We start from the raw sequence: 55,552 nt of genomic DNA on the forward strand, positions 1-55,552 counted from the left end.
CTTTTATATTTCATAATGTGGATGCTTATTTCATATTATTTCTACGTGACGCTCAGATTATGTTATTACGTAATACACCGCATCAGTTTGGCCGGGTTGCTGTGCTGCTGCACTGGTCGATGGCGCTGGCCATTTATGGCATGTTTGCGCTGGGATTATGGATGGTCGGTCTGGGCTATTACGACAGCTGGTATCACGACGCCCCGGAAATTCATAAAAGTATTGGCGTGCTGCTGTTACTGACGCTGATTATCCGCCTGGTGTGGCGCGTTATTTCGCCGCCGCCCAGGCCGCTGAGCAGCCATTCCCCTCTGGTGCGCATCAGTTCTGTCGTGGCACACCTGTTACTTTATACCCTGCTGCTGGCCATTCTGATCAGCGGCTATCTCATCTCCACCGCCGACGGTAAACCCATCGCCGTGTTCAGCTGGTTTACGCTGCCTGCTCTGTTCAGCGGTGCAGGCGAGCAGGCCGACCTCGCAGGCGATATTCACCTCTGGCTGGCCTGGAGTGTGGTGATCCTGTCGATCCTGCACGGTCTGGCTGCGATAAAACACCATGTTATCGATCGCGATAACACCTTAAAACGAATGTCAGGTTTACGCCTCCCCTTACCCTCTGAAAAGGACAGATAATATGTTGAAGAAAAGTCTGCTGACGATGACCGCGGCCAGCCTGCTGCTCGGTTCCCTGAGTGCCAGTGCCGCTGACTACAAAATTGATAAAGAGGGGCAGCACGCCTTTATTCACTTTCGCATCCAGCATCTGGGTTACAGCTGGCTCTACGGTACCTTTAAGGATTTCGATGGCCGCTTCACCTTTGATGAGAAGAACCCTGCCGCCGATAAAGTCGAAGTGACGATTAATACCAGCAGCGTGGATACCAACCATGCTGAACGTGACAAACATCTGCGCAGCGCGGATTTCCTGAACAGCAGTAAAAATCCGCAGGCGACTTTTAAATCCACGTCAGTGAAGAAAGAGGGCGATGAATTAGAGATTACCGGCGATCTGACGCTGAACGGCGTCACGAAGCCGGTGACGCTGGAGGCGAAGAAGCTGGGTGAAGGCAAAGATCCGTGGGGCGGTTATCGTGCAGGCTTTGAAGCGGAAGGTGAAATTGCGCTGAAAGATTTCAATATAACGAAAGATCTGGGGCCAGCCTCGCAGAAGGTTCAGCTGATGATCTCGGTGGAAGGTGTGCGCCAGTAAAGCCGCAGGCCGCCTGAATCAGCGTTCAGGCGGCCACGTTTACCGCTCTATGACTTCTTCGGCGCGGGAATGGTCATGTTTAACAGGCCACGCGACTTGTTAAAGATTTTATTGCCATTCTCTCGTCCGGCACGACGGGCGCGCTGCTCTTCCGGAGAGAGCTTCGCCTCTTCCTGACAGATCGGACTGCAGCAGTTCTCAAACTTCTCTGCGCAGCTCTTGCACTGAATAAACAGCAGATGACAGCCGTCATTCACGCAGTTGACGTGGGTATCGCAGGGCTCACCGCACTGATGGCAGTTTGCCAGCACATCGTCAGAAATCCGCTCCCCCATCCGCTCATCAAAGACAAAGTTTTTGCCTTTGAATCTGACCGGCAAGCCCTGTTCACGGGCGCGGCGGGCGTACTCGATGATGCCACCTTCGATATGATAGACATCTTCAAAACCGTTATGCCGCATCCAGGCACTGGCCTTTTCGCAGCGGATGCCGCCGGTGCAGTACATGACGATCTTTTTATCTTTCTGTTCCCTGAGCATATCCACGGCCATCGGCAGCTGGTCACGGAAGGTGTCTGCCGGCACTTCCAGCGCGTTGTCAAAACGGCCCACTTCATATTCGTAGTGGTTTCGCATATCGACAAACAGCGCGTCCGGATCGTCCAGCATGGCGTTCACTTCTGCCGCTTTCAGGTAGTGACCGACATTGCTTGCGTCGAAGCTGCTGTCCTCAATACCGTCCGCCACGATGCGATCGCGCACTTTCAGGCGCAGTACCCAGAACGACTTTCCATCATCATCCAGTGCGACGTTCATACGCAGGTTGTTCAGCGCCGGATCGAACGCATACAGCCAGGCCTTCATCTTTTCATACTGGCTGGCGGGCACGCTGATCTGCGCGTTGATGCCTTCATGGGCAACATAGACGCGACCAAACACCTTGAGGGCGGTCAGGCCAACATAGAGCGCATCGCGGAAGGCTTTAGGATCGGCAATCTGAAAATACTTATAAAAAGAGACAGTGGTGCGCGGCTCAGTTTCAGCCAGCATGCGCGCCTTCAGCTCTTTATTGGAAACGAGGTTATGTAACACTGGCATGGTGTTCTTTCCTGTTATCAATAGGAGAAAATTAGCGGGCACATGATACCTGATTTCAGGTGTATGCAAAGCGTTGCGTCAGGACCCATCATCAGTTGCTGTTTTTTCCGGCACTCGCGGCGGCTTTCTCCCCGCTCATTGAGGCCCAGTTCCATCAGCGATATTTAAGCGAACGTTAAAAACTGGCACAATAGTGTAAATCAATGAGATATCAGCACCGCAGGGTGCATGACGCAGGAAAATTAACCTTCACATGACTCAGTTGCCTCAGTTTTCACGAGAACTGCTTCACCCGCGCTATTGGCTGACCTGGCTGGGTATCGCTTTTCTTTATCTTTTGGTGCTCCTTCCTTATCCCCTGCTCTATGTGCTCGGCTGCAATATTGGCCGTATCGCCATGCGCTTTATGAATCGTCGCGTCAGCATCGCCCGGCGTAATCTGGAATTAAGTTTTCCGGAGATGCCGGTCAATGAGCGCGAGGCGATGGTGAAACACAATTTCGAATCCGTCGGCATGGGCCTGATTGAAACCGGCATGGCGTGGTTCTGGCCCGACTGGCGTATTAACAAGTGGCACAAGCCCTCCGGGCTGGAGCATATTCAGACCGCGCGCGACAACCAGCGCGGTGTGCTGCTCATCGGCATGCACTTTCTGACGCTGGAGATCGGCGCGCGCATGTTTGGCATCCACAATCCTGGCATTGGCGTCTATCGCCCCAATGACAACAAGCTGATTGACTGGCTGCAGGTCAAAGGTCGCATGCGGTCAAACAAAAGCATGATCGACCGTAAGGATCTCAAAGGAATGATCCGCGCCCTGAAGCAGGGGGACATTATCTGGTATGCCCCCGATCACGACTATGGCCCGCGCAGCAGCGTCTTTGTGCCCTTCTTTGGCGTGGAAAAGGCGGCAACGACGGTGGGGACCCATCTGCTGATCCGCGCCGGTAACCCCGCTGTCATTCCGTTTGTGCCGCGTCGTCTGCCTGGTGGCCGGGGCTATGAACTGATGATCCTGCCCGACATCCGCAGCGAATTTACGCTGGAAAACGATGAAGTTACCGCGGCCAGGATGAACAAAGTGGTTGAAGAGGGTGTGCTGCTGGCACCTGAGCAATATATGTGGCTGCATCGCCGCTTTAAAACCCGTCCGCAAGGCGAACCCTCCCGCTATTAATCTGCCACGCTAAACGGTCTCACGACCGTTTAGCGCCTCTTCTGCTGCAATGCTCTGTCCCGATAAATCAATCGCGCGGCTGCCCGATATTGCGGCTTCCCGGTTTAACGATCCAGCTATTATCAGATACGCTCGCAGGAGACGCTGATTTCCACCGCATTCAATCAGCCCGGCTTATTTATTACAACCACAAAGAGCCGCCTGCTGCATATTCTGGCAGACATTCATCAGATTTTAATTATCCTGCCTTAATTTCCGCTGGCGCTAATTATTTTTATCACCAGGCCTATTCCTATTTAGCCAGGCTTAATGCTTTCTGGTCGCTTATCAATCCACTAAAATTAACTTAATTAACAAGGCATTGTCATTCAAGCTGCCGACATATTCATTTTTACAAAAATTTAACAGCCCGATATGCCGTTATTGCATTTGAACCTCTTCCGACTTAACGGTAATTTCAGCAGTGACATTCAGGCTTTTAACGACTCCAGCTTAATTATAAAAAAACGATCACACACAGCGAACCTCAGGGGATCCCTAATATGAGTAAAGGTCTCTACTATTACGTCACCATTACGACCGATCAGGAGAACTACCATTTTCTTCATCGTCAGGGATGCAGGCGGATGCCCGGCAAGGAGCAGATGATTTTTATCGGCACCCTGTATAATCTCAGCCAGGCCTTATCCATCGCCAGAATCAATTTTAAGAAAGTTAAACCCTGCATCAAATGCTGTATTCGCTACGCGGCACCGGTTATTCATGAGTCGGTACAGCCGGTTCTGCACTTCCCGCAAAAAATGCGTTAATCCCGCTGCTGGCGGGAAATGGTTTATTTCCCGCCAGTTACACGCCCCCGCCCTTTCCCTCCGGCAAATTTCGTCTATTCTTCACTGAAATCAAGTGAACCCGGTAAGGAGAAGATCGATGAGCATGTACAGTACCTTAGAGGAAGCGATTGATGCTGCACGTGAGGAGTTTCTCGCAAACAACCCTGAAGTGGATGAAGAAGAGGCGTCGGTCAGCCAGTTCGGCCTGCAAAAGTATGTGATGCAGGATGGCGATATCATGTGGCAGGCTGAGTTCCTGGTCGACGAAGGTGATGCAGGCGAATGCCTTCCTTACCGCACCGGTGAAGCTGCTCAGGCTATTTTTGACGCTGATTTTGACGAAGTGGAACTGCGTCAGGAGTGGTTAGCGGAAAACACCCTGCACGAGTGGGACGATGGCGAGTTCCAGCTGGAGCCGCCGCTCGACACCGAAGAGGGTGAAGCCGCGGCTCAGGAGTGGGAAGATGATAACAGCGACTCCGATCGCGGTTATTCGTAAGGACCATGGCTGGCATCCACTGGCAACAGCAGGGTGTCCAGCACCAGCGACAGGGGCAGATCAAGGATGGTCAGCACCCGCCATCCGCTGTCGCGTACATCCCACTGTACGCCCGGATAGTACTGATTACCGTGTCCCTGTCCGGGCACGGTTCGGCTGATAATACTGCCGCATCCGCTTAAGCAGAGCACCGCCAGAGCGATAACACCTGCCTTTAAAACTCGTTTCACCACAAAACCCGCCTTTACCTGCCCCAGAGAGTGTCACGCGCGGCATGCGGTGACGGCCTGCGAGTAAATTATCATCCCCGCCCTGTTTTAATCCCATAAAAAAAGCGGCATCGCTGCCGCTTTTTCAGATTACGCGTTTTTTGCCAGCGCGTTAGGGTTGAGCGTCAGTTTCTGATAACTCTCTACCCACTGGTGATACTTCTCCGCATTTTCCCACAGTCGGGTATGGACGCGGGCCAGCACCACCGGATCGCTGATCAGCTGCAGACGCTGGTCGCGGCTGAGTTTTTCCGGTGCATCGCTCAGCGCCTGATCGACACGACGGTCGCGGGCATAGTCGAGTAACTGACTCTGCCGGTGACGTGAAGTCGCCAGGGCTGTCGCCAGCGCGTTAAACGCCGGATGGAACAGCGCGTGCATAAAGCCGTTCTCCAGTACACGCTCGCGGTTGAGCTGCAGATAGCGGTCGGTGTCCACCAGCTCCTGCGGCGGTGAAGACTCTTCCGGGATCAGGAACAGCTTCGCGCGCTTGCTCTTCAGGCCCAGCGTTGCACGGCTCGACATCACCGACACAAACGGTGACAGGATCAGGGAGAAGACGATCGGTGCCAGCCACCACAGGAAGTTGAGATCCAGCAGTCCCATACCAATTGCCCACACCAGACCCAGTGCCATCTGTGAACCGTGACGTTTGAACGCCTCGCCCCATGGCGTCGCATCGTCATCACGCTGCGGGGAGTTCCAGACGACTTCCCAGCCAAGGAAGGCGCTGACCACAAACACGGTGTGGAACAGCATGCGCACCGGGGCCAGCAGCACCGAGAACAGCGTTTCCAGCACCAGTGACAACAGCACGCGCAGTGCGCCACCGTAAGGCTTCGCCCCTTTAAACCAGATCAGCACCACGCTCAGCAGCTTCGGCAGGAACAGAAGCACCATCGTGGTCGAGAACAGCGCTATCGCCAGCTCCGGACGCCACTGCGGCCAGACCGGGAAGAGCTGTCGCGGCTGCAGGAAGTAGGTCGGCTCCATAAGCGTATGCACGACCTGCAGGGCCGTGGAAAGCGCCAGGAACAGGAACCACAGCGGAGCTGACAGGTAGGACATCACGCCGGTCAGGAACACCGCGCGGTGAACCGGGTGCATCCCTTTTACCAGGAACAGACGGAAGTTCATCAGGTTACCGTGGCACCAGCGGCGGTCACGCTTCAGCTCATCCAGCAGGTTCGGCGGCAGTTCTTCATAAGAGCCAGGCAGGTCATAGGCGATCCAGACGCCCCAGCCGGCACGACGCATCAGTGCCGCCTCGACGAAGTCATGCGACATGATCGAGCCCGCAAACGACCCTTCGCCCGGTAATGGCGCCAGTGCACAGTGCTCGATAAAGGGTTTCACGCGGATAATGGCGTTATGACCCCAGTAGTGCGACTCGCCCAGCTGCCAGAAGTGCAGACCGGCGGTAAACAGCGGACCATAGACGCGGGTCGCAAACTGCTGACAGCGCGCATAGAGCGTATCCATTCCTGAGGCTTTCGGCGACGACTGGATGATCCCGGCATTCGGGTTAGCCTCCATCATACGCACCAGGCCGGTCAGGCACTCGCCACTCATGACGCTATCGGCATCCAGCACCACCATGTAGCTGTAGTTGCTGCCCCAGCGACGACAGAAGTCATCGATGTTGCCGCTTTTACGCTTCACACGACGACGGCGACGGCGATAGAAGATCTTGCCTGCCCCGCCGACGTCACGGACCAGTTCCATCCAGGCTTTCTGTTCAGCAACGGCGATATCCGCATCGTAGCTGTCACTGAGGATGTAGACGTCAAAGTGCTCTGCGTTACCGGTGCGAACCACAGACTCCCAGGTCGCACGCAGACCGGCGTAAACACGCTCAACGTCTTCATTACAGATCGGCATAATCAGCGCGGTGCGATGCGCCGGATTCAGCGGCTCATCCCCGACCGTGGAGTAGGAGATGCTGTATTTATCGCGCCCGATCAGCAGCTGCAGGAAGCCCATCAGGGCGGTCCAGAAACCGGCTGACACCCAGCAGAACAGAATGGCAAACAGGAACAGGATGCCGGTCTGCAACACATACGGCAGGATCTGCATCACTGACTGCTGCCAGTTCTGGTTGATCATCTCCATCGGGTCCAGCAGCGTCCAGCCCTGATAGGGCAGAATGCTCTTCATGTACCAGGTGGCGACCACGGTCTGGAAAATCGTCAGGATCAGCAGAATGTAGCGACGAATCGAACCGACATGACGCCACTTCTCTTCGGCCCGCTGCTCTTCCGCACTGGCGTAGCGCGGCACAGATTTACGTCCACGCAGCGAGTCCCAGGCGCGGGCAACCGGGTTGGTGCGCCACGCTTCCGGGAACATCAGTGAACGTTTGACTTTGGGCATCGCCTTCAGCGTGGTGCGGTCGAGGTAATCTTTACCTAGCTGCTGACCGCCCGCCAGTGCATCGGGCCAGGCCATTTCCACCCGCGATGAGACCGATTTTAACGGCGCATCGTCGGGACGGTCACTGGCTGCGACATCCCTGCCCAGCACATCATGAATGAAGTGGAACGCACTGGCATTCTGCAATGAGACGCTCAGGCGAGACTTCCCTGCCGCATCCAGCGGCAGAGATTCCACATAACGTTGAGGTGTAAAAGTCGATTTATTCATTGGCAGGTAACTGATAGCTCCAGGTTTCCGTCAATGTCTTGTCGCCGCTAACCAGCGCCGCACGCATTTCGGTGGACTGCTTGGCATCTTTCACACGCAGACGCAACACCAGACGCCAGCCTTTAGTGACCGGGTTATAACGTACGCTCTGCTCAACCACTTCAGCGTTTTTACCGACGCTGACCTGCGGGGTCACCTGACTGTTTTCCGCCATCTTGCTCATGTCTTTACCCACGAAGTCGATGGTGAAAGCCACGGTGCCATCCGGCTGACGCACCAGGTTCGACTGCTTCACGTCACCCGCTGAGCGCAGGGTGTTTTTGACCCAGGCAATGTCATCCGAGTGCAGCTGCTTCTCGTCGCGCGAGAAGTGCAGGCGATATTTGAAGTTCATCTCTTTGCCAGGCTCTGGCAGCGTCTCCGGCGTCCAGAACGCAACGATGTTATCGTTGGTTTCATCGGCCGTCGGGATCTCAACCAGTTCAACCCGGCCTTTACCCCAGTCGCCTAATGGCTCCACCCAGCCGCTTGGGCGCAGGTCATAGCGGTCATCCAGATCCTGATAGTTGCTGAAGTCACGCCCGCGCTGCAGCAGACCAAAGCCTTTCGGATTCTCGATGGTGTAGGTGCTCACCGCCAGATGGCGCGGGTTGTTCAGCGGACGCCAGATCCACTCTCCGTTGCCATTGTGGATAGAGAGGCCGTCAGAGTCATGCAGCGCCGGACGGAAGTTATTCACTGTCGATGGCTGGTTCTGGCCAAACAGGAACATACTGGTCAGCGGAGCAATACCCAGTTTGCCGACGTTATCACGCAGGTAAACTTTGGACTGCACATCCACGGTAGAGGCTTCACCCGGACGCAGCACGAAGCGATACGCACCCGTCGCACGAGGCGAATCGAGCAGCGCATAGATCACCAGCTGTTTGTCCTGAGGTTTCGGACGCTCAATCCAGAACTCTTTGAAACGCGGGAACTCTTCACCGGACGGCAATGCCGTGTCGATGGCGAGTCCACGCGCCGACAGGCCATAGACCTGACCGGCACCGATTACACGGAAATAGCTGGCGCCCAGGAAGCTGGCGATCTCATCGTTTTTACCCTTGTTATTAAGCGGGTAAAGCACTTTGAAACCGGCAAAACCGAGGTTTTTAACGGCGTCAGCGTCATGTTTTACGTTACCGAAATTGAAATAATCGGGGCTGTATTTGATCTCACGCACCGCGCTGGCGGTCACTTCGTTGATCTGCACCGGGGTATCGAAATACATCCCCTGGTGATAGAACTCCAGCTTGAACGGCGTGCGCAGTTTGCCCCAGTACGCTTTATCGTGGTTAAACTGGATCTGCTGATAGTCAGCAAATTTCATTTCACGAAATTGAGAGGGTAAATTGCTTTTAGGCGCTTCGAAGCTTTTCCCTGCCAACGCTTTGGCTTGTGTGGCAACATCATCAATGTTAAACGCCCAACTGTTATTGGCATATAACGCCAGCAGAACCGCAGTACCAATCCAGCGTACCTTCATCAGTCCGGCTTTATTTTTTTCTTTAGTCAGCACATCCCCCCCTTTCGTGTGCTTAAATCAAACCCGTTTATCTTAAAGGATTATTCGGTTTTCCGACAGCTTATGCGCAACATTGTTCCCGCATTTCGTCAGGCTTAACGCTACTTTTAGGACAATTAGACACTACGGATTCCACTGATAGTATACCCGGTTTATGGCAGGTAGAATTTTACCCGGACATAATCCGGTTTCAGGGTGAAACTGGCTAACCGTACTAACGAACTGGAACTTTATGAGTACTGTAAAACCTGAACGTGAATATTTCCTCGACTCTATCCGCGCTTACCTGATGTTGCTGGGGGTACCGTTTCACGTTTCCCTCATCTACTCCGCGCAGAAATGGGCAGTGAACAGCCAGGAAGCCTCGTTATGGCTGACGCTGCTGAATGATTTTATTCATGCATTTCGCATGCAGGTGTTCTTTGTTATCTCGGGTTACTTCTCCTACATGCTCTACCTGCGCTATCAGCCACGGCGTTTCCTGAAGGTGCGTCTGGAACGCGTCGGGATTCCCATGCTCACTGCGGTGCCGCTGATTACACTGCCACAATTTTTCATGCTGAAAGCCTGGACAGATAAGCTGGCCGACTGGCCCCGCTTCACCCCCTATCAGAAGTTCAATAACCTGATGTGGGAGCTGATTTCACACCTGTGGTTTCTGGTGGTGCTGGTGATGCTGACCACGCTGGGTATGGTGACGTTTCGCTGGCTGCGCGACCAGCACCGCGCCATCGACTACACGCGGGTCGGCTGGGGTACGCTGACGGTGGGTGTACTGGCCTGGGCCCTGCTCTGGTGTGTGTTCCGCCGTCTGGTATTTATCTTCCAGCCCGCCTGGCTGATGGATGGTCTGTTCAATATCATCGTGATGCAGACGCTCTTCTACCTGCCCTTCTTTATGCTGGGCGCACTGGCGTGGAAACACCCGCCGCTGAAAGCGCTGTTTGTGCGGTTTAATCCGGTGATGTGGATTGGCGCGCTGCTGCTGTTTATCGCCTACTGCACCAATCAGCGTCTGAGCAGTGGCGATGGCTGGCTGTATGAGCTGGATGCGCTGATTACCACGCTGATGGGGCTCTGCATGCTGAATGTCTGCTTCTGCTTTGGTCATAAGCTGCTTAATGCGCATTCGCCGCGCATTATGTATCTGGTTAATGCGTCGCTGTTTATCTATCTGGTACACCATCCGCTGACGCTGCTGTATGGCATTTATGTCACGCCACGGATTGAAAACAACACGCTGGGGTTCTTTGTCGGCTTACTGATGGTGTTTGGCATCGCGTTTCTGCTGTATGAGATCCACCTGCGCATTCCACTGTTGCGGTTCCTGTTTTCGGGGAAGTTTGAGCGTAAAGAGGTCTGACGAAGCATGGGAGACAGGGCGCACCGGCTTTCATCGTCGGGCGCCTGGTGAGCAGGCTCAGGGAGGCTGTACCTTACGCAAAGACGCAAAACCGCCATCCCTGACAGGCTCAGCGCGGGCCATCCCTGGCCCGCTATGCTTTGCTACAGGTACAGCCTCCCATCGCTTTACGTCGGGCAGTCGCCTGTAAGAGTCCCGCCCTGAAGTAATGGTCGCCATGAAGCAACGCCTCCGGGATGAGCCTGCGCATGTGCCTGTACAGGTGCGCACGCAGGCGCAGGCTTACAGCAGCCACTCAATCGGCAGTCGCCACACCAGCCGCACCTGCAATCGTTGCCACCAGGAGCAGTCCGGTTCGTGCTTATGCACAATCTGCTGCGGCTCATCCGGATACTCCAGCCAGTTCACCCGCCCCCACTTATCCAGCCGCAGTGTCCAGGCCCGATCACGCATCGACTGACTGAAGCGCTGGTGCGTTTCTCCGGCCAGTGCCGCACTCTCAATCACCAGCCCCATTTCAGTATTCAGCACCGCTGAGCGCGGATCGAAGTTAAAGGAGCCGATAAACAACGTCTTTTGATCCACCGAGAACGTTTTTGCGTGCAGGCTGGAGCCCGAGTTACCGGTTAACCCCCGATCGTGCGGCGCATCCTGCATGGCCGCCTGCGGTTTCAGCTCATAAAGCGCAATGCCGTGACGCAGCAGCTTTTTGCGCCACCGGGCGTAACCGGCATGAACAATCGACACGTCATTGGCCGCCAGCGAATTGGTCAGAATGGCGATCTTCACCCCTTTGCGTTTCAGCGCCAGCAGCTGAGCGACGCCCGCGCGGGTCGGCACAAAGTAAGCTGAGATAATATCGAACTGCTCTTGTGGCGTGCCAATCACCTCCAGCATACGCTGCGGCAGCAGGCTTTTCGCGCGCGCTTTACCCAGCCCCTTGCGCGGATCATCACTCAGCAGACGCGCTTTTGCCCAGGTCAGATCCAGCGTGCCCTGCGCCATCTCCTGCAGCAGCGACGCGTTTTCCAGCCGCTGAAGATAGCGCTGCACCGGCTCACTGTGACGCCATTCGGCGGGCAGGCTCACGCTATCCTCGTCCGGTTCATCATCATCCAGCACCTGCTGCAGCGGCGCGACCGGCTTACTGTGCCAGTAGCGTTCAAAATCCCCGGCCACCTCGCTGACCACCGGCCCAATCGCCATGACGTCGAGATCGGCAAACAGCGGCTCATTACCGGTGCCAAAATATTCATCGCCAATGTTGCGCCCGCCCACAATGGTGGTAACACCATCCACGGTAAAGCTTTTGTTGTGCATCCGCCGGTTCAGACGGGCGAAGTCAGTGAGATAGCCCAGTGCGCGCAGGGTGCGAAAAGAGAAAGGATTGAAGAGCCGCACCTCAATATTGGGGTGGCGGTTGAGCTGAGCAAGGGTGTCATCCAGGCCAGGCGTATTGTTATCATCCAGCAGCAGTCGTACCTTGACGCCGCGGCGCGCCGCCTCCAGCATGGCGCTGAACAGCAGGCGGCCAGAGAGATCGTTTTGCCAGATGTAGTACTGAATATCGAGTGACCGCGCCGCCTTTTGCATCAGCAGATAGCGTGCAGCGAACGCATCCAGCCCGTCGCTGAGGGGATGGATGCCGCTCAGCCCCGGATGGCGCTGACACTGAGGGGCCAGCTTTGTTTCCAGCCAGCTGGCAGGCTCCGGTGAGTGGGCGAGTTCAAACGCTTCGGTCATGACAATTCCCTGTATATGGCAGTTATTTTTATTATTCCCCGGTCCCACCGCTGAGGCTATACCTCTGTTCCGACTTAGCAAAAAGTCGCGGGCGTTTTTTAGTCTAGACTTAACCGGACGATCTGTGACCGGCAATGCTCCGGCAGGAGAGGAATATGTCTCATCACCCCCTTTTTGATGCCAGCCAGCGCCACCATCCCCGTCTGTTTCGCAGTTTTTTCCAGGGCAGCTTCCCCTGCTCCACGGCCTGCCGCACGCCCGGAAAACGGCTCGATATGGTCATCAGCAGCGGGCATGACATGCTGCTGGAAAAGGATTATGCGGCCCTGGCTGAGCAGCATCTGCTGACCGCCCGCGACGGCGCACGCTGGCACCTGATTGAGAAGGTGCCGGGTAACTATGACTGGCAGAGCTTTCTGCCGATGGTTGAGGCGGCGCGGCGTCAGCAGGTAGAGATCATCTGGGAGCTGGCTCACTTTGGCTATCCGGATCATCTTAATATCTGGAAAGCGGAATTTGTTGACCATTTTAGCCGTTTCGCCCGCGCAATGGCGCAGCTGATGCGCGATGAAGGCATTGAAAATCCCTTCTTTACGCCGGTTAACCAAATCTCATTCTGGTCATGGGCCGGGGCGGAGGTGGCTTGGTTCAATCCGCATGCCGCAGGGCGCGGCAAAGAGCTGAAGCGCCAGCTGGTGCGAGCGTCTCTGGCGGCGATCCATGCCATCCGGGAGGTCTATCCGGGGGCGCGGTTTGTGCTGACCGACCCGCTGGTGCAGATCGCCCATCATCCCACTAATCCGGACAGCAAACCCTACGCCGATGCCCAGCATCAGGCGCAGTTCGAAGCCTGGGATATGCTGGCCGGTCGCGTGGATAAAGAGCTGGGCGGCAGCGAAGATTGCCTGGATATTCTCGGCCTCAACTACTATCCCGATAACCACTGGTTTTTCCCCGATCAGCCGATGTCGCTGGAGGAGCCGGAGCGGGTGCCGCTGCACATTCTGCTGGCGCAGTGCTGGCAGCGCTTCCAGCGCCCGATGCTGATTGCCGAAACCGGCGCGGAGGGCGAGGCCCGTGCCCCCTGGCTGCAGGAGGTCAGTGAGAACGTGGCGGTGGCGCTGGATCAGGGGATTGCCGTAGAGGGCATTTCGCTCTATCCCGTGGTGGAGTATCCCGCGTGGGCGGATGACCGCCGTTCGCCTGGCCCGTTGCTGGGATTAGCAGACCCCAATGGCAACCGTAATCTGCATGAAGCCCTGGCGCTGATACTGCGCAGCCAGCAGATCAGGTTCACGGCACGCGATCAGACATGCTGAGCGGGTGGCTTTTTGGGGTGGCAGGACTGAACGTCGAGTGAAGGATCGGCAGGATGCCGGACATCGGTCAGCCAGACCATGGTAAACAGGAAGGTAACGCCGATCAGGCAGGCCGCCAGCAGACCGATAATGGCGATCAATTTGTCATCTCTGGATTCCATTGCCCTCTCCTTATTCCCTGCGCTGACGCAGCGGTCTCTGTCAGCTCATCCAGAGCGTAATCATCAGGACGAAGATTATAAGCGTTACCGAGGTCACCGCAAGCACCACTATCGCAAAGTGCGCATCGTCCATGGAGTGGCGAATCGGCTCATCGTGATCATCGGGCGGCAAAGGTAACGACATAACTATCCTGTGAAAAAGCATGGGCCGCCGGGAGTGATGCGGTGCGTGACAGTGTAGATGAAAGGCGGAGTGACGTCTGTTTCTTTCGTCCGGGAAATAAACCGGCCCGTGCCAGGGCGGCACGGGCCGGTCATCAGGCGCCGCGCCAGCGTCTGAAGATCAGTGAAGTGTTGATGCCCCCAAAGGCAAAGTTGTTGCTCTGAATGTAGTCGGTCTCAATCTCACGGGGCGCGCCCATGATGTAATCGAGCTGCCCGGCGTCAGCGGCAGGCTGCGTCAGGTTCAGCGTCGGCGCAAACCACCCTTCCCGCATCATCTCAATGCTCATCCAGGCTTCCAGCGCGCCACAGGCTCCCAGCGTATGGCCGAAATAGGATTTCAGCGATGAGACGGGTGTCGTGTCGCCATAGACCGCCGCCGTGGCGAGACTTTCAGCCATGTCGCCCCGCTCAGTGGCGGTACCGTGCGCATTCACATACCCAATCTCAGCGGCGGTAATCCCGGCGCTTTGCAACGCCCGCTCGATACAGATCTGCATGGTTTCCCGCTGTGGCTGGGTGATGTGCGCCGCGTCGCAGTTGGTATGAAAGCCGGTAAGTTCCGCGTAAATGGTTGCGCCACGCGCCTGCGCATGTTCCAGCGACTCCAGAATGAGCGTTCCGGCGCCTTCACCAATCACCAGGCCATCACGCTGCTGGTCAAAAGGTGCCGGCGTGGTGTGGGGTGCATCGTTGCGCTGACTGGTGGCAAACAGGGTGTCGAACACCGCTGCTTCTGACGGGCAGAGCTCCTCTGCCCCGCCAGCGACCATCACCGTCTGATAGCCGTGACGAATCGCCTCCCAAGCGTAGCCAATCGCCTGGCTGCCGGAGGTGCAGGCGCTGGACGTCGGGATCACCCGGCCGCGCAGGCCGAAAAAGAGTCCGGCATTGACAGCGGTGGTGTGTGGCATCATCTGGACGTAGGTGGTGCCGGTAATATTGTTGGTGTGCTTTTCCGTCAGCATGGTGGCGAACTCGCTGACCGGCCCGGTGCTGCCGGTCGACGAGCCGTAGGCGATACCGGTTTCGCCGCTGGTCAGCACCGGATGGTCAATCAGGCCCGCCTGGGTCAGCGCCAGCTCGGTAGCGCGCGTGGCCAGCAGCGACACGCGACCCATCGCGCGGATGCGCTTGCGGGTGTAGTGCGCCGGCAGCGTAAAGTCATCAATCGGTGCACCCAGCAGCGTATGCAGCCCGTCATAGACCTGCCACTCCGGCATAAAGCGCACGGCATTACGACCCGCCCGGATCCGCGCCGAGACTTCAGCCCAGGACTCCCCGAAGGCGGTGACGCCGCCCATGCCCGTCACGACGACACGATGGATCACAGCATGCCTCCATTGATCGAAATGACCTGACGCGTCACGTAACCCGCGATATCGGACATCAGATAGCTCGCCAGCCCGGCGACCTCTTCCGCCGCCCCCATGCGCTTCATCGGCACGATCTTCATCGCCTCATCGATGACCTGCGGGGCCAGCCCCTCCATCCCGGTGTCGATCAGACCCGGTGCAATGCAGTTAACGGTGATTTTGCGCTTAGCCAGTTCAATCGCCAGCGCTTTGGTGGCACCGATAATGCCCGCTTTCGCCGCGCTGTAGTTGACCTGACCGCGGTTGCCCATCATTCCCGATACTGAGGAGAGCGTGATGATACGCCCCCCGCGTCGCAGCGCGATCATCGGCATCACGCAGGGCTGGATCACGTTGTAAAAACTGTCGAGGTTAGTGTGGATCACGCTGTCCCACTCCTCATCTGTCAGCGCCGGGAAAGCGGCATCACGGGTGATGCCCGCGTTGCTGACCACACCGTAGTAGGCACCATGCTGCTCAATGTCAGCCTCCAGCGCGGCGCGGGTGGCGGCGCGATCGGCCACATCAAATCCCAGAACGCGACCGCTGCCGCCTGCGGCGACGATCGCCTCAAGGCACTGCTCAGCGCCAGCCCGATCGCGGTTGAAATGGACGATAACCTGAAAGCCATCCTGGGCGAGACGCAGCGCAATTGCGCGGCCGATGCCTTTACTGGCACCCGTCACCAATACCGAATCTGTCATGGTTGATTTCCTTGTGACATTAATTGCTGTAACTCTGCTTCATTGGGTTGATAAGTATTCAGACGACCGCTGGCCAGCAGCTGCGAGCCGTGGCGAATGTCGCCCTCAAAACTGCCCATGCGGTCGTCGCGCATCAGCAGCGTCATTCTGATATCCAGCGTGGCGCGGGCGGGAAAATGGGGCTGATGCGCCCGCCAGCCGCGTCCGCCGAGCAGCATACCGGGGGGGATCAGGGTGGCACCGCCCTGCTTTGCATGCCAGCCTGACCAGACGCCCACGGTCTGCGCCATCATCTCAACGCCAAACCAGGCCGGCAGTTCGCCCTGCGGCGTCAGAAAGGGCGTCAGGACGCCACCGGTGCAGGTCGAGACCTGACAGTGAACCTGATCATCGTCAACGCTAATCAGCTGATCGAGCAGCAGCATGGGTGCGGCGTGAGGCAGCCAGTGCGCGGCGGGAGAATTAAATGTCATCGGGGCGTCCCAGTATCAGACAGGTGTTATTGCCGCCAAAGGCGAATGAATTTGAGGCGATGATCGGCCGCTCCAGCGCCTGCGGCTGTAACAGCAGGCCACAATCCGGCAGCGTCTCATCCTGTGCCGCCGCCCGGAAATCCTGGGCAGGCAGGGGCAGATTCTCCTGCAGGATCAGGGCGCTGAGCGCCGCTTCGCAGATACCTGCCGCGCCGAGCGTATGGCCGGTCAGGTGCTTGGTCGAGCTGCACGGCACACGGTTACCAAACAGACGCACGATGACACCGGCTTCCATCTGATCGTTGAGCGGCGTCGCCGTGCCATGCAGATTGATATAGCCGACCTGCTGCGGCGACAGCGCCGCCTGCTGCAGCGCCATACGCATCGCCCGTTCAGCGCCTTCGCCCTGCGGATGCGGCGCGGACATGTGCCAGGCGTCAGACGATTCGCCTGCGCCCAGCAGCGCCAGCGGCTGCGGTTCACGCGTCAGCAGCATCAGCGCCGCCCCTTCACCGATAGAGATGCCGTCACGATCGCGGCTGAAAGGCGCGCAGCGACGTTCAGAGAGCGAGGCAAGGCTGTCGAATCCGTTAATCGGCATCCGGCTCAGCGAGTCCGCCCCGCCCACCAGCGCCACATCCACCAGACCGGCTGCGATGAGTCGCTCACCGCTGATCACGGCGCGGGCGCTGGAGGAGCAGGCGGTCGAAATGGTATAGGCCGGGCCATTCAGTTGCAGGTAGTGCGCCAGAAATCGGGAAGGATCGCCCAGCTCCTGCATCTGATAATGATAGTCAGGCTGAGGCGCACCAATCTGGCGATCGCCCTCATCCACACCCGAGGTACTGGTGCCGAGCACGATCGCGACCCGGTCAGCCCCATAGCGCGCCACGGCGGCGTCGAGTGCCGGGCGGATCTGCGCCAGCGCCGCCAGCAGCAGCTGATTATTGCGGGTGTTGTGCGCGCGTAAGGCAGCCGGAACCGGCGGCAGCTCGCCCACAACGCGGCCAAGCCAGCAGCTGCGCTCGCCGCTCAGCCAGCCGTCACAGCGCTGCATGCCGGGCGCGATGCCCTGTTGCAGATGGGTGGCAATTTCCCCGTTGGTATTGCCCAGCGCATTCAGCATGCCGAAGGCGGAGAGGTAAATCATGAGGCGTCCAGATGTTGAATGCGGATTTGATAGCCAAACGCATGCTGGCGGATGCTGATCGGCTGGCGCAGAGAGCCGCGTTGCAGGTAATCAATTTCGGTCACCAGCTGGTTATCGGCATCGAACAGCCGGCGCTTTAACCCCTGATCCTCCAGCCGCCAGCCGGACGGCAGCTGTTTCAGCCACACGTCCCGCGGCCAGTAGCTGAGCATGATGTCAGCCAGCACCTGGCTGGCTGGCGGCATCTGCGGCAGCGGCATCAGCTGCTGGGTGTGAATGCCACGGGCATCATAGCGCAGGCTGAACAGGCGAATGCCGACCGAGGAGAGTCCGGCCAGATCGATCTGCTGCTCATCGGCGCTGAGCAGCACCAGCAGCGACTGACTCTGACCTTTGACCTGTCCGGTCAGTAATTGCTGCTGCTGAAAAGCGGGATGGATACCCGGCGGCGGCAGCGTAACCTTTACCCCCGGTTTCAGCCAGGCGGTGGGACGGCTGCTGTCAGGTGCCGGTCCGGCGCAGGCGCTGAGCAGCAGCGCCGTCAGCAGAAGAGAGGCGGCGCGGATCATCGTTTACTCCTTGATCGGGTGGGTCGCATCGCCAGCGGCGACAGCAGGAAAGCGCTGAAAATGCCGCTGCATAAAACAGTGCCAAAACTGGCAATCGCGCTGGTGCTGCTGAAGACCAGCATGCCCAGCGTCAGTAACGTCGTGATCATCGCCAGCGACACCGCCAGCAACGACGTCAGGGGCGTCCCCTGCGGATTGCTGAAAAAGAGCGTGTAGTTAATGCCGATGCCCAGCACCAGAATCAGCGCCAGCAGCGCAAAGAGATTCAGTGACGCGCCGATCCAGCCCAGCGTGGCCAGCGCCACCGCCAGCGACAGCGCCGACGGCAGCGCGCTGCGTAAGCCCGCGCGCAGGCCCAGACGCAGCACAAACGTCAGCGTGATGAACAGCAGCGCCAGCGCCAGCAGGCCGGTCAGCAGGGTGCGCCAGAAACTGAACAGCCTGTCGTAACCCGCCTTGCGGTCAATCCAGCTGACGCCGCTATGCTGCGCCGCGAGCGCTGCGAGGGCGGCGCTGTTTCTGACGCCGCTGGTGGGGATCAGCACGCCGCTGCGGCCATCCGGCAGCGTCAGCCACAGCAGTCGCCACCCCTCACTCAACGGACTGGCCAGCCACGCCGCGGGCGTCACCGGCATCGGGGAGAGATCGGGCGCAGCCAGGGCAATCCCCGCCTGCTGCAGGCGGCTCGTCACGGTGGGCACGGCCTGTTGCAACAGCTGGCGATCCTGCTGCTGCTGCGCCAGCGATCGCAGCGGCAGCAGACGATAGCCCTGCAGCCAGCCCTGCTGCTCTGCCCTGCGAAGATCCGGTGCCAGTTTTTCCAGCCGCAGCAGGGTCTGCTGCGCGTCATCGCCCCAGACCACAAACCAGGTCTGATCGGCTCGCTGCCCCGTCAGGGCAGCCAGCTGGCGATCCTGTGCCAGCAGCGAGGCCGGCGCACTCTGCAGATGGGCGATATCATCATCCACATTCAGCCGGGCGATACCGGTGGCGGCGAACATCGCCAGCGCCAGCGGTAAGCCGACGCGCAGCCCGCGCTGCCGTCGCCAGGCGGCGAGCCAGCGAGCCAGCGGCACCATCAGCGGCACCGGACGCACCGGCAGACCGCGCACCAGCCATGGATAGATCAGAATCACCGTCAGGCACGAGGCCGTTAAGCCGCTGGCGGCAAACACCGCCAGCTGACGCAGTCCGGGGAACGGAGCCAGCAGCATCAGCAGCCAGGCGATCGCCGTGGTGCCCAGCGCCAGCAGCAGCGTGCCGCGCACTTTACGCAGACTCTCCCACGGCGTCTGCTGATCGCCGTGAACCATCCGCTCGGTGAGATAATAGAGGGTGTAGTCGGCGGAGATGCCGACAATGCTCAGGCTCATCACCAGCGTCATCAGATGCAGTTCCCCGAAGCAGAGCAGCGTCACTACCGTGCCGGTCATGGCTCCCACCGCTACGGAGGTCACCGTGAGCAGCAGTGGTCGCAGTGAGCGGAAAACCAGCAGCACCAGCAGGATAACGCCCCCCAGCGTCACGCTGCCCAACGTTCTGACATCATGCTGCGCCCGCTGGCTGGCGTTGTCGCTGAACAGTACCGTGCCGCGCGTCAGCAGTTTCGCCTGCGGCCAGCGGGCTTTCAGCTGCTGGTCCAGCGCGCTGAGCCGTGTCACCAGCGCATGACTTTGCTGCATACTGAAAGCGTTATTCGCCAGTTCAGCGTGCAGGAAATACCACTGCCGCCCCTGCGCATCGCGCACCGTCAGCCAGCCGTTGTGCAGCGTCAGACGTCCGGCATTCTGCGCCAGCGCCAGCTGCGCCCCCCGCACCAGCATCAGCGGATCGCCCTGCAGCTCCTTGCTGCTGACACCCGAAAATGCCGAGAAGAGCTGCGCCAGCAGCCACTCCGCCTGCGCCCCGCCGCCGTTCTGCAAGCGGCTGCGCGTCGCCTCGTCGATCAGGCCATTACGGTGTTGCCAGGCAAACCGGCCCCACGCCTCCTGCTGACCGGCATCGAGATCGCCCTGCACCTGCCTGAGGTCAGGCAGCGCGCGCAGCTGCGCCTGCCACCAGGCCGCGATGCCGGGATCGTCCTCTTCACCGGGTGAAACCAGCCACACCAGCTGGCGATCCAGCCGCTGCATAAAGGCCTGCTGCAGCGCGGGCGGCGCAGCCCCCAGATTCTGCTGCGGCAGCAGTGCCAGCACGCTGCTGTTGAGCTGGCTGCGCGGCAGCAGAAAAGAGAGCGCCGCCGCCAGCAGCAGGCAGATGGCGAGCCAGAGGATGGCAAGCCGTCGATCGTTACGGCCCGGCAAAACGCGCCTGCTCCTCGTCGCTCAGCTGCGGCGGTTCAGTACGGGTATTGCTGAGCTGAATCAGCGTTTTATCACCCTGCTTATCGTCCAGCCGGATGCTGTCCAGAAACGCATTACCCGCCAGCGAGATACGGTTAAAGATTCTGTTAAGCGGCGCCGCTTTCGGGGTCAGCTCCAGCGCCCAGGCACCGTTGCCGCGATCGCTGAAGGCCACCGTGAAATTCTGATTCAGCACCTTCTGATCGGCCTGGAACAGGGCCCGCAGCAGATGGTTGAACTGGAACATCTGCGGGTTACTGTCGGCAGTGATCACCTGCGGCTTCTGCCCGCTCAGGCTCTGCACCATGCGCTTATCATCCAGCAGCAGCGTCATCACAAAGGGGGTCTGCTGATGCCACCACAGTCCCTGCTGACGCGCGATCAGCATCTGCCCGTGCGACACCAGCGGCTGGCGCATCCCGGCAATGGTGCGCGTCTGGGTAAAGTCTGCCCGGATCACCGGCTGGCTGGCAAAACGCTGCTGCAGCTGATCCAGCGTGACCGCGCTGGCGGCACTGGCCCACAGCAGCAGGCCGGTTAGCATGATTTTCAGCATCCTTTCACTCCTAAACGTTCCAGTAAGATATCGGGTGAAACAAAGCACATGGCCTGACTCTCCTGCTCCACCGCCACCTGCAGGGTGTGTGCCTTAGTGGTGATCTGACCGGCGGCGTTTCGCACCTCATAGTCGATGCGCAGGCGATTCTCAAACTCTGTAATCCGGGCGCTGACGCGAATCGTCTCTTCACAGCGCAGCGGATGACGGTATTTGACCCGGGTGTCGACCACCGGCCAGACGTAGCCGCTGGCCGCCATTTCGGCATAGCTGTAGTTGATGCTGCGCAGCAGGGCTTCGCGCGCGACTTCAAAGAAGCGGAAGTAGTTGCCGTGCCAGACCACTCCCATGGGATCGCAGTCGTGAAACGAGACGGTCAGGACGACGTCAGCCTGATGTTCAGTCATGGTCAGACTCCTTGTGGTGCGCCTGCGGATCAGGCAGCGTCCAGAAATCGAAAAAGTTAAACCAGTCGAGCGGTGCCAGCAGCGCGTAATGGGCCAGCCGCGCCGCATAGCGATCCACCGCCGCCTGCAGCGCCTGCTGACGTTGCGCACGCGGCAACAGCAGCGGATCGGCAAAGCGCTCACAGTGAATGCGCAGTTTACCCTGTTGCTGCAGGGCAAACATCAGCAGCACCGGACAGCGCAGCGCGGCCGCCAGCACAAAGGGCCCCTGCGGAAAAGGGGCGGGACGGCCGAGAAAGTCGCTCCAGATCACCCGTCGCTCGCCGCCACGCTGCGGATTGACCGCTGTGCGATCCCCGACGATCGCGACCCATTCGCCCGCATCCAGTTTCTGTTGCAGCAGGATCGCCGTCTCCGGCCCGATGTCGCTGACCGGCATCAGATTCACCCCGGCCTGCGGGGCAATGGTCTCCAGCACCGCGCGGAAACGGCGGGCGTTGTCGGTAAAGACCAGCGCGTTAATCACCAGACCGCTGACCTGCTGCGCCATGGCGCGGCAGGCTTCGATATCCCCCAGGTGGGAGGCCAGAATCAGCTTCCCCTGCGGTACGGGCGTGCGGATCACCGCTTCCGCACCCGGTGCAAAATCGATATCACGCCCCCAGCGCAGATCGCCACGCCAACTGGCCACTTTATCCAGCATCGCGCCGCCAAACCGCAGGAAATGGCGATAGCTGTTAAGCCGGGCCGGCAGCGCAATCTGCCGCTGCTGCGCGGCGTGGCTGACCTGCGCCAGCCACTGCCGGGAGGCGCTGCGCGCACGCTGGCCACTCAGCCAGTAAACCGCCACCACCGGCCAGAGCAGCAGGGTAAAAGGCAGGCGTCCACCGTAGCGATAGACGGCCAGCATAAAGCGCAATCCCCACTGTCCGCGCCGTTCCGTTTCCACAGACCAGTGCGTCTGCGGTCTGCGCATCGCCAGCAGGCGGGGGATGCGCGGCAGCATGCCGAAAAAGAGCCGGGTGTGCATCCAGGAGATGCGCAGGTTGTCATAGAGGGCATCGAAGTGCGACAGCCCGCTGACCGGATAGGTGACGCGGGTCGGAATAAATCGACTGCGGGTGCCCTGCCAGTAGAGCCGCACCATGATTTCAGTGTCGAAATCCATGCGCTGTCCGACAGGCCGGCGGTCGCACAGTGCCAGCGTGGCGGCCAGCGGATAGACGCGGAAGCCGCACATGCTGTCGCGGATCGACAGCGACAGCGTCTCAATCCAGACCCAAAAATGGGTAATGTAGCGGCCATACAGGCGCGATTTGGGGATGGAGTCATCGTAGAGCGGCTGACCGGAGATCAGCGCATCGGGATAACGCGCCGCTTCCGCCAGCATTAACGGCAGATCTTCCGCCTGATGCTGACCGTCCGCGTCGAGCTGAACCGCGTGGGTGAAACCGCGCGCCGCCGCGGCCCGCAGGCCGTGGATCACCGCCGCCCCTTTGCCCTGATTGGTGTCGAGCCTTAGCAGGCTGAGCTGCGGGGCGTGCAGCGTCGCCAGCTGCAGCTGGGTCGCCGCATCGCTGCCATCATCCACCACAATGATCGGCAGGTTAAAGGGAGCCAGCCGCGCCAGCACCGACGCCATCATCGCGCCGTGGTTGTAGCAGGGGATCACGACGCAGGGTGAGAACGCAGTCGTTAACACAGCGCGATCTTCCCGCTGCTGGCACTCTGCTCGCCCGCTTCACTCAGCAGGCTGTAGCGAAAACTCAGGCGCGATTTTTCGGCGTGCCACTCAAGGTGCAGCTGCAGCAGCGCGCCGGGGGGCACCGGCTGCTGAAATTTGATGTTATCGATGGCCGCAAACTGCCTGCCGGGAGCAAGCAGCAGCAGACCATAGTGCATCACCCAATCCAGCTGTGCCACGCCAGGCAGAATGGGCAGGGTCGGGAAGTGACCCTGAAACCAGAACAGTCCCGGCTCTACCTCTAAGGTCAGCGTGACGCTGTTCGCCTGTAACGTTCGGCTGCGTTCAATCGGCAACATGAAAAAGTTCCTCTATTTGCGGCCAGGCGCGTTTGCTCTGGGCGGTGACCGGAATGGTGGCCACAACCCGCCAGTAGCGTGGCATGGCCAGCGGCTCCAGCCAGCGTTGCAGCTGCTGTTTCCACTGCTGACGGCGCTGATGCAGCGCCGCCTCATCCAGCGGTCGGGTGGGCGAAAGCACGACGCCTATCGCCTGCCGTTCATGACGGGTCACCACCAGTGCCACGGCATCCTCTATCTCCGGCAGATCCCGCAGACGGCGCTCAATCTCACTGAGAGAGATGCGCTTGTCCGCGATTTTGACAATGCGGTCATGGCGGCCTGCCAGCTGAAAACCGCCGTCCGGCTGTTTGTGCAGACGATCGTCCAGCGGGATGCCGTCCGCTGCGGCAATCAGCGGCGACCAGACCTGCCAGCGATCGGGCCTCACCTCCTCCAGCCGGACGTCGGGGAAACAGCGCCACGCCTCCCCGGGCCGCGCCCAATGACGCCAGGCCAGGGTGCCGGTTTCGGTGCTGCCATAGATCTCACTGACCCGACAGCCAAAGCGCTGCCAGACCTGCTCAGCATCCGATGCGCGCAGCGCGCCACCGGCGGAGACAATCAGTTCACAGGCGGGCGTCTGCAGCGACCTGTCCAGTCGCGATAAAAAAGCGGGACTGCTGATAAAGGCATAGCGCCAGTGACGCGGAAGCTGAGCCAGCTGTTCGCCATAAAACAGCGGCTGGGCGGCGAACGGGCGCGCCAGCGTCATCGGCAGGAAGATCCGGAACGATAAACCGTACAGGTGCTGATGGCTGACCGACGCAATCACCCGGCACGCCCGTAGCTGTTCACCCCACAGGGCGCAGAGCCAGCGGCTCTCCTGCTCCATCACCGCCAGGGACTTTACCACCTGACGTGGCGTGCCGGTTGAACCCGATGTGAACAGCACCAGCTCAGCCCCGTCCGGCAGCGGCGGCAGCGCGCCCTGCGCTTCGGCCTCATCCCACGCCAGCCGTGGCAGGCTGACCGCCAGCGGCATGTCGCACAGCACGCCATCCAGCCGATCCTGCATCTCATCGAGCAGTGCGGCGCGAGCATGACCCGGCATCACCGGCGTTTTACCGGCATACCAGCTCGCCAGCAGCGCCACGCAGAAGCGGTAGCTGTCGTCAAAACAGAGCGCCCAGTGTGTGCCCGCCTCTGCCGCTAAGCGCTGGCTGAGCGCCAGCACCTGACGGCGCATGGTGCTGAGCATCAGCGTCTGATCGCCCCGCCAGGCGACTTCCCGATCGGCGCCCGTCAGCCAGTCGGCCACCCTCATGCTTTGCGCCTCACGCGCTGACGGACGCACCACTCCGCGCCCATCAGCGCGGCGATAAGCAGATAGCTGATCGCGCCGTTCCACAATGTCCAGAGTCGCAGATTCCCCAGCAGGCAGGTGAAGAGCGCCATGCTGCCATTGCCGATAAAGAACAGGCACCAGATTTGGGTGACGCGGCGGGTGTAGCGCACCGCAGCAGGCGGAAGCACGGGCTCACGCAGTCGGGCGATACGTTCCACCAGCGGCATCGCGCTCCAGAGCGAGGCGCCAAACAGCAGCAGCATCGCCAGATTGACCGCCACCGGATACCACAGCAGCAGATGCTGCGAGCGCAGCAGCTGACTGCTGATACAGAGCAGCGCGCCGAGCAGGGCCAGCCAGCCCATCACCGCCCCCATGGCCGTATGCTGACGACGCAGCTGCAGCCAGCGCAGCCCAAACAGCAGCGCCAGCAGCCAGAAAAGTCCCTGCCAGCGCGGCTGGGTGAGCGCCAGCCAGACCAGCAACGGCCAGGCCAGCAGCGTCAGCAGATTGAGCAGGCGAAGAGTGGCAGCAGGCACGGCGGGATCAGGCGTCTTCGCGCATCAGTTGTTCGACCGCATCGACCACGTCCTGCACGGTTCGCACCGCGCGGAAGGTTTCCGGTTTGATTTTACGACCGGTGCGTTTTTGCAGGTGAACCACCATATCGACGGCATCGATGCTGTCGAGTTCGAGATCTTCATACAGGCGGGCCTCAGGATGGATATCCTCCGGCGCAATTTCAAACAGGCTGGTCAGCAGGGCCGACACTTCCTGATAAATCTCTTCTTTGTTCATCATAAAATGGTCTCCGCGTTCAGCTGCGCTGTTGGTTGACGAACGCTGCCAGCGTCGCAACAGAGAAGAAGTGGGCACGCAGGGTTTCACTCTCCGCAGAGAGCGTCACGCCGTAGCGATTTTTCACCGCCAGGCCCAGCTCCAGCGCGTCAATTGAGTCCAGGCCGAGGCCGTCGCCAAACAGCGCATCTTCGGTCTCAATATCCTCGGGGCTGAGATCTTCAAGGTTCAGCGTGTCGATAATCATCTGTTTGATATCGTTGATTAATACATCCATACCGGTTTTCGTCTTACCTGTTCTGGGGGACCAGCGCCTGTTGTAAATGGCGGGTCAGGCGACGCGCGGCCAGCGGCTGCGCATCGGGATTGCTTTCACAAAACGACTGACTGTCGATTCGCGGTTGTACACGCACAGTAAACAGCGGTTTAACTGGCGGAATCTGATACCAGCGGCTCTGCTTATCGAGCATGCGCTGGCTGCAGGTGATGTGGACGACGCGCAGATCGCAGCCGGCGCGCACGGCGATATTGGCGGCGCCCCGCTGCAGGGAGAGCGGCTGACCGTAGCGGGTGCGGGTGCCTTCCGGAAAGATCAGAATATTGTCGCCGCGCGCCAGGCGCTGCTGACTGTCGGGCAGCAGCGTCTCCGCTTCACTGTTGATCAGATAGTCGGCCGCGCGGATCACCCCACGCATAAAAGGATTCTTCTGCAGATCGGCCTTCACCAGACAATCCATCTCCGGCAGCACCGAGGCGATCATCACGTAATCGATCAGCGAGGGATGATTGGCCACGATGAGGCAGCCGCGATCCTGCTGCAGCAGCTCAGCGCCTTCGATGCGGTAGTCGTAGACCCCGGTCAGCCGGCAGAACCGCAGAAAGCAGCGGAAGCTGAACGCGATAGCGCGTCGGGCCAGCAGACGGCGGCGCAGCGAATCACGCTGAACCAGCAGCAGCAGATTAAAGCCCACCAGCGACAGCAGCAGTCCACCCAGGCCAAACAGCGTGAAACTCAGCGCGGTCATCACCAGACGCCAGCAGTAGTTCAGGCGGCTGCCCGCGCAGAGTGCCGGTTGTGAACAGTCAGCCATGTTCTCTCTCCCAGTGCCATGTCAGGCGTTCACCCGGCAGGCTGAACGCGGGCGACGCCGCCAGCCACTGCTGCAGAAAACGCAGGCTCTGCGGCCACAGCGGCGCGTGGGTCTGCGACGGTTCAGGGCGACCGCTGCAGCGCAATGCCTCGCCTTTACCCAGCAGCAGCGCCACCGCATAAGGTACATTCATGCCCTGTTCCGGCAGCCAGTGTTGATAATAATCGGGCACGCAGCCGTCGAAATCGACCAGCAGCACCTGCTGATAACCCGCCTGATGCAGGGCGCTGACTTCAATCAATCCCTGCTGGAAAGAGTCGATGCCGGCGGCGATGGAGGTGGAGACCAGCGGCGCTTTGGCCGCAATAGTCAGGCTGCCCACCGCCGAGTTGTGAACCGACATGGCAAAATCAGTGGGTGACATCATCTGCTGATCGGCCAGCGTGGTGAGGATGCGCAGATTACGCTCCAGTTCGCCGTGACGGCTGGTGAAGACGATCGCGTCCACCCGCTGCCGGGCCAGCAGTGCCAGCCCGCACTCAACCGCCGCACGACTGCCGCCGCTCAGACGACGCGCGGTCATCATCGGTAAAAACTGCGGTTTCGCCATCTCTCCTGCGGGATCGATAGCGGTGCCCTGTCGCGCCCAGTCCTGCCAGGCCTCGTGCCCCTGTAATCCTGGAGCCAGGGCCTGCCAGTCGAGCAGTGAGTAAGCGAGTCTCATCTCAACATTCTTTCGTCAAACGTGTGGTGTCAGCAATTATCAGGACGTTACGCCTGCCCGGTGCAGAAAAGTGCATTGCTGAACGCCTCTGCCGATCGCGCCACGGGCGTTCACGGTAGAGGTTTATGCTGAGGTACAGCAATAGCAGCTCATCTGATTTGTCGGCCGGGTGGAGCCAATCTTTATACTCAGGTCCTCTGACGGGACGTTATTGCGACGGGAGACGCCTTATTGCGCCGCCAGCGCCGACAGGCGTAACTGAATGTCCTGATCCAGATTGGCGATCCAGCGGTTGTAGTTACTGTGGATCTGCCCCTGCCCTGCTTTCAGGTTTTCACTGCTGACATAATCGATGCGGTAGTTCTGGCTGGTGTAGGTGATGCGAATGGTCGCCGCGAAACCCCGCTGGGACAGGCGGCCAGTGATCACGCCTGGCGATACGGGGGTCATCACCCATTTACGGCCAATGCCGGCTTCAATGATCGCCGTTTTCATCTGGTTATCGCTGTAGCGCTGCGTCAGGCTCTGATTCACATTGTGAATCGGTGCGGTGCGGGCACAACCGGTCAATAACGCAGCAACCACAGCCAGCGTGAAAATCGTCTTCTTATTCATCAGGAATCCCTTCTTTTATGATATTTATCAGTAATATAAACGGATAATTCGCCGTGCGCAGCCTGCGCTTTTCGTGCGCTTTTCCGTCTGGCTGGTGTAAAACCCGCGCATGATACCATCGAATGTAAAGACAGGTAAGCAGAAGTATGCATGGCTTTATAGCGGATATTCGGGGGATTGCGGCGGAGGAAACAGGCTCTCCTGCTGTCGTCAGGGGGCCGATCCGCGCCGTGAAACTCTGGCGACGGCTGGATCGGCCAGGACGATTATGGCGTTGCGGCGGGCGTCCAGCCTCCCCCCAGCGCACGATAGAGATCGATCTGCGCCAGCAGGAGGTTATTTTTGACGGTGACCCGATTAAGCTGGGTGGAAAACAGGGTGCGCTGCGCATCCAGCTCATCCAGATAAGAGGCATAACCGTTCTGATAGCGGTTGCGGGCAATGCGCAGCGCCTCGGTCACGTAGGCCTCCTGCTTTTGCAGCTCCTGAAGCTGGGCCTCTCTCTGCCTGATGGCGTCAACCGCATCGTTGACTTCCGAGAAGGCGTTGCGCACCACTTTTTCATAGCTGTAAAGCGCCTGGTTCCGCGTGGCCATTGAGACATCGACCTGCGCCGTCAGCGCTTCACGGTTCAGCAAGGGCGCCAGAATGCTGCCGCCCACGCTCCAGAGCCGGAACGGATTATCCGCTAACTGATGCAGCACCGAACTCTGCAGGGTGCCGCTGGCGGTGAGGTTAAGCGACGGCAGCAGCTTCGCCTGTGACGACGCCAGGCTGGCATCGGCCGCCAGCAGCTGACGCTGCGCCTGCACGATGTCGGGACGGCGGTTGAGTAGCGCAGAAGGCAACAGCGACGGCATCTGCTGCGGCAGAATCTGGTCAAACTGCTGACGCCGGGCAAGGGTACGCGGGTTCATTCCCACCAGAATGCTCAGCGCATTCTCCTGCTGGGCGATCTGATGCTGCAGCTGCGGTATCTGCGCTTTGGCTGACTGATATTCTGAGGCCGCCTGCATCCACTCCAGCCGGGAGGTGTAGCCGGTTTCAAACTGACGCCGGGCCAGCTTCAGCGAATTATTGCGGGTGGCCAGCGTCGCCTCGGTGACCCGCAGCTGCTCATCCAGCGCACACAGGTTGAGGTAACCCGACGCGACCGAGCTGGCGATGGTCAGCTCAGCGGCAGACGCCGCCGCCTGCTGCGCCGCTAAGGTCGCCTGCGCTGCCGTGATGCTGCTGCTGCGCGCGCCCCACAGATCAACCTCGTAGCTGCCCTGTAACACGCCCTGAAACACATCGGTCTCATAAGGCTGCCCCGTCACTGACGAGAGCGTGCGTTCACGGGTCGCGGCCACACCGGCGCTGACGGTGGGAAAGTTATCACCCTGCGTGGCGCGCAGCTGGGCGCGATACTGATCGACCCGGGATCGCGCCGTAAGAATATCGGGATTGTTGCGCAGCGCCTGGCTGACCAGCCGGTTGAGATACTCATCATGAAAAGCACGCCACCACTCTGCCTCCGGCGCCGCGCCGGGGCCGACACTCTCCCGCCAGGCCGCCGGGATCGGCAGCGAGGCCGGTGCCTTTTCAACCTGTGTGGCGCAGCCTGACAGCAGCAGTGACAGGGCAGCGATCGCTACGCGGCCCCTCATGGCGCAGCCTCACCGGCGGGCCGGGCGGCCGTATCGATGCTGACCTCCACGGACATGCCGGGACGCAGCTGTGCCATATCCTGCTCATTCAGGCGGATGCGAACCGGAATACGCTGTGCGATTTTGACAAAGTTGCCGGTGGCGTTGTCGGGTGAAATGGCACTGAACTCTGAGCCTGCAGCCGGGGAGATAAACTCCACCTCGCCGTTAAAGCGCTTGCCATCCAGCGCATCGACCCGAATCGTCACCGGCAGGCCGGGACGAATATGGGCCAGCTGGGTCTCTTTCAGATTGGCGATAATCCATTTGTGATTGGGCACCACCGACGTCAGGCGGGTTCCGGCAGTGACATAGGCGCCGGTGCGGACCGACAGCTGACCGAGCTGGCCGTCATCCGGTGCGGTAATCCGGGTATTCGCCAGGTCGATCTCCGCCAGTTCCAGAGCGGCACGCGCGCTGGCGACATCCCCCTCCAGCGCATCACGGTTTACAATGACCGTTTGCAGATTCTGTTGTGCCACGGCGATCTGCGCCGCCGCCTGACGCACCTGCGCCTGCGCCTGGGCGCTGGCGGCACGGGCGGCATCACGCTCACGCACCGACAGCGATCCATCCGCCGCAAGGTTCTCAACCCGCTTCAGATCGAAGCCGCTTTTTAACGCCTGGGCTTTGGCATTCTCCAGTGCCGCTTTGTTGCTCTGAATCGTCGCTTCTGCGCTGCGACGCTGCTGCAGGTTATTGTTCAGCGCCGCCTGCTTCATCGCCAGCTGCGCCTGCGCCTGGTGCACCCGCTGACGATAGATCCGATCGTCAATTGTCATCAGTAACTGCCCTTTTTTCACCGGCTGCAGATCGATCACCTCCACCGAGGTGAGATAGCCACTGACCTGCGGGCTGATAAAGGTCACCTGACCGCGCACATAGGCATTTTCGGTGCTCTGCACCGCGCTGGTAAAGGGCCAGAGTTGCCAGGCGTAGAGAATAACCAGCACGCCCAGCACCACAATGCCGCTACCCACGGCGACAGAAAGAATACGGCGGCGATTAACACGTTCGCGTTCTGCAGCCTGAAGCTCATCCTGCTGACTCATTGTTTCTCCCTTAAATCCTGTAATGCGGCCAGCTGTTGCTGCTCACGCAGGTTAAATCGCGCCTGACGCCACTCCAGATAACGGCGACGGGTTAAACGCCAGATTACCCACATCAGCGTCGCCAGCGCCAGCGCGGCGGTGAGCAGATAGGTGTCGTTATAGGCGAGCACGTTCGCCTGCAGTGTGGCGACCGTCTGAAGCTGGCTGGTGCTCTGCGCACCGCGCAGCACGCTGTCACCCACCAGCGGGTTAAACAGCGCATTATACTGGCTGAGCCGCTCGGTAACATTGGGATCGAGCAGGGAAAGCTGATCGCCCAGCAGGCTGGAGTGATATTTTTCCCGCCAGACCTGAAAGGTGCCCAGAATGGCGGAACCGATCAGACCGCCAAGGTTCTGGCTCATGCCAAACAGCACCACAAAACTGACCAGATTCTTTGGCTGGGTCACGACGCTGCCAATCCCCATCAGCATGGCGGGCGCCATAAAAAAAGCGCTGCTGAAACCCAGCAGGAACTGGCTGAAATACATTTCGGGCCCCCGGGTCAGCGGGCTGGATTGCGAATCCATCAGTGAAGCGATAATCATCACCACCAGCGAGGCGACAATCGGCCAGTTCAGATGATTGGGTTTAATGGTCAGCGCGCTGGCAGCAATGCCGACAATGACCCCGGCGATAATAGCCAGCGCCAGACCGCGCATCTGATCGTTCTGCAGGCCGAGCTGCTGTAAGAAGCCGACCGCGCCGGTGTTCTGTTCGGCCAGGACGATACGGATCATGATCATCACGATGCCCAGCCGCACCATGTTTCCGCTGCTGAGCCAGCGGGTATTGATCAGCGGATTGCGCCGGTTATGTTCGATCACCATCGCCGCGACAATCAGCGTCAGCGCTATCGCGGTACAGATACCGAGCCAGGGCGTGGTGAACCACCACTCAATCCGCCCCAGCGACAGCACGCCGCACAGCAGCGCCATGCCGGGTGCCAGCAGAATGAAAGTAACGAAATCCATTTTCTCAAAAGTTTTGATGCGGTCACCCGGCGGCAGTTTCACCATCAGCACCCCGCCCAGCGCAATCATCGCCAGACCGAGTTCAAACAGATAGAGACCGCGCCACTCGTTGAGCTGCAGCAGTTCAGAGGAGAAGAGTCGGGCCAGCGGAATGGCGAGCTGCGACACCGTCAGGCCGATAACCAGCGCTTTCAGGCGATGTTTTGCGGGCCAGGCCTGCACCTGATAGTAGATGCCGAGTGAGCTGAGGGCGGCCGCCACCATGCCGTGCGCGGTGCGCACAATAATTGCGGAACTGAGGTCGTTGGCAAACAGATGAAAGAACGCCACCAGCACATAGAGCACCAGGAACGCCTCGGTAAAGACCCGCAGTCCAAACTGCTGGCGGAACTTCACCAGCAGCAGGTTGATCGAGATATTGCCCATCACATAGACCGCAGGCAGCCAGGCAATTTCATTCGACCAGGCACCAAAGGTGCCCTGCAGATTGACCAGATTTGCTGTGACCAGCGCGTTACTCAGCGCACCGGTCAGGGAAATCAGCAGACCGATCAGGCCAAACGCCAGGCGTTTGGGCATCGGGTGCAGCGGGGTCGAGGGCGAGCCCGGCAGCATGGGTTTTTCGTGCGGTAACCACTCGCGTGCAGCGTAGGGATTTCGCTTTGCCACTGCTACATACTTCCCATACGACTCAGCAGTTGTTGCAGCACACGTTCGGTGACGGCCAGATCCTGCGGGTCGATGTCAGCCAGCATCTCCGTACGCAGCGCATCGGCCTCGGTTTTCACGCGGGCAAACGCCTCGTTGCCTTTTTCGGTCAGCACCAGGTGGCGCTTGCGGCGATCTTCCGGCGGCTGCACCCGCGTCAGCAGCGACTGTTTGACCAGCCGATCCACCAGCGGAACCATGCTGGCATCTTCCAGCCCCAGCAATTGCGCCAGTTCGGTTTGCGTCATGCGTTCCGGTTCGCTGGCGATCAGGCCAATAGCCATCCAGCTGCTCATACTTAAGCCGCTGTCTCTGAGATGACGATCTACCGCCAGGCGCCAGGCATGTGCGGTCAGGTGCAGTAAATGGGTGAAGGTACGGGTATGCTGAGACAAATGTTAGCAGCCTAATGGTTAGGATTCTGATTAAATAGAAAGGTTATTATACGCAAAGCAAAACGGGATTGAAAAGCGCCCGTTCTGTTAAAAACTAGTGGATCACGGCAGAATGTCCAGAGTCCGCTATCGGGAGCCCGATAATATGAAACAGCCAGCAGCAAACTGGGTGGATCTCCGCCGTGACGCCATCAGCGGTATTGAGGCGCTGCGCGCTCATTTTACCGGTCACGCCTATGATCCGCACTGGCATGACAGCTATCTGATCGGTGTGACTGAGCAGGGAGTACAGCAGTTTCACTCGCGGCGCAGACAGCACCGGAGCCGACCCGGCACGGTGTTTATGCTGGAACCGGAAGAGCTGCATGATGGGGATGCCATTAACGAACAGGGTTTCACCTACCGTATGCTCTACCTTTCTCCACAGCAGATTGCACAGCACCTCAACCCGGCCGGGCGTGACGCGCCGCCCTCCCCCGCATTACAGTTTGCTGCAACGCTGCGCGACGATCGGTCGCTGGCCTATGCCGTCTGGCATGCCTTCGAGGCGCTGTGGCACAACCATCCCGCCCTGATCAAAGAGGCGGTTCTGGATCGGTTATTCTCTCAGCTCACGCCGCACCAGCAGATCTTCCTGCCCGATCGCCAGCCGGACAAAGATACGGTGCTGGCATTACAGGCGCGTGACTGGCTGATCGCCCATCATGCGGAAAATCCCGGCCTGGCGCAGATGGCACAGCAGCTGCAGGTGGACCGCTTCCGGTTATCACGCCTGTTTCAGGCGCACTGGGGCCTGCCGCCTCACGCCTGGCTGGTGCAGTGGCGGCTGAGCCAGGCGCGCCGGCAGCTGGCGCAGGGCCAGCCGGTTGCCGACGTGGCCGCTGCGCTGGGTTTTGCCGACCAGAGCCATCTGGGGCGCTGGTTTAAACGCGCCTGCCAGCTCACGCCGTCACGCTATCAGCACGCCTGCACAAATCTTCCAGACCCGAACTGACACCGTTGCCACAATGCGTTTTTTGAGTGAGGAGAAACGCAATGCAGGACTTACGATGTGTGATGATACTGAATGCCGCGCTGCCAGCCGGTAAAGCCACCAACGCCGCTGCCGTGCTGGCATTAACGCTGGGGCAGCGTCATCCGGAGCTGGTTGGCGATGCACTGGAAGATGCGGAGCGCCATCCCTCCCCCGGTCTGATCAGCACCGGTATTCCCGTGCTGGCGGCCACCGATGAGCAGCTGCGGGCACTGCTGCTGGAGGCTGAAGAGGCCGGGTACGACCGGGTGCTGTTTCCCGAAGAGGGACAGGCCACCACCGATTATCAGGCGCTCAGCATCGCCCTGCGCCAGCAATCGCGGCGGCAGTGGCGGCTGCTGGGTCTCGCGATCGTGGGTGATAAAAAAGCGCTGCGTAAGCTGACGGCAAAGCTGGCGTTATTTGCCTGATCACCCTGCGGGGTGCCTGACTGTTTTTATCTGTCCGGTCGGATCTGCGGGTTGTATAGGTTCTCTGTACAGATTTTTTCTCGGAATAATCCTTATAAGCTGCTGAAAAGCGGCAAATAGCACATTTTGCAAAAGGATTCGATTGTACAGATTGGCTTTCATTGTATAACTTTACTGCCACGAGTTGTCATGCGACTCTGTAACGAATGATGCACTTGCGTCGCCTCTGAAGGTGTCAGTGGATTTCCACCTTCAGAGGTTATTTTTTATCTGCGTTATGTTAACGCTGGCACCATCGCATCTGTCCATGCGATGGCTTTTTTGATCGATTTTGTCCTGACATCCGAACCGGAATCGGGCTGTTATGAAGGGCTTACACATGCAAAATACACTTCCCCGGACTGACCAGGAAATTGCCGACTATTTCAATCCCGCAGCGAATAAACCCGCCAGCGAGATGGAAATGCTGGGTGTCCTGATCGCAGAAATCCTGCAATCGGGTATGCCTGTCAGTAATAAGGCCATTATTTCAAAGCTGATCCACCGACTGGAACTGGAAAGCGACAGGGATTCGCTGGATATCTACCGTCAGCTGCTTGACCTGGTGGTCCACAAAACCCCGGATGACTTTTAGCTGTAGTCGCGATTCCAGGGAGGGAATCCACCGCCTTTTTCTGGTATCTTCGTCGATCCCCCGGTAGTATCTGCCTCTCACTGTTTATCCCATTCTTTCCGCCTTCCGCGCGGGAGCAAAATAACTAAAGAGCCTGCAATCCTTTATGACCCAGACTAATGATGTTACCGCAACTGACGTTGTGGCGGGCGATATCAGCACGGGGCGCGTACTGCGTTCGCCTGCGCTGCTGACCCGCGAATGCCTGGCCGGTGTGATTACCGCGCTGGCCCTGATCCCCGAAGTGATCTCCTTTTCCGTGATAGCCGGTGTCGACCCGAAAGTCAGCCTGGTCGCTTCGGTGGTACTCTGTCTGACCCTGTCGATTCTGGGCGGTCGCCCGGCAATGGTCACAGCTGCCGCCGGTTCCGTGGCGCTGGTCATCGGGCCGATGGTGCATCTGCATGGCGTGGAATATATTCTGCCCGCCGTTGTGCTGGGCGGCATCATCCAGATTCTGTTTGGCCTGGCCGGTCTGGCGCGCATGATGCGTTACATTCCCCGCTCGGTAATGCTGGGGTTCGTGAATGCGCTTGGGGTCCTGATTTTCTTTGCACAGGTGCCGCACGTCTGGGGTCAGTCACCCCTGGTGTGGATCTTCTTTGCCGTCACCCTGGCCATTGTGCTGCTGCTGCCGCGCCTGATAAAAAGTGTGCCCTCCCCGCTGGTCGCCATTGTGGTGGTGACGGCGGTGGCACTGCTGATGGGCTATCGCATGCCGAACGTGGGTGACGAGGGGCCGATGAGCCCTGGCCTGCCCGGGTTGAATACGCTGCTGGTGCCCCTGAACCTGCAGACGCTGCAGATTATCTGGCCCACGGCACTGAGTATCGCGTTTGTCGGGCTGATGGAGTCGCTGCTGACCGCCAAACTGGTCGATGATCTGACGGATACCCCCTCCAGTAAGCGCCGTGAATCCTGGGGCCTGGGCGTGGCGAATATCCTGGCGGGCTTCTATGGCGGTAATGCGGGCTGTGCGATGATCGGTCAGACCATCGTCAACGTGGAACTGGGTCGGGCACGCAGCCGGGTCTCTACCGTCGCGGCCGGTCTGGTGCTGCTGTTACTGGTGACCGGACTGAGTCAGATTATGGCGCAGATCCCGATGGTGGTTCTGGCGGGCATCATGATGGTCGTCGCGGTGAAAACCGTTAACTGGCACAGCCTGCAGCCCGCCACCCTGAAGCGTATGCCGTGGTCAGAAACGCTGATTATGGTGCTGACGGTGGCGGTCACGGTCTGGACGGGCAATCTGGCGCTGGGTGTGCTTGCGGGGGTGATCCTTGCCATGCTGCTCTTTGCCCGCCGCATTGCGCATGTTATCCATGCAGAGCGTCAGCTGAGCGATGATGGTCAGTCGGTGCGCTATGTCGTGCGCGGCCCGCTCTTCTTCGCCAGCAGCAACGACCTGTTTGAGCATTTCGATTACGCTCACGATCCCAAAAAGGTCACAATCGATTTAACCCATGCGCAGATCTGGGATGCGTCCAGCGTCGCGGCGCTGGATGGCATTGAGTATCGCTATCAAAGATATGGTGCCGAAGTGACAATTGAGGGGCTGGATTCCCGCAGTACCGACTTCCATCAACGTCTGACCGGTAACTTCGGTTAACGTGCGCGGTTCTGCTGCCTCTGCGGCAGCAGAACCTGTTACGCCTGCTGACGCCGCGCCCGGTAGCGGCCAACCATCGTCATCAGAGCCTGATAGATTAATCCCGCATAGAGACTCATCAGAATTGCCAGACCCGGCGCTTTGCCCTGCTCCTGCCATGACATAAACCACATGAACACGCCCCACAAGAGAGAAAAGACCAGCCAGCCGCGGACGAACTTCATTATGCCATTCATAACCACTCCTCTTAATTGATGCGCTACCTTAGCGATCTCTGGTCTGAAACGCATGGTTACCGTGCACAAGTTGCGAAGCATCTCAAATAATCGACAATAACATTGCCGTCTGCTTCACGTCAGGCGTTTTGACGGCGCTTATCTATACTTAACGCTCCGCTTAACCGATCAGGGAATTACGATGAAACGTACTGCTTATCTGTTATCGACGCTGACCATCCTTGCTACGCTGACCGCCTGCGCACCGACCCCACCGCCCAGACATGCGCCGCCTCCGCCGCCGCCAGGCAAAGATGCCCCGCCACCGCCGCCGCCGGGTGGACAGGCACCGGTGGGCGCACCCGGTGGCGTCGGTCCGGCAGGTCAGCCTCAGGCCTGATATCAACCAGCTGGCCTGCCCTGCAGGCTGGCTGGTGCCGCCCCCGCACGTGACGTTACCCAGTCTGCCGGCAGGCAGCGACGCTATTCCCCCATCCTGCCCCTGTTCCTTCTCATTACCCGGCGGCTGACCCGGCAGCGAGAGCGTTACCTGCTGTCCGCCAGGGTCGCAGAGAGCAAAAACCGTAAAGCCGGACTTTCGGGACAGGGTTATTCAGCTACCCTTAAGTTTCAGGCAGCCTGTTCCGGCGGCACGTAATGGTCAGATTATGCAGAGGTCAACACTATGCCTTCAGGACAATTCTACGTAATTGATCAACCCGAGCTGAGTTTTACGGCGAATTATCATCTTGATACGGTCAATGACCAACCCTTTCCCTCGCGACTGGTGCTGGAGATCCAGAAGTCGGTTCAGCCCACCGACGCCTTTGCGGCTTTCAGCATCGGACATGAAGTGACATTTGTGTCATCCAGTGGTGAGGCACAACGGATGGTGCTAATCAGTGACACGCCGGATGAACTGGTGTTCAGCTCGCGTGGCTGAGGGGATGCAGGCAGAAAACAGAATCTGTGCAGGATAACAGGCACAAAAAAACCGCCCTTATGAGGCGGTCATACGACACTGCTTATCATTGATTTTATTGGTAAATCGATATGGTGCCCGGGGCGGGACTTGAACCCGCACGACCTTACGATCGAGGGATTTTAAATCCCTTGTGTCTACCGATTTCACCACCCGGGCAGGGTGTAACTGGAGGCGCGTCCCGGAGTCGAACCGAGGTACACGGATTTGCAATCCGCTGCATAGCCACTCTGCCAACGCGCCTTAAACTGATGTGCCGCCAGGTTAACCTGACCTGCGAATCTGGAGCGGGAAACGAGACTCGAACTCGCGACCCCGACCTTGGCAAGGTCGTGCTCTACCAACTGAGCTATTCCCGCAATTTTCAGCAATTTCGTCGAACCTGCTGATTTTACTTATCTTCTGACAGACACGCTGCCTTTCGATGCGTTGCATTCTACTGACCTGACGCGATGAGTCAATAAAATTATCCTCACCGCCTGTCCGTTTGCTGCTTTTTAAATCGTATCGATCACGGTTCGAGCAGATCGCCGCGCGCCGCGCTTAAATACTGGAACATTGACCAGAAAGTCAGCACCGCAGCCACATACAAGGCGACGACACCCACCGCCACAATGGTGGCATCCGGACGCCACAGCAAGGCAAACAGTGAGAACATCTGAGCCGTGGTTTTGACTTTACCAATCCAGGACACCGATACGCTGCTGCGTTTGCCAATCTCCGCCATCCACTCACGCAGCGCAGAGATAATGATCTCGCGCGCAATCATGGTTGCGGCAGGAAGAGTAATCCACCAGGCGTGGAAATATTCTGCGACCAGCACCAGCGCAATCGCGACCATGACTTTGTCCGCCACCGGATCGAGAAAAGCCCCGAAACGCGTCGTCTGCTTCCAGCGGCGCGCCAGGAAGCCATCAAACCAGTCGGTGATGGCTGCAAAGACAAAAATCAATGCGGTAGCAAGCGGTGCCCAGGTGAACGGCAGATAGAAAGCCAGCACAAAGAACGGGATGAGCACGACTCGAAACAGGGTGAGACACGTCGGAATGTTTAATTGCATATGCCGGTAACTGTCTGGATATAGGTAGAATTTAGCCTATGTTCCTACATTGCCCCCCCCGTTTCAATGCTAGTGTTTCAGTGAGTAGTATATTTTTTCTGCCAGCGCATGAGAGATACCCGGCACATTGGCGATCTCCTCCACCGACGCATTCATCAGCGGTTGCAGGCCCCCCATGTACTTGAGCAGTTGCTGACGTCGTTTTGGCCCCACCCCTTCGATGCTCTCCAGTGCACTGGTGTTCTTCACTTTCGCCCGTTTTTTACGGTGGCCCGAAATCGCATGATTGTGAGCGTCGTCACGAATGTGCTGGATCACATGCAGCGCGGGCGAATCAGGCGGCAGCGAAACGCCCTCACCTTCGGCTTCAAAGAAGAGCGTCTCCAGTCCGGCTTTACGATCGCTGCCTTTAGCCACGCCGAGCAGAATCGGCCGCGTCTTATCCCAGGGCACGTCCAGTTCCGCAAAGACCTGTATCGCCTGCGCCAGCTGCCCTTTACCGCCATCAATCAGAATGACATCCGGGATCTTCTCTTCCTCAATGGCTTTGCCATAGCGGCGACGCAGCACCTGGTTCATGGCGGCGTAGTCATCGCCCGGTGTAATGCCACTGATGTTGTAGCGGCGATAATCGGCCCGAAGCGGACCGTTCTGGTCAAAGACCACGCAGGAGGCGATGGTCTGCTCACCCATGGTGTGACTGATATCGAAACACTCCATGCGCGTGATCCGGTCAAGCTCAAGGAACTCCGCCAGCGCCATCAGGCGTTGATGAATGGTGGAGTGCTGAGAGAGACGCGTGGTTAAGGCGGTCGCGGCATTGGTGCGCGCCAGCTTCAGGTAACGGGCGCGATCGCCGCGCGGCTTGCTCTGAATGTTAACCCGGCGTCCCGCCAGTTCACTCAGAGACTCAGCCAGCAGTTCGCGTTCTGGCAGGGTAAAGTCCAGCAGGATGTCACCTGGCAGGGTGCGAGCCTCACTGCCCTGCAGATAGAACTGCCCGACAAAGGTCTGCACCACCTCGGCCAGATCGGTATCCACCGGGACTTTCGGGAAGTAGCTGCGGCTACCCAATACTTTACCCTGACGAATAAAGAGCACGTGAAGACAGGCCATACCGGCGTCGTACGCTACGCCCATGACATCGAGGTCATCACCCTGATTTGAGACAAACTGCTTTTCAGTAATCCGCCGCACGGCCTGAATCTGGTCGCGCAGTCGTGCCGCCTCTTCAAAACGCAGTCCGGTACTCGCCTCTTCCATGCGTCTGACCAGCTGATTAAGCACCTGATCATCTTTACCGGCCAGGAACAGGCGCACATAGTCGGTCTGCTGCGCATACTCCTCTTCACTGACCAGCCCGGCCACACAGGGACCCAGGCAGCGGCCTATCTGATATTGCAGACAGGGCCGGGAGCGATTGCGGTAGACGCTGTTTTCGCACTGGCGGATAGGGAACACTTTTTGCAGCAGGCCCAGGGTTTCACGCACCGCGTAGCCATTCGGAAACGGACCGAAATATTCGCCTTTGGCATGTTTTGCGCCACGGTGCATCGCCAGACGTGGATGAGTATCGCTGCTGAGGAATATGTAGGGATACGATTTATCATCGCGCAGCAGGACGTTATAGCGCGGCTGATAGAGCTTGATGTAGTTATGCTCAAGCAGCAGCGCTTCGGTTTCGGTATGGGTTACGGTGACATCGATGTGCTGGATATTGCTGACCAGCGCTTCGGTTTTGCGGCTGCCGACCTGCGTGCGGAAGTAGCTGGTCAAACGCTTCTTCAGGTCTTTGGCTTTGCCCACATAGATGACGGTGCCTGAGGCGTCATACATGCGGTAAACACCGGGCTTGCTGGTTACCGTACTCAGAAAGGCTCTGGAATCAAAAACGTCATTCACTACTGATTAACGGCTCCGCATTGTAGAGGCCATGTCGAATGGCCAGATGCGTTAACTCGACGTCGCCACTGATATTCAGTTTGCTGAACATCCGATAGCGGTAACTGTTAACGGTTTTAGGACTGAGATTTAACTGCTCGGAAATTTCCGTCACCTTTTGTCCTCGGGTGATCATCAGCATAATCTGCAATTCCCTTTCCGACAAACAGCTGAAGGGAGATTCCGCTTTTTGTGGTTCAATCTGGCTCAGAGCCATCTGCTGGGCGATGTCTGACGCGATGTAGCGCTGGCCGGCATTGACCGAACGAATCGCGTTGATAACTTCCTGCGGCGCGGCCCCTTTACTGAGGTAACCCGCAGCCCCCGCCTGCATGACTTTGGCAGGCAGCGGATTTTCGGTATGGATAGTCAGCATGATAATTTTGATATCGGGGTTGTAGCGCACGATTTTTCGCGTCGCTTCCAGCCCGCCAATACCCGGCATATTCATGTCCATCAGAATGACATCCACCTGATTGGACCGGCACCATTTGGCCGCATCCTCGCCGCAGTTAACCTCTCCGACCACGGCCAGCCCTTTAACATCCTCCAGGATACGACGGATCCCGGCACGGACAAGTTCATGGTCATCAACAAGAAGCACACTGATCAACGGGGAAACTCCAGAGGCTAAAAAGAGGAAGCAATCAGGTAATGTGAGCGGTAATCATACCCGCTTTTGCCCCAAAAGCACATCAACAAAGCAAAACAGTGGACGCATTGCATCATTACCCTCAGCCGGGCGTGGCGCGTCGCATCAGACTTTTCTGCTCATCATCAGCATCGTTGCATATTGATTAAATGCTCTGTATTTCAGAAGATTAACAACCGCGTTCGGTAATCCTGTCTACAACGCATTGCTGTCCGCTCCGGGCCAGTCAATCGTGTGATTACTTTCAGCGATTGATTAGTTGTGCTGGACGAAACGGCCTTTAACGGCAAAGCGGACCGGCACCATCAGCAACTTACCTCCCCTGTGGTATACTCACGCACTGCTGTGCGGACAGATTGCCGACACATTGTCATTCACCAAGGAGAAACTCATGAGCGATGAAGATTTTGCAACTTCCCAGGAAGCCCGGAAATTAGCGGATGAAATCGCGGGGCTGAAGATGATGATCACCCTGATTCTGAAAGGGATGGGTCAGGCTGATGCGGGAAAAGTGATTATTAACATGGAACGCTATGTACAGACGCTGGGCGACAAACCGCAGGCGGAAGTGTTCAGCAATACCATCAAGCAGATTAAAACCGCCTACCGTCAGTAAGCGTGTTGTGTTGCCCCCAGCCGCGGGGGCAATTGACCTAATTATGCGACTGCCAGTTGACCGACACACCCAGCGTCGGCAGCACCTCTTCCGGGCTGAAGCGTCGGGTGCCCCGATACTTCTCTGCCAGCGCAGGCTGAGTCACCGGAATACGGATCGCAAACAGATTATCTTCTGACAGAATCAGGCCGGGTGTGAGTGGCTCATAGACCACCTGATGCTGCTCAAACATCTTCTCCAGCATTGGCGTTGCCGAACTGATGATGTACTCCATGCCGTGCAGTTCCGCCAGCTGTACCGCGTGCCAGAGTATGTTCAGCGGCAGTTCGGCATCCACGTCCAGGCGTGCAGAGAAGCGCGACATTTCCCAGACTTTCTCATGGCTGAAAGGCAGCACGATGCCTTCACTCTGCTCAGGCTCAAACCAGGGCATCAGGCGGGCACAGCCGCAGATCCCTGCACGGGCATTCCATGCGATCAGCCAGGTCACATCTGAACGATCGTAGCGATCATACTCCTGTCCTGGCGTGCTCAGGCGCGGCGGAATAGACCACCCTTCGCCGCGCGCAAAGACGCTGTAACGGTAGCTGCCCAGTTCGGCGAGCAAAGAGGATGGCATATCCTTTAACTGCGTTTGCACTATTTTCATCATGCGCCTCTGACATCCCCATGTTGCTATGATTTTTTGCGCCAGCCTGGCAAAGTTCCGGCGCAGGGTAGACAACTGACCCGTACAAAGAAACTGCCAAAGGTGGCAGTTGTTGATGTTCAAATCAGTCCGATTGCGGCTGCATAACAGGCAATCTGCGTTTTATTGGAAACATTGAAACGCTTTTGCATATTTTTTTGATGAAAGTTAACGGTATGTTCAGAGATGGATAAAATAAGTGAAATCTCGACCGCCGTTTTTCCTTCGGCTGTCCATTTCAGAATTTCCAGCTCGCGCTGACTTAACGCATTTTTCAGTACCATCATCGCATCATCGCTAAAGCGTTCCAGCGTATCCAGGCTTAGTTCCGCTAAAAGGTGGAGTTTCACCTCCAGCTCAGCATGGCGGAGCTGGACAGAAATGGGCTGTTGGGACGATATAGATAATATACCAATGACGCGATTTGGTGCCATTGCAGAGCAAGAAAAACCGCTCTGAAGCCCATATTCCCGCGACTCCCGCCACAGGTTGCCTGCGTCAGCAAACTGCGCCTCCGTCCATGCCATCCCCCTCCCGGGTCGCTGACACAAGCTGAGCACCGGGTCCACCGCGTAATAATTCTGCTTCTCATAGCGCTTAACCCATAATGTGGGATAGGTGCTGTATAAATGAATGCGCGGTCGGGTAAATGGCACCGGGTGCTGAATCAAAAAAGCAAAATAATCGAAGCCTAATGATTCCGTAAAATGTTGCAATAACGCCTTCAATTCAGATGAGGTCGTTAATGCCTGAAATTGTTCTTTCACACTGCTTCGCCAGGCGAAATAATTTTCACTACTCATATTGCCTCAGCATTATTTTCACCCGCCCTTCCGATGCTATTCAATCAGACTCATCAGAGAGTTTAAATTTTTCAGAAAAAATGAATATATCGTCAGAGATGAATCCGTTGCCTGATGAAGCACCTTTTACCTTTCATCGTCATGGCGGAGTGAAAACGTGTCCCTGTCCGGGCAATGTGAGGTTGGTCACACGATTTTCAATCACACCCTAAGAATAAGATTTTTCTTATGGGATTTCAATGCCTGTCACCTGGTGACACTTTACCGCAAATTTGCAAATGGGGCGGAAATAATAAATAGCGCTACTGCTTATTGAGTAAATAATGAGTAAACAAGACGTTAATTCAATTCGATTAACGCTGCCTCCCTGGGAACCGCTAACATATTTCTCATCAGGAAATAAGATCGGCGTTTTTAAATCTCTCCGGCATGCAGCTGGCTGCCGGATCATCCAGCCGCCGGGAAACGCGGCGAGGCAGGCGGAGAGGCTCGCTGGCCTGCCGCTGCAGGCTCAGGACCACAAATGTTGTGCTGCGTTTTTCTGCAGACCTGCGCCAGTTCTGTTGCTTAAGTTAACCCGCAGCTCCTGACCACCCTCTATTTTCTTCTGCCATCTGGCGGCTTTTTGCTGTTTATCATCCTGACAGCCTGCAAAAGAAAAGGTCAGGCAAAAACCGCTTCCTGATAAGCCTTACTTATCTCTTCAGCCTGATTTCGATCCCGTTAAAAGCGAAGCGGCTGTTTCGTTAGCAGGCTCACCCTTTATCGTAGTTTAGTCAGCAGAATGACATTAAAGGTAGTCACCGGGTTAAACTATCTGAAAAATAATCCTGCCTGTAAAAAAACAGAGATAACGCCCCAGCGCATTTGTTAATTTTCCCTTCTCATTTAACTTAATTCGGCTGTCTGCATGGTGAAATATTTTCATTCTGTCGCTCAGTAACGAGTATTTGATGAGAGAGGAGAAAAAGGGAATAGCGCATTTATTCGGCGGACAGTTTTACTCTTTAAATAGATGGCACTAAAATCAAATGCCTTAATGTTGTTCTGTCAGCGAATGAATGATTTCCGGCCGGTGCCAGATTCCAGCAGATAACTGGACTGAATTTTTACAGATAGCCGATCAATTATTAATCAAAGATGGTATTAGTCCTGATTGATGATTTACCGGCAATAGCCCGCGCCCCGCATCCCCAGATGAAAATGTGAAGCGTGGGCCGTGTTGTAATCCGGGCCCAGCGCATTGCCAAACACCTCACATCCCCCCCGCCACAAGGTATGCAGCATGGCCGCTTTTTGCCCGGGCTGCTGCCAGTGACGACTGACCTCAAGCCGCTGACCATCTGCCAGCTGGAAGCCGGTCACATCCCAGGCATCGGCGGTGGCATGTTCACTCAATCGCCCCTGCGCGCGATGATAAATGTTACGGCAGGCGTAGCTGCCAACATGCGTAATCCGTACCAGTGGACTCTGCATATCCCTGGCGGTCTGTTGACGACTGCGCAGGGCATACATCGTACTGGCAACCGCCATCGGACAGCTCGCCAGAAAGCTGCTGCTGAGGCTCACCGGACCAAATCGCTGAATGCGCAGCGGGTGGCTGAGGGGACAGTTGCCCGTCACTGCCGGTCGTTCGCTGAACGTCACCCAACCGGCCTGCTGAGCGCGGCGCATCACGGCAAGGCAGGCATCAGGATCGCTGGCCAGCCGTTTCATCTTAAGCTGCGTCATCCAGCCCGGAGGATCGGTGACGGCGAGCGGGGTAAAGGGATTGAACTGCGGTGGCAGATGCTGCTTCAGCCATGGCAGGCTCATCCAGCCCAGCGCGATTAACAGCAAAAACAGGATAAGCGTGCGCATAACCCCTCTCGCAGCATGATGATTAGCAAACAAAAAGTGTAGAAGCCAGATTCACGCTGCGCTGTGCAACTGACATAACGTGATGAATCCTTACCCTGGCTGACGCACGATTAACCAGAATGCGCAACGATTGCTCTGGCTGACCATGGCCGGAGTCACATCAGGTAAAAAACTGTTACCGGCTTTGGGGTGACTTCCTCTATCTTATGCCGACCAGCCCTTCGGGTAAGGCTATTCATTATCAGCCAGCAGAGCTGACACAACATCAAGACAGGAAAGAGTATTCTATGGTCGATCAATCTAAAGATGCCCCCTTGACGCAGGAAGGCCCCGACAAGCTACGGCGCAACCTGCACAACCGACACATTCAGCTGATCGCCATCGGCGGCGCGATCGGAACCGGCCTGTTTATGGGTTCAGGTAAAACCATCAGCCTGGCCGGCCCCTCGATCATTTTCGTCTATATGATCATCGGCTTTATGCTGTTCTTTGTCATGCGCGCGATGGGAGAACTACTGCTCTCCAATCTGGAGTATAAATCGTTCAGCGACTTTGCCGCGGATCTGCTCGGCCCCTGGGCAGGCTACTTTACCGGCTGGACCTACTGGTTCTGTTGGGTGGTCACCGGCATCGCGGACGTGGTGGCCATCAGCGCCTATTTCCAGCTCTGGTTTCCGGGCTTCTCGATCTGGATGAGCGCCCTGCTCTGCGTGGTGGTCTTTCTGGCGCTTAACATTGCGACCGTCAAGCTGTTCGGCGAGATGGAGTTCTGGTTTGCGATTATTAAAATCGTCGCCATTGTCGCGCTGATCGTGACCGGCATTGTGCTGGTCTCCATCCACTACCCCTCTCCGGGCGGCGGTACGGCGGCACTGAGCAACATCTGGGATCATGGCGGACTGTTCCCGAAAGGGCTCAGCGGCTTCTTTGCCGGATTCCAGATTGCGGTGTTCGCCTTTGTCGGGATTGAACTGGTTGGCACGGCGGCAGCAGAGACTCACGATCCGCATAAAGTCCTGCCACGCGCGATAAATGCCATCCCGCTGCGGGTCATTATGTTTTATGTGCTGGCGCTGATGGTCATTATGGCGGTGACGCCATGGACCCAGGTGATGGCCGATCGCAGCCCGTTTGTTGAGATGTTTGTCCTGATTGGCCTGCCCGCTGCCGCGAGTATCGTCAATTTTGTGGTGCTGACCTCAGCAGCCTCCTCCGCGAACAGTGGCATCTTCTCCACCAGCCGGATGCTCTATGGTCTGTCACAGCAGGGGGTTGCCAGCCGCGCCTTTGGCCGGCTCTCAGCCCGCGCCGTCCCGACCACCGGTCTGTTTTTCTCCTGCTTCTGCCTGCTGGCGGGCGTGGCGTTAATCTACCTGATCCCGGATGTGATGACGGTCTTCACCCTGGTAACCACCGTCTCGGCAATTCTGTTTATGTTTGTCTGGACTATTATCCTGTGCAGCTATCTGGCCTATCGCAAAAAGCATCCGCAGCGTCATGCGGAATCCGGCTTTAAGATGCCGCTGGGCAAGCTGATGTGCTGGGTCTGCATGGCCTTCTTTGCCTTTGTGCTGGTGCTGCTGACCCTGCAGGATGATACGCGTCAGGCGCTGATGGTGACGCCACTCTGGTTCGCCCTGCTGGGTGTAGGCTGGTGGCTGCGTCATCGCGGCTCACGCAGTCGCTAGTTCAGCCTGTCAGAGAGGAAGCCCGGTCAGATGACCGGGCTTTTTTACAGGCGTTCACCCAGCGCAGAAAAGCTGGCGGACAACGAAGGCCGTTCAGAAGGCAAGCGCTGCGGCCGGGGAACGGGCTGCTGAGGCGTGCCGAGACCAAAGGTAAAGGTATACTTTTCCCCTTCGCCCATACGCAGGTCAGCTATCGTCGTCTGCCCATCCTGCTCACGCAGGGCATAAAAACCGTGGCTGAACCAGGCGACGCGTTCTGCATACCAGCTGCCACGAAACCCTTTGTAAAGTTCGGGATGACGCGGATACCACGTCACCTGTAGCGGACGCGAAGGCGACAGTAACGACCAGTAAGCTTCGCCATAGCGGTCGCCGGTCAGGATCACACTGCGCCAGACCAGCGTATTGAACGCCGTTGGCGTCACCAGTACCTTATCGGTCGGAATCCCCTGCCCGGTCAGCGACTGCCGGATCTGCCAGCCTGCCACGCCCTGAATCACCACGCTCCAGACCAGATAAAGCGAGCTCAGCGTTAATCCCAGCCGGTTGCCGCGCAGCCCCCGTTCACCGCCACGCCAGAGCGCCACAGCCAGCCCCACCAGCAGCGGCAGCGTATAGAGGGGATCGATAATGTAGATGCTGCCAATCGCATAGGGAAAGTCAGTGAGCGGCAGGCCAAGCTGGGTGCCATACACCGTCATCAGGTCGAGCAGCGGGTGCGTGATCAGTGCCAGCCAGATGGCGGGCCACCACGCCCGCCATGCCACCCGTTGACGACACAGCCCCGCCACCAGCCAGGCAACCAGCGGGGAGATCAGCGTGAGCCAGAGCAGCGCATGACTTTCGGTGCGATGCAGCGTCATGTTGCGTATTGCATCGCCATGATCGATAAAGACATCCAGATCGGGCAGGGTGCCGCAGACACCCCCAACCAGTGCCGCCTGCCAGATCGGAACCCGACGCCCCATCACCGCGACGCTGACGGAGGCGCCCAGTACCCACTGCGAAACAGAATCCATAGATTAACTCCGTTACCGAATCGTGAATCTGGGCGGAATCAGCGTACGCGGATGCCTTCAATGATCATGCGCTGAACGTTCTCGACAGTCTGCTCAAAGAACGCGGCGTCGCTGAGGGTCTGTCCGGTCACCGCCTCCACCTGCGTGGCGAAATCGGCATAGTGCTGCGTAGTGGCCCAGAGCATAAAGATCAGATGCTGCGGCTGGACGCCAGCCAGACGCCCTTCATCAATCCAGCGCTCAATTATCGCCGCCTTATCATCCACCAGTTGCTTGAGGTCGCCCGCCAGCTCCCCTTTCAGCAGCGGTGCGCCCTGCAGCATCTCCAGGCAGAACAGCCGGGAGGCCTGAGGATGATCCCGCGACACCTCCAGCTTCAGCCGGATATAGCGTCGGATGGCCATCAGCGGATCCTGATCGTGCGCCAGCGCGCGCAGCGGCGCCAGCCAGACATCCAGAATCTGTTTCAGCACCGCCACATAGAGCGCCTCTTTCGAGGGAAAATAGTAGAGCAGATTGGTTTTGGAAACGTCTGCCAGCTCGGCCACCTTATCGAGGCTGGTGCCATGAATACCAAACTGCGAGAACAGGGTCAGCGCCGCATCCAGTATCGCCGCTCGCTTTGCCGCCACCGCGCGTGAACGACGCGTTGGCTTTTTTTCATCGGTTTTCACTGCCTTACCTCATCCGTCAGGTGTCATCGCATCATAGCAAAGGGATCTCTGGCTGCCTAACCAGCGTGCTGCACCTTTTTTGCTCAGCCTGCATGGAAAACGTGCAGCGAATTTTGACCAAACGGTCTGAAATGGACCAGTCACTCCACTTTTATTTTTGCTCTTCATTTTAACCCATTGTTATATAAACAATTAAAAATTGTGGCACAGGGTTTGCAAAATTGTGACTGAGCGCAGCCCACAGGGATGAGGCAGGATGCAGTGCCGCGCGTGAAACACCTTTCCCCCATCGCAACGAGGTTTCACATGAAGATAGGCGTCTTTATTCCGATTGGTAACAATGGCTGGCTGATCTCCTCCAATGCACCGCAGTACATGCCAACCTTCGAACTCAACAAGGCAATCGTACTGAAAGCAGAGCATTACCATTTCGACTTTGCGCTTTCGATGATCAAACTGCGCGGCTTCGGCGGAAAAACAGAATTCTGGGATCATAACCTGGAATCATTCACCCTGATGGCTGGTCTGGCGGCCGTCACCTCACGTATTGAAATTTATGCCACTGCCGCCACCCTGACGCTGCCACCGGCCATTGTGGCGCGCATGGCGTCCACCATTGACTCCATCTCTGGCGGCCGTTTCGGCGTCAACCTGGTCACCGGCTGGCAGAAACCGGAATATGAACAGATGGGTATGTGGCCTGGCGATGAGTACTTCAGCAGCCGCTACGCCTATCTGACCGAATACGTTACCGTGCTGCGCGACCTGTGGGGCACCGGAAAATCGGACTTTAAAGGTGAATTCTTCACCATGAACGACTGTCGCGTCAGTCCGCAGCCGCAGCGCCCGATGAAGGTCATCTGCGCCGGTCAGAGCGACGCCGGTATGGCCTTCTCCGCACAGTATGCCGATTACAACTTCTGCTTTGGCAAAGGGGTAAACACCCCTGCCGCGTTCAGCTCAACCTCGCTTCGCATGAAACAGGCGGCGGAGAAAGCCGGTCGCGACGTCGGCTCCTACGTCCTGTTCATGATTATTGCCGCGGAAACCGATGAGGAAGCGCGGGCGAAGTGGGAACACTATAAAGCCGGTGCCGATGAAGAGGCGCTTTCCTGGCTGACCACCCAGAGTCAGCAGGATACCAAATCGGGCAGCGACACCAACGTGCGCCAGATGGCCGACCCCACCTCTGCCGTCAACATCAATATGGGTACCCTGGTCGGCTCCTGGGCCAGCGTGGCGCGGATGCTGGATGAAGTGGCTCAGGTTGAAGGCACCCACGGCGTGCTGCTGACCTTTGATGATTTCCTGGAAGGAATCGAGAACTTCGGACAGCACATCCAGCCGCTGATGCGCTGTCGCAGCGCCCTGCTGGATGCACAGAAGGAGGTGGCATGATGAATACCGTTTACTGCGCTCACACGCCTGACGTGACTCAGGTCGAACTGCCAGCCCGGCCAGAGCCGATTGCTTTTCCACCCGGTCAGAGTGCGCTGATCGTGGTCGATATGCAGAACGCCTACGCCACTGAAGGGGGTTATCTTGACCTGGCGGGCTTTGATGTTTCCGCCACGCAACCGGTGATAGCGAAGATTCATCAGGCAGTGACGGCGGCGCGTGCCGCAGGCGTGCAGATTATCTGGTTCCAGAACGGCTGGGACAGTGACTATGTTGAAGCCGGTGATGCCGGTTCGCCCAACTTCCACAAATCTAATGCGCTGAAAACCATGCGCAAACGACCTGAACTGCAGGGCACGCTGCTTTCTAAAGGCGGCTGGGATTACGCACTGGTGGATGAACTGGTGCCGCAGCCCGGGGACATTGTGCTGCCTAAATCGCGCTACAGCGGCTTCTATAACACGCCGCTCGACAGCATGCTGCGCAGTCGCGGCATTCGTCATCTGATCTTTACCGGCATTGCCACCAACGTCTGTGTGGAATCGACGCTGCGCGACGGCTTCTTTCTGGAGTACTTCGGCGTGGTGCTGGAAGACGCAACCTACCAGGCAGGCCCGCCATTTGCCCAGCAGGCGGCGCTGTTCAATATCGAAACCTTTTTTGGCTGGGTATCGGATGTCGATACCTTCTGCGAAAGCCTGAAAGCCCCTGATCACCGAGGATGACGCTATGCCAAAAAGTATCATTGTTCCACCGGGTACCACGACGCCCATCGCCCCGTTTGTCCCTGGCACGCTGGCAGATGGCGTGGTCTATGTTTCGGGCACGCTGCCGTTTGATGCTGACAACAACGTGGTGCATGTCGGGGATGCCGCCGCGCAGACCCGCCACGTACTGGAAACCATTAAAAAGGTGATTGAAACCGCGGGTGGCACGATGGCGGATGTCACCTTCAACTCTATTTTTATCACCGACTGGGCAAACTATGGTGCGGTGAACCAGGTCTACGCCGACTACTTTCCCGGCGATAAACCCGCCCGATTCTGTATTCAGTGCGGGCTGGTCAAACCGGATGCGCTGATTGAGATCGCCAGCGTGGCCCACATTGGCAAGCCGGAGGTCTGATGCAGCTGGATATTCTGGGCCTGCAAAATCCCGATGCACCGACGCTGGTGCTCTCCTCCGGGCTGGGCGGCGTAGCCGGTTTCTGGCAGCCACAGCTGGCGGCGCTGACGACACGCTATCGGGTGGTCTGTTATGACCAGCGCGGCACCGGACGCAGCGCTGACACGCTGCCGGAGGGCTACAGTATGGCGATGATGGCGGCGGAGCTGGCCGATGCGCTGGCGCAGCACGGCATCCTGCGCTTCAGCCTGATTGGTCATGCGCTGGGTGGCCTGCTGGGGATGCAGCTGGCGCTGGATTACCCGGAGCGGATCGAGCGGATCGTGGTGATCAACGGCTGGCTGTCGCTGCATCCCCATACCCGCCGCTGCTTTCAGGTGCGCCAGGATCTGCTGCTGAACGTCGGCGTGGAGGCCTTTGTCCGTGCTCAGCCGCTGTTTCTCTATCCGGCAGAATGGATGGCGCAGCATCAGACGCGGCTTGAGCAGGAGGACAGTCATCATGTCGCCCATTTTCAGGGCATGGAAAACCTGATGCGCCGGCTGCACGCCCTGATGAGCGCAGATTTCAGCGCCCGGGCAGCCGCAATCCCGCAACCGGTGCTGGTGATCGCCAGTGAAGATGACCTGCTGGTGCCGTGGAGCTGTTCATCCGTGCTGGCTGCCGCCCTGCCCAACGCCACGGAGCAGAGAATGGCCTGGGGCGGACACGCCATGAGCGTCACCGACGCCGAAACCTTTAATGCCCTGCTGCTGCAGTGGCTGGATCAGACCGATGACGTGCAGCCCCTGCAGCGCGTCGTCTAAGCTTTTGCGGAGAAGATTATGAGCCTGGATACCCTTGCCCCTGCCGTTGACAAAACGGCCTTTCGTCATGCGATGTCGCGCCTGGGCGCGGCGGTCAACATCATTACCACGGAAGGTCCTGCCGGACGCGCAGGCTTCACCGCCTCTGCGGTGTGCAGTGTCACGGATGCGCCCCCTACACTGCTGGTCTGCCTGAACCGTTCGGCCTCGGTCTATCCGGTGTTCCGCGAAAACATGCAGCTCTGCGTCAACACCCTGGCAGCGGGCCATGAAGCGCTCTCCACGCTGTTTGGTGGTAAAACCCCGATGGCTGAGCGGTTTGTGGCTGCAGAGTGGTCGACGGCCGTTACCGGCTCGCCGGTGCTGAGCGGCGCGGTCGCCTCCTTTGACTGCCGGATCACTCAGATTGTCAGCGTCGGCACCCATGACACCCTGTTCTGTGAAGTCCTGGCCGTGGTGCGCAACGACGATTCTCACGGCCTGGCCTGGTTTGACCGGGGATACCATCCCCTGATGCGGCAGGAAGCCTGATAACCCTTCCCTGAAACCCACCGGCATTCATAACGCTCTGGAGTAGACGATGGCACGATCCTGGTTTCCGCAATGGCAAAAGAAGTCGGCTTTAACAGAAAACGGTATTATCGCCCCGGATGAGACACTGCCTGCGGGGCAGACGCTGGTGCTGGGTTTACAGCACGCGGTGGCGATGTTTGGCGCAACGGTGCTGATGCCGCTGCTGATGGGACTGGATCCCAATCTGGCGATTCTGGTCTCCGGGATAGGGACCCTGCTGTTCTTCTTTATTACCGGCGGTCGCGTGCCCAGCTATCTCGGGTCAAGCGCCGCGTTTGTGGGCGTTGTGATTGCGGTGACCGGTTTCAGCGGTCAGGGACTGAACCCTAACCTCAGTGTGGCGCTGGGTGGCGTCATCGCCTGCGGCCTGCTCTATACGCTGATAGGCGTGGTGGTAATGAAATTCGGCACCCGCTGGATTGAGAATCTGATGCCGCCCGTGGTGACCGGAGCCGTGGTGATGGCTATCGGGCTGAACCTGGCACCGATTGCGGTGCACAGCGTCTCCGCCTCCGCCTTCGACAGCTGGATCGCGGTGATGACCGTGTTATGTATTGGCCTGGTGGCCGTCTTTACCCGCGGAATGGTTCAGCGCCTGCTGATTCTGGTGGGGCTGATTCTGGCGTGGGCGATCTATGCCCTGCTGACTAACGTTATGGGACTGGGCAAGCCGGTGGATTTTACGGCGCTGTCACAGGCGGCGTGGTTTGGTCTGCCGCATACCACCTCGCCGACCTTTGATCTGCATGCGATGGTATTAATCGCCCCCGTCGCCATTATCCTGGTGGCGGAGAACCTCGGCCACCTGAAAGCGGTAGCGGGCATGACCGGACGCAACCTCGACCCGTATATGGGACGCGCCTTTGTGGGCGATGGTCTTGCCACGATGCTCTCCGGTTCAATCGGCGGCAGCGGGGTGACCACCTATGCGGAAAACATCGGGGTGATGGCGGTGACCAAGGTCTACTCGACGCTGGCATTTGTTGCTGCGGCGGTCATCGCGATCCTGGCCGGTTTCTCGCCGAAGTTCGGTGCGCTGATCCACACCATTCCGGCGCCGGTGATCGGCGGTGCCTCGATTGTGGTCTTCGGACTGATTGCGGTGGCGGGCGCGCGCATCTGGGTACAGAATCAGGTCGATTTAGGCCAGAACAGTAACCTGATCATGGTGGCGACGACGCTGGTCCTTGGCGCAGGTGACTTTGCGCTTAAAATCGGTTCATTCACGCTGGGCGGCATCGGCACGGCGACCTTTGGGGCCATTATCCTCAATGCCATTCTGCGCCGTAACCGCGCCATGCAGCAGGATAAGCTGGCGCGTCAGCAGGGTTAACTACTCCAGCGGTGGGGCAGCAGGCTGCACCGCTTTCTTTCGTTTCAGCCGCAGTTCACTGACAATCACGCCACAGACAATCAGCGCCCCACCCATCAGCGCCAGTGCAGGCAGCCGCTCACCGGCGATACGTCCGACCACGCCCGCCCAGACCGGCTCACCGGCGTAAATAACCGTGGCACGCGTGGGTGACACGCTGCGCTGCGCCCAGTTCATCGTGACCTGAATCAGTGCGCTGGCGGCGCCCAGTCCCAGCGCACTGAACAGCAGCGGCATGGAAATCACAGGTACCGTCTCCCCATTGGGGATCATCAGCGCAAAGGCGCACAGCGACGCCACCGCGAGCTGGATCATCGTCACGCGACGCACATCGACCCGACTGGCAAAGCGGCTGATTAAGATAATCTCAGCGGCAATCGCCAGCGTACTGAACAGGGTGGCTATCTCCCCGGCATTCAGGCTGATACGGCCATCCTGCGGCCCCGCCACCAGCAGCAGACCGGTGAAGGCCAGCACAATCCCCAGCCATGACATGATGCCCGGCGGACGTCGTAAAAACAGCCATTGCAGCAGCGGCACCACCGGCACGTAGAGCGCAGTGAGAAACGCGGACTGACTGCTGGAGATGGTCTGCATTCCCCAGGTCTGTAGACCGTAACCGCCGGCAATCGACAGGCCAATCAGCGTCCCGGCTTTCACTTCCAGCCAGGTTATTCCTTTGAGATAGCGCCGGAAAAAGAGCGCCAGCAGCAGTGCGGCGGTGGCAAAACGCAGACCGACGAAAAAGAACGGTCCCGAGTGCTGCATCGCCCGATGCACCACCAGAAAGGTCCCGCCCCAGATCATAGTTATAAAGATTAACACCAGCTCCTGCCGCGTCAGGCGCAGGGATAAGCCGCGGAGAGTGTCCGACATAATTCACCTGATAAAAGATTCGGACAACATTGTGGAGGAGAGCGAGGGGGAAAAGCAACGACGTTAACCGCCGGATCTGACCGGCGGCTATCAGGGGGTTAAGCGTCTGTTTTCTTCGGACTGCTGCGTCCGCCCTTCTCGCCGGCACGCGCGGCACGCTGCGGATCGTTTTTAAAATTACCGCCGCTGTTTTTGCCCCCTTTACGTCCCGCCTCTGCGGCACGTTCACGGTTTTCAGCAAAATTACCTGAACCGCCACGATGTGTTGTCATGATGTGCTCCTGTCGCGTAGTGCGATAAATAAGAATGAGAAAGTCGAGAGCTGACGGCCCGGGGCCTGGATTCAACCCATGGTTAAAGAATAGCC

60 protein-coding genes and 3 tRNA genes are annotated in these 55,552 nt (G+C 58.3%); 21 read left to right on the top strand and 42 right to left on the bottom strand.

What is annotated here, in order from left to right; all coding sequences use genetic code 11:
- The first annotated feature begins 59 nt into the window (after positions 1-59).
- Both CKF42_RS09405 and CKF42_RS09410 read left to right on the top strand, forming a co-directional pair.
- Positions 60-635, top strand: coding sequence for a cytochrome b (locus CKF42_RS09405; protein WP_033736338.1), 576 nt, complete (start codon positions 60-62; stop codon positions 633-635).
- A gap of 4 nt (positions 636-639) precedes the next feature.
- Complete coding sequence (locus tag CKF42_RS09410; protein ID WP_111208089.1) at positions 640-1,212, top strand: YceI family protein; 573 nt, start codon at positions 640-642, stop codon at positions 1,210-1,212.
- 47 nt (positions 1,213-1,259) lie between these two features.
- Here CKF42_RS09410 and CKF42_RS09415 read toward each other — a convergent pair whose 3' ends face one another.
- On the bottom strand, positions 1,260-2,309 hold the full coding sequence (locus CKF42_RS09415; protein ID WP_009090909.1) for a rhodanese-related sulfurtransferase: 1,050 nt from the start codon (positions 2,307-2,309) through the stop codon (positions 1,260-1,262).
- Between the two features lie 253 nt (positions 2,310-2,562).
- On the opposite strand from CKF42_RS09415, the gene CKF42_RS09420 reads away from it, so the two are divergent.
- The 3 genes from CKF42_RS09420 (at position 2,563) to CKF42_RS09430 (ending at position 4,815) form a co-directional block, all read left to right on the top strand.
- Positions 2,563-3,486 (top strand): Kdo(2)-lipid IV(A) acyltransferase, encoded by a 924-nt coding sequence (locus CKF42_RS09420; RefSeq protein WP_111208046.1) that lies wholly within the window; start codon positions 2,563-2,565, stop codon positions 3,484-3,486.
- Positions 3,487-4,028: 542 nt separating this feature from the next.
- Positions 4,029-4,295 (top strand): hypothetical protein, encoded by a 267-nt coding sequence (locus CKF42_RS09425; protein WP_009090911.1) that lies wholly within the window; start codon positions 4,029-4,031, stop codon positions 4,293-4,295.
- Between the two features lie 118 nt (positions 4,296-4,413).
- On the top strand, positions 4,414-4,815 hold the full coding sequence (locus CKF42_RS09430; RefSeq protein WP_009090912.1) for a MysB family protein: 402 nt from the start codon (positions 4,414-4,416) through the stop codon (positions 4,813-4,815).
- Here CKF42_RS09430 and CKF42_RS09435 read toward each other — a convergent pair.
- From CKF42_RS09435 to CKF42_RS09445, 3 genes are all read right to left on the bottom strand, one after another.
- Positions 4,806-5,045: a YceK/YidQ family lipoprotein gene (locus tag CKF42_RS09435; protein ID WP_033736571.1), complete on the bottom strand. Its 240-nt coding sequence runs from the start codon at positions 5,043-5,045 to the stop codon at positions 4,806-4,808. The two genes, CKF42_RS09430 and CKF42_RS09435, sit on opposite strands and share 10 nt — an antisense overlap.
- A 129-nt stretch (positions 5,046-5,174) precedes the next feature.
- Positions 5,175-7,727 (bottom strand): glucans biosynthesis glucosyltransferase MdoH, encoded by a 2,553-nt coding sequence (mdoH, locus tag CKF42_RS09440; RefSeq protein ID WP_009090914.1) that lies wholly within the window; start codon positions 7,725-7,727, stop codon positions 5,175-5,177.
- Complete coding sequence (locus tag CKF42_RS09445) at positions 7,720-9,255, bottom strand: glucan biosynthesis protein G (protein WP_181161904.1); 1,536 nt, start codon at positions 9,253-9,255, stop codon at positions 7,720-7,722. The genes mdoH and CKF42_RS09445 overlap by 8 nt, the downstream gene beginning before the upstream one ends.
- Before the next feature lie 268 nt (positions 9,256-9,523).
- On the opposite strand from CKF42_RS09445, the gene mdoC reads away from it, so the two are divergent.
- A complete protein-coding gene (mdoC, locus tag CKF42_RS09450) occupies positions 9,524-10,654 on the top strand; it encodes a glucans biosynthesis protein MdoC (RefSeq protein WP_111208047.1) in 1,131 nt (376 codons plus the stop codon).
- Positions 10,655-10,936: 282 nt separating this feature from the next.
- On the opposite strand, the gene CKF42_RS09455 is transcribed toward mdoC, so the two are convergent.
- A complete protein-coding gene (locus CKF42_RS09455; RefSeq protein WP_009090917.1) occupies positions 10,937-12,397 on the bottom strand; it encodes a phospholipase D family protein in 1,461 nt (486 codons plus the stop codon).
- Between the two features lie 155 nt (positions 12,398-12,552).
- Between CKF42_RS09455 and CKF42_RS09460 the strand changes: the two genes are divergently transcribed.
- Positions 12,553-13,716: a beta-glucosidase gene (locus tag CKF42_RS09460; protein ID WP_111208048.1), complete on the top strand. Its 1,164-nt coding sequence runs from the start codon at positions 12,553-12,555 to the stop codon at positions 13,714-13,716.
- On the opposite strand, the gene CKF42_RS21225 is transcribed toward CKF42_RS09460, so the two are convergent.
- From CKF42_RS21225 to CKF42_RS09565, 23 genes are all read right to left on the bottom strand, one after another.
- Positions 13,704-13,877 carry a hypothetical protein gene (locus tag CKF42_RS21225; RefSeq protein ID WP_009090919.1) on the bottom strand — a complete coding sequence of 58 codons (174 nt, stop codon included), beginning with the start codon at positions 13,875-13,877 and terminating at the stop codon, positions 13,704-13,706. The genes CKF42_RS09460 and CKF42_RS21225 overlap by 13 nt on opposite strands.
- Before the next feature lie 40 nt (positions 13,878-13,917).
- Positions 13,918-14,061, bottom strand: a complete 144-nt coding sequence (locus CKF42_RS21230) for a hypothetical protein (RefSeq protein WP_009090920.1) — start codon at positions 14,059-14,061, stop codon at positions 13,918-13,920.
- A 133-nt stretch (positions 14,062-14,194) separates the two neighbouring features.
- Positions 14,195-15,430, bottom strand: coding sequence for a beta-ketoacyl-ACP synthase (locus tag CKF42_RS09465; protein ID WP_185185187.1), 1,236 nt, complete (start codon positions 15,428-15,430; stop codon positions 14,195-14,197).
- A complete protein-coding gene (locus CKF42_RS09470) occupies positions 15,427-16,158 on the bottom strand; it encodes a 3-ketoacyl-ACP reductase FabG2 (RefSeq protein WP_111208049.1) in 732 nt (243 codons plus the stop codon). The genes CKF42_RS09465 and CKF42_RS09470 overlap by 4 nt, the downstream gene beginning before the upstream one ends.
- On the bottom strand, positions 16,155-16,631 hold the full coding sequence (locus tag CKF42_RS09475; protein ID WP_009090925.1) for a hotdog family protein: 477 nt from the start codon (positions 16,629-16,631) through the stop codon (positions 16,155-16,157). Before CKF42_RS09475 ends, CKF42_RS09470 begins: the two co-directional genes overlap by 4 nt.
- Entirely contained in the window at positions 16,621-17,781 is a 1,161-nt protein-coding gene (locus CKF42_RS09480) for a beta-ketoacyl-[acyl-carrier-protein] synthase family protein (RefSeq protein WP_111208050.1), read from the bottom strand. The genes CKF42_RS09475 and CKF42_RS09480 overlap by 11 nt, the downstream gene beginning before the upstream one ends.
- Positions 17,778-18,350 (bottom strand): DUF3261 domain-containing protein, encoded by a 573-nt coding sequence (locus tag CKF42_RS09485; RefSeq protein ID WP_111208051.1) that lies wholly within the window; start codon positions 18,348-18,350, stop codon positions 17,778-17,780. The genes CKF42_RS09480 and CKF42_RS09485 overlap by 4 nt, the downstream gene beginning before the upstream one ends.
- Positions 18,347-20,653 (bottom strand): MMPL family transporter, encoded by a 2,307-nt coding sequence (locus CKF42_RS09490; RefSeq protein WP_111208052.1) that lies wholly within the window; start codon positions 20,651-20,653, stop codon positions 18,347-18,349. The genes CKF42_RS09485 and CKF42_RS09490 overlap by 4 nt, the downstream gene beginning before the upstream one ends.
- On the bottom strand, positions 20,640-21,248 hold the full coding sequence (locus CKF42_RS09495; protein WP_058957989.1) for an outer membrane lipoprotein carrier protein LolA: 609 nt from the start codon (positions 21,246-21,248) through the stop codon (positions 20,640-20,642). Before CKF42_RS09495 ends, CKF42_RS09490 begins: the two co-directional genes overlap by 14 nt.
- Positions 21,242-21,655 carry a thioesterase family protein gene (locus CKF42_RS09500; RefSeq protein ID WP_009090934.1) on the bottom strand — a complete coding sequence of 138 codons (414 nt, stop codon included), beginning with the start codon at positions 21,653-21,655 and terminating at the stop codon, positions 21,242-21,244. The genes CKF42_RS09495 and CKF42_RS09500 overlap by 7 nt, the downstream gene beginning before the upstream one ends.
- A complete protein-coding gene (locus CKF42_RS09505; protein WP_111208053.1) occupies positions 21,648-23,357 on the bottom strand; it encodes a glycosyltransferase in 1,710 nt (569 codons plus the stop codon). Before CKF42_RS09505 ends, CKF42_RS09500 begins: the two co-directional genes overlap by 8 nt.
- A complete protein-coding gene (locus CKF42_RS09510; RefSeq protein WP_111208054.1) occupies positions 23,351-23,698 on the bottom strand; it encodes a 3-hydroxyacyl-ACP dehydratase FabZ family protein in 348 nt (115 codons plus the stop codon). The genes CKF42_RS09505 and CKF42_RS09510 overlap by 7 nt, the downstream gene beginning before the upstream one ends.
- Complete coding sequence (locus CKF42_RS09515; protein ID WP_111208055.1) at positions 23,685-25,004, bottom strand: AMP-binding protein; 1,320 nt, start codon at positions 25,002-25,004, stop codon at positions 23,685-23,687. The genes CKF42_RS09510 and CKF42_RS09515 overlap by 14 nt, the downstream gene beginning before the upstream one ends.
- Positions 25,001-25,564, bottom strand: coding sequence for a hypothetical protein (locus tag CKF42_RS09520; protein WP_046101575.1), 564 nt, complete (start codon positions 25,562-25,564; stop codon positions 25,001-25,003). Before CKF42_RS09520 ends, CKF42_RS09515 begins: the two co-directional genes overlap by 4 nt.
- 7 nt (positions 25,565-25,571) lie before the next feature.
- Complete coding sequence (locus CKF42_RS09525; RefSeq protein ID WP_009090944.1) at positions 25,572-25,826, bottom strand: acyl carrier protein; 255 nt, start codon at positions 25,824-25,826, stop codon at positions 25,572-25,574.
- A gap of 16 nt (positions 25,827-25,842) precedes the next feature.
- Positions 25,843-26,100: a phosphopantetheine-binding protein gene (locus CKF42_RS09530; RefSeq protein WP_009090946.1), complete on the bottom strand. Its 258-nt coding sequence runs from the start codon at positions 26,098-26,100 to the stop codon at positions 25,843-25,845.
- A gap of 13 nt (positions 26,101-26,113) precedes the next feature.
- Positions 26,114-26,914: a 1-acyl-sn-glycerol-3-phosphate acyltransferase gene (locus tag CKF42_RS09535; protein WP_009090948.1), complete on the bottom strand. Its 801-nt coding sequence runs from the start codon at positions 26,912-26,914 to the stop codon at positions 26,114-26,116.
- Entirely contained in the window at positions 26,907-27,638 is a 732-nt protein-coding gene (locus CKF42_RS09540; protein ID WP_111208056.1) for a beta-ketoacyl synthase chain length factor, read from the bottom strand. The genes CKF42_RS09535 and CKF42_RS09540 overlap by 8 nt, the downstream gene beginning before the upstream one ends.
- A gap of 228 nt (positions 27,639-27,866) precedes the next feature.
- Entirely contained in the window at positions 27,867-28,253 is a 387-nt protein-coding gene (locus CKF42_RS09545) for a hypothetical protein (RefSeq protein WP_058957993.1), read from the bottom strand.
- Between the two features lie 266 nt (positions 28,254-28,519).
- A complete protein-coding gene (locus tag CKF42_RS09550) occupies positions 28,520-29,902 on the bottom strand; it encodes an efflux transporter outer membrane subunit (protein WP_111208057.1) in 1,383 nt (460 codons plus the stop codon).
- Positions 29,899-30,993 (bottom strand): HlyD family secretion protein, encoded by a 1,095-nt coding sequence (locus CKF42_RS09555; RefSeq protein ID WP_111208058.1) that lies wholly within the window; start codon positions 30,991-30,993, stop codon positions 29,899-29,901. Before CKF42_RS09555 ends, CKF42_RS09550 begins: the two co-directional genes overlap by 4 nt.
- A complete protein-coding gene (locus tag CKF42_RS09560; protein ID WP_111208059.1) occupies positions 30,990-32,675 on the bottom strand; it encodes an MFS transporter in 1,686 nt (561 codons plus the stop codon). The genes CKF42_RS09555 and CKF42_RS09560 overlap by 4 nt, the downstream gene beginning before the upstream one ends.
- A gap of 2 nt (positions 32,676-32,677) precedes the next feature.
- Entirely contained in the window at positions 32,678-33,109 is a 432-nt protein-coding gene (locus CKF42_RS09565) for a MarR family winged helix-turn-helix transcriptional regulator (protein ID WP_009090959.1), read from the bottom strand.
- A 145-nt stretch (positions 33,110-33,254) separates the two neighbouring features.
- Between CKF42_RS09565 and CKF42_RS09570 the strand changes: the two genes are divergently transcribed.
- From CKF42_RS09570 to CKF42_RS09585, 4 genes are all read left to right on the top strand, one after another.
- Positions 33,255-34,103 carry an AraC family transcriptional regulator gene (locus CKF42_RS09570; protein ID WP_111208060.1) on the top strand — a complete coding sequence of 283 codons (849 nt, stop codon included), beginning with the start codon at positions 33,255-33,257 and terminating at the stop codon, positions 34,101-34,103.
- A gap of 41 nt (positions 34,104-34,144) precedes the next feature.
- Positions 34,145-34,552, top strand: a complete 408-nt coding sequence (locus tag CKF42_RS09575; RefSeq protein ID WP_111208061.1) for a DUF2000 domain-containing protein — start codon at positions 34,145-34,147, stop codon at positions 34,550-34,552.
- 379 nt (positions 34,553-34,931) lie between these two features.
- Positions 34,932-35,186 carry a biofilm/acid-resistance regulator YmgB/AriR gene (locus CKF42_RS09580; protein WP_033736573.1) on the top strand — a complete coding sequence of 85 codons (255 nt, stop codon included), beginning with the start codon at positions 34,932-34,934 and terminating at the stop codon, positions 35,184-35,186.
- 145 nt (positions 35,187-35,331) lie between these two features.
- Complete coding sequence (locus CKF42_RS09585; RefSeq protein ID WP_111208062.1) at positions 35,332-36,837, top strand: SulP family inorganic anion transporter; 1,506 nt, start codon at positions 35,332-35,334, stop codon at positions 36,835-36,837.
- A 38-nt stretch (positions 36,838-36,875) separates the two neighbouring features.
- Here the strand turns inward: CKF42_RS09585 and CKF42_RS09590 are convergent, their stop codons facing one another.
- On the bottom strand, positions 36,876-37,073 hold the full coding sequence (locus CKF42_RS09590; RefSeq protein ID WP_111208063.1) for a DUF6404 family protein: 198 nt from the start codon (positions 37,071-37,073) through the stop codon (positions 36,876-36,878).
- Positions 37,074-37,254: 181 nt separating this feature from the next.
- On the opposite strand from CKF42_RS09590, the gene CKF42_RS09595 reads away from it, so the two are divergent.
- Positions 37,255-37,452 carry a hypothetical protein gene (locus tag CKF42_RS09595; protein WP_009090971.1) on the top strand — a complete coding sequence of 66 codons (198 nt, stop codon included), beginning with the start codon at positions 37,255-37,257 and terminating at the stop codon, positions 37,450-37,452.
- A 285-nt stretch (positions 37,453-37,737) separates the two neighbouring features.
- Positions 37,738-37,995 (top strand): hypothetical protein, encoded by a 258-nt coding sequence (locus CKF42_RS09600; protein ID WP_111208064.1) that lies wholly within the window; start codon positions 37,738-37,740, stop codon positions 37,993-37,995.
- 111 nt (positions 37,996-38,106) lie between these two features.
- Here CKF42_RS09600 and CKF42_RS09605 read toward each other — a convergent pair.
- The 6 genes from CKF42_RS09605 to uvrY all read right to left on the bottom strand — a co-directional run bounded on the left by CKF42_RS09605 (position 38,107) and on the right by uvrY (position 41,648).
- Positions 38,107-38,193: transfer RNA gene (locus CKF42_RS09605), tRNA-Leu, on the bottom strand.
- Between the two features lie 10 nt (positions 38,194-38,203).
- A tRNA-Cys gene (locus CKF42_RS09610) sits at positions 38,204-38,277 on the bottom strand.
- Between the two features lie 40 nt (positions 38,278-38,317).
- Positions 38,318-38,393 (bottom strand) — tRNA-Gly (locus CKF42_RS09615).
- Between the two features lie 152 nt (positions 38,394-38,545).
- Positions 38,546-39,094: a CDP-diacylglycerol--glycerol-3-phosphate 3-phosphatidyltransferase gene (pgsA, locus tag CKF42_RS09620; RefSeq protein ID WP_009090977.1), complete on the bottom strand. Its 549-nt coding sequence runs from the start codon at positions 39,092-39,094 to the stop codon at positions 38,546-38,548.
- Between the two features lie 69 nt (positions 39,095-39,163).
- The gene (gene uvrC, locus CKF42_RS09625) at positions 39,164-40,996 is read right to left on the bottom strand and encodes an excinuclease ABC subunit UvrC (RefSeq protein ID WP_111208065.1); all 1,833 of its coding nucleotides are present in this window, start codon (positions 40,994-40,996) and stop codon (positions 39,164-39,166) included.
- Positions 40,989-41,648, bottom strand: a complete 660-nt coding sequence (gene uvrY, locus CKF42_RS09630) for a UvrY/SirA/GacA family response regulator transcription factor (RefSeq protein ID WP_009090981.1) — start codon at positions 41,646-41,648, stop codon at positions 40,989-40,991. Before uvrY ends, uvrC begins: the two co-directional genes overlap by 8 nt.
- A gap of 430 nt (positions 41,649-42,078) precedes the next feature.
- Here uvrY and CKF42_RS09635 point away from each other — a divergent pair, with 430 nt between their 5' ends.
- A complete protein-coding gene (locus CKF42_RS09635) occupies positions 42,079-42,303 on the top strand; it encodes a DUF2594 family protein (RefSeq protein ID WP_003849983.1) in 225 nt (74 codons plus the stop codon).
- A gap of 37 nt (positions 42,304-42,340) precedes the next feature.
- Here the strand turns inward: CKF42_RS09635 and CKF42_RS09640 are convergent, their stop codons facing one another.
- From CKF42_RS09640 to CKF42_RS09650, 3 genes are all read right to left on the bottom strand, one after another.
- Complete coding sequence (locus tag CKF42_RS09640) at positions 42,341-42,952, bottom strand: acyl-homoserine-lactone synthase (RefSeq protein WP_033736343.1); 612 nt, start codon at positions 42,950-42,952, stop codon at positions 42,341-42,343.
- 119 nt (positions 42,953-43,071) lie between these two features.
- Positions 43,072-43,794 carry a transcriptional regulator SdiA gene (sdiA, locus tag CKF42_RS09645; protein ID WP_111208066.1) on the bottom strand — a complete coding sequence of 241 codons (723 nt, stop codon included), beginning with the start codon at positions 43,792-43,794 and terminating at the stop codon, positions 43,072-43,074.
- Positions 43,795-44,958: 1,164 nt separating this feature from the next.
- On the bottom strand, positions 44,959-45,654 hold the full coding sequence (locus tag CKF42_RS09650) for an extensin family protein (protein WP_111208067.1): 696 nt from the start codon (positions 45,652-45,654) through the stop codon (positions 44,959-44,961).
- Between the two features lie 287 nt (positions 45,655-45,941).
- Here CKF42_RS09650 and cycA point away from each other — a divergent pair, with 287 nt between their 5' ends.
- The gene (cycA, locus tag CKF42_RS09655) at positions 45,942-47,342 is read left to right on the top strand and encodes a D-serine/D-alanine/glycine transporter (RefSeq protein WP_046101562.1); all 1,401 of its coding nucleotides are present in this window, start codon (positions 45,942-45,944) and stop codon (positions 47,340-47,342) included.
- Positions 47,343-47,386: 44 nt separating this feature from the next.
- On the opposite strand, the gene CKF42_RS09660 is transcribed toward cycA, so the two are convergent.
- Together CKF42_RS09660 and rutR are read right to left on the bottom strand one after the other, a co-directional pair.
- Positions 47,387-48,361: a metal-dependent hydrolase gene (locus tag CKF42_RS09660; protein WP_111208068.1), complete on the bottom strand. Its 975-nt coding sequence runs from the start codon at positions 48,359-48,361 to the stop codon at positions 47,387-47,389.
- Positions 48,362-48,399: 38 nt separating this feature from the next.
- Positions 48,400-49,035, bottom strand: coding sequence for an HTH-type transcriptional regulator RutR (gene rutR / locus CKF42_RS09665; protein WP_009090993.1), 636 nt, complete (start codon positions 49,033-49,035; stop codon positions 48,400-48,402).
- Between the two features lie 306 nt (positions 49,036-49,341).
- On the opposite strand from rutR, the gene rutA reads away from it, so the two are divergent.
- From rutA to rutG, 6 genes are read left to right on the top strand one after another with little or no spacing between them, the layout of a single operon-like run.
- A complete protein-coding gene (rutA, locus tag CKF42_RS09670) occupies positions 49,342-50,433 on the top strand; it encodes a pyrimidine utilization protein A (RefSeq protein ID WP_111208069.1) in 1,092 nt (363 codons plus the stop codon).
- Positions 50,433-51,158: a pyrimidine utilization protein B gene (gene rutB / locus CKF42_RS09675; protein ID WP_111208091.1), complete on the top strand. Its 726-nt coding sequence runs from the start codon at positions 50,433-50,435 to the stop codon at positions 51,156-51,158. The genes rutA and rutB overlap by 1 nt, the downstream gene beginning before the upstream one ends.
- Positions 51,159-51,162: 4 nt before the next feature.
- Positions 51,163-51,558, top strand: a complete 396-nt coding sequence (rutC, locus tag CKF42_RS09680) for a pyrimidine utilization protein C (protein WP_009090999.1) — start codon at positions 51,163-51,165, stop codon at positions 51,556-51,558.
- Entirely contained in the window at positions 51,558-52,364 is an 807-nt protein-coding gene (gene rutD / locus CKF42_RS09685) for a pyrimidine utilization protein D (RefSeq protein ID WP_111208070.1), read from the top strand. The genes rutC and rutD overlap by 1 nt, the downstream gene beginning before the upstream one ends.
- 18 nt (positions 52,365-52,382) lie before the next feature.
- On the top strand, positions 52,383-52,895 hold the full coding sequence (gene rutF / locus CKF42_RS09690; protein WP_111208071.1) for an NADH-dependent FMN reductase RutF: 513 nt from the start codon (positions 52,383-52,385) through the stop codon (positions 52,893-52,895).
- A gap of 49 nt (positions 52,896-52,944) precedes the next feature.
- Complete coding sequence (gene rutG, locus CKF42_RS09695; RefSeq protein ID WP_111208072.1) at positions 52,945-54,270, top strand: pyrimidine utilization transport protein G; 1,326 nt, start codon at positions 52,945-52,947, stop codon at positions 54,268-54,270.
- On the opposite strand, the gene CKF42_RS09700 is transcribed toward rutG, so the two are convergent.
- Together CKF42_RS09700 and CKF42_RS09705 are read right to left on the bottom strand one after the other, a co-directional pair.
- On the bottom strand, positions 54,271-55,185 hold the full coding sequence (locus tag CKF42_RS09700) for a DMT family transporter (protein WP_111208073.1): 915 nt from the start codon (positions 55,183-55,185) through the stop codon (positions 54,271-54,273).
- Positions 55,186-55,283: 98 nt separating this feature from the next.
- Positions 55,284-55,457 carry a general stress protein gene (locus tag CKF42_RS09705; RefSeq protein ID WP_009091008.1) on the bottom strand — a complete coding sequence of 58 codons (174 nt, stop codon included), beginning with the start codon at positions 55,455-55,457 and terminating at the stop codon, positions 55,284-55,286.
- Between the last annotated feature and the right edge of the window lie 95 nt (positions 55,458-55,552).

Source organism: Pantoea sp. ARC270, assembly GCF_003236725.1.
Classification (GTDB): domain Bacteria; phylum Pseudomonadota; class Gammaproteobacteria; order Enterobacterales; family Enterobacteriaceae; genus Pantoea; species Pantoea anthophila.

Bases quoted from the DNA above. Each gene is read 5' to 3' on its own strand.
- CKF42_RS09575 (WP_111208061.1), top strand. From the start codon at position 34,145: ATGCAGGACTTACGATGTGTGATGATACTGAATGCCGCGCTGCCAGCC.
- CKF42_RS09420 (WP_111208046.1), top strand. From the start codon at position 2,563: ATGACTCAGTTGCCTCAGTTTTCACGAGAACTGCTTCACCCGCGCTAT.
- CKF42_RS09515 (WP_111208055.1), bottom strand. From the start codon at position 25,004: ATGAGGGTGGCCGACTGGCTGACGGGCGCCGATCGGGAAGTCGCCTGG.
- CKF42_RS09640 (WP_033736343.1), bottom strand. From the start codon at position 42,952: ATGAAAATAGTGCAAACGCAGTTAAAGGATATGCCATCCTCTTTGCTC.
- CKF42_RS21230 (WP_009090920.1), bottom strand. From the start codon at position 14,061: ATGTCGTTACCTTTGCCGCCCGATGATCACGATGAGCCGATTCGCCAC.
- CKF42_RS09500 (WP_009090934.1), bottom strand. From the start codon at position 21,655: ATGACTGAACATCAGGCTGACGTCGTCCTGACCGTCTCGTTTCACGAC.
- CKF42_RS09585 (WP_111208062.1), top strand. From the start codon at position 35,332: ATGACCCAGACTAATGATGTTACCGCAACTGACGTTGTGGCGGGCGAT.
- CKF42_RS09600 (WP_111208064.1), top strand. From the start codon at position 37,738: ATGCCTTCAGGACAATTCTACGTAATTGATCAACCCGAGCTGAGTTTT.
- CKF42_RS09660 (WP_111208068.1), bottom strand. From the start codon at position 48,361: ATGGATTCTGTTTCGCAGTGGGTACTGGGCGCCTCCGTCAGCGTCGCG.
- CKF42_RS09540 (WP_111208056.1), bottom strand. From the start codon at position 27,638: ATGAGACTCGCTTACTCACTGCTCGACTGGCAGGCCCTGGCTCCAGGA.
- CKF42_RS09460 (WP_111208048.1), top strand. From the start codon at position 12,553: ATGTCTCATCACCCCCTTTTTGATGCCAGCCAGCGCCACCATCCCCGT.
- CKF42_RS09570 (WP_111208060.1), top strand. From the start codon at position 33,255: ATGAAACAGCCAGCAGCAAACTGGGTGGATCTCCGCCGTGACGCCATC.
- cycA (WP_046101562.1), top strand. From the start codon at position 45,942: ATGGTCGATCAATCTAAAGATGCCCCCTTGACGCAGGAAGGCCCCGAC.
- CKF42_RS09590 (WP_111208063.1), bottom strand. From the start codon at position 37,073: ATGAATGGCATAATGAAGTTCGTCCGCGGCTGGCTGGTCTTTTCTCTC.
- CKF42_RS09555 (WP_111208058.1), bottom strand. From the start codon at position 30,993: ATGAGTCAGCAGGATGAGCTTCAGGCTGCAGAACGCGAACGTGTTAAT.
- CKF42_RS09455 (WP_009090917.1), bottom strand. From the start codon at position 12,397: ATGACCGAAGCGTTTGAACTCGCCCACTCACCGGAGCCTGCCAGCTGG.
- CKF42_RS09530 (WP_009090946.1), bottom strand. From the start codon at position 26,100: ATGGATGTATTAATCAACGATATCAAACAGATGATTATCGACACGCTG.
- CKF42_RS09700 (WP_111208073.1), bottom strand. From the start codon at position 55,185: ATGTCGGACACTCTCCGCGGCTTATCCCTGCGCCTGACGCGGCAGGAG.
- rutA (WP_111208069.1), top strand. From the start codon at position 49,342: ATGAAGATAGGCGTCTTTATTCCGATTGGTAACAATGGCTGGCTGATC.
- CKF42_RS09595 (WP_009090971.1), top strand. From the start codon at position 37,255: ATGAAACGTACTGCTTATCTGTTATCGACGCTGACCATCCTTGCTACG.
- CKF42_RS09535 (WP_009090948.1), bottom strand. From the start codon at position 26,914: ATGGCTGACTGTTCACAACCGGCACTCTGCGCGGGCAGCCGCCTGAAC.
- pgsA (WP_009090977.1), bottom strand. From the start codon at position 39,094: ATGCAATTAAACATTCCGACGTGTCTCACCCTGTTTCGAGTCGTGCTC.
- CKF42_RS21225 (WP_009090919.1), bottom strand. From the start codon at position 13,877: ATGGAATCCAGAGATGACAAATTGATCGCCATTATCGGTCTGCTGGCG.
- CKF42_RS09425 (WP_009090911.1), top strand. From the start codon at position 4,029: ATGAGTAAAGGTCTCTACTATTACGTCACCATTACGACCGATCAGGAG.
- rutD (WP_111208070.1), top strand. From the start codon at position 51,558: ATGCAGCTGGATATTCTGGGCCTGCAAAATCCCGATGCACCGACGCTG.
- mdoH (WP_009090914.1), bottom strand. From the start codon at position 7,727: ATGAATAAATCGACTTTTACACCTCAACGTTATGTGGAATCTCTGCCG.
- rutC (WP_009090999.1), top strand. From the start codon at position 51,163: ATGCCAAAAAGTATCATTGTTCCACCGGGTACCACGACGCCCATCGCC.
- mdoC (WP_111208047.1), top strand. From the start codon at position 9,524: ATGAGTACTGTAAAACCTGAACGTGAATATTTCCTCGACTCTATCCGC.
- CKF42_RS09475 (WP_009090925.1), bottom strand. From the start codon at position 16,631: ATGACATTTAATTCTCCCGCCGCGCACTGGCTGCCTCACGCCGCACCC.
- rutF (WP_111208071.1), top strand. From the start codon at position 52,383: ATGAGCCTGGATACCCTTGCCCCTGCCGTTGACAAAACGGCCTTTCGT.
- CKF42_RS09470 (WP_111208049.1), bottom strand. From the start codon at position 16,158: ATGACAGATTCGGTATTGGTGACGGGTGCCAGTAAAGGCATCGGCCGC.
- CKF42_RS09545 (WP_058957993.1), bottom strand. From the start codon at position 28,253: ATGAATAAGAAGACGATTTTCACGCTGGCTGTGGTTGCTGCGTTATTG.
- CKF42_RS09510 (WP_111208054.1), bottom strand. From the start codon at position 23,698: ATGTTGCCGATTGAACGCAGCCGAACGTTACAGGCGAACAGCGTCACG.
- CKF42_RS09415 (WP_009090909.1), bottom strand. From the start codon at position 2,309: ATGCCAGTGTTACATAACCTCGTTTCCAATAAAGAGCTGAAGGCGCGC.
- CKF42_RS09705 (WP_009091008.1), bottom strand. From the start codon at position 55,457: ATGACAACACATCGTGGCGGTTCAGGTAATTTTGCTGAAAACCGTGAA.
- sdiA (WP_111208066.1), bottom strand. From the start codon at position 43,794: ATGAGTAGTGAAAATTATTTCGCCTGGCGAAGCAGTGTGAAAGAACAA.
- CKF42_RS09485 (WP_111208051.1), bottom strand. From the start codon at position 18,350: ATGATCCGCGCCGCCTCTCTTCTGCTGACGGCGCTGCTGCTCAGCGCC.
- CKF42_RS09580 (WP_033736573.1), top strand. From the start codon at position 34,932: ATGCAAAATACACTTCCCCGGACTGACCAGGAAATTGCCGACTATTTC.
- CKF42_RS09430 (WP_009090912.1), top strand. From the start codon at position 4,414: ATGAGCATGTACAGTACCTTAGAGGAAGCGATTGATGCTGCACGTGAG.
- rutB (WP_111208091.1), top strand. From the start codon at position 50,433: ATGAATACCGTTTACTGCGCTCACACGCCTGACGTGACTCAGGTCGAA.
- CKF42_RS09525 (WP_009090944.1), bottom strand. From the start codon at position 25,826: ATGATGAACAAAGAAGAGATTTATCAGGAAGTGTCGGCCCTGCTGACC.
- CKF42_RS09405 (WP_033736338.1), top strand. From the start codon at position 60: ATGTTATTACGTAATACACCGCATCAGTTTGGCCGGGTTGCTGTGCTG.
- CKF42_RS09635 (WP_003849983.1), top strand. From the start codon at position 42,079: ATGAGCGATGAAGATTTTGCAACTTCCCAGGAAGCCCGGAAATTAGCG.
- CKF42_RS09480 (WP_111208050.1), bottom strand. From the start codon at position 17,781: ATGATTTACCTCTCCGCCTTCGGCATGCTGAATGCGCTGGGCAATACC.
- rutG (WP_111208072.1), top strand. From the start codon at position 52,945: ATGGCACGATCCTGGTTTCCGCAATGGCAAAAGAAGTCGGCTTTAACA.
- CKF42_RS09550 (WP_111208057.1), bottom strand. From the start codon at position 29,902: ATGAGGGGCCGCGTAGCGATCGCTGCCCTGTCACTGCTGCTGTCAGGC.
- CKF42_RS09650 (WP_111208067.1), bottom strand. From the start codon at position 45,654: ATGCGCACGCTTATCCTGTTTTTGCTGTTAATCGCGCTGGGCTGGATG.
- CKF42_RS09495 (WP_058957989.1), bottom strand. From the start codon at position 21,248: ATGCTGAAAATCATGCTAACCGGCCTGCTGCTGTGGGCCAGTGCCGCC.